Consider the following 57,671-nt stretch of genomic DNA (forward strand, 5'->3'; position numbering starts at 1 on the left):
TCCTGATCTATGCCCTGTCGATGCTGGATGCCTACAAGATCGCCCGCATCCGCTATGCCAAATGGCTTCACAATGGCGGCCAGCGTAGCGATAGTGCGGCCGACGGCGCCTCAACCGATATATAACGACAGGAAAATTTTTTTCATACCAATTGAATTCCCGGGACTCATTCGATACATCTCGGAGGAACAAACTCGCGGAGCCTGACATGTGCGGAATCGTCGGACTGTTTTTGAAGGACAAGTCGCTCGAGCCCCAGCTTGGCGCGATGCTGTCGGAGATGCTGATCTCGCTCAGCGATCGCGGTCCCGACAGCGCCGGCATCGCCATCTATGGCGCGCCCTCCAGTGAAGCCAAGATCACCATCCAGTCGGCCAAGCCGGAGCGCGATTTCCGCGGCCTCGACGCCGAACTCGCCAAGGCAATCGGCGCGCCGGTGAGCATTGCTGCGAAGTCGACGCATGCCGTGGTCCGGACGATGCCTGCCAAGATCGACGAAGCCCGCGAGGCGATCCAGACGCTGCGCCCCGACATCCGCATCATGGGCGCCGGCGACGTCGTCGAGATCTACAAGGAAGTCGGCTTGCCGGAAGCGGTCGTCGACCGTTTCGGCGTCCGCGAGATGACCGGCACGCACGGCATCGGCCATACCCGCATGGCGACCGAATCGGCGGTGACGACGATGGGCGCGCATCCGTTCTCGACCGGCGCCGACCAGTGCCTGGTGCATAATGGCTCACTGTCCAACCACAACAATGTCCGCCGCGAGCTGATCCGTGAAGGCATGACATTCGAGACCGAGAACGACACCGAGGTCGCCGCCGCCTATCTCTCCTCGCAGATGGCGCATGGCAAGAACCTCGGCGAGGCGCTGGAAGGCACGCTGAGCGATCTCGACGGCTTTTTCACCTTCGTCGTCGGCACCAAGAACGGTTTCGGCGTGGTGCGCGACCCCATCGCCTGCAAGCCCGCCGTGATGGCCGAAACCGACCAGTATGTCGCCTTCGGCTCGGAATATCGTGCGCTCACCAAACTGCCCGGCATAGACAGTGCGAAAGTCTGGGAACCCGAGCCCGCAACCGTCTATTTCTGGGAGCATTGAGCTGATGCCGGCAATCAACCTCTCCAAGGCGGCGCGTGAGCCGGGCCAGGCATCGCGGGTCTTCGACCTGGCCGAAATGTCGCTGCGCGAGCTCAACCAGGCGCTGCACGATCTGGCGCCCGGTTCGAACGAGACCGCCTGGGAGGTGCTCCACCCGCGAGGCAGCCATTCGGTCGCCGTCGGCCTCGACCAGCCGGTCGCCATCGATGTGCGCGGCAGCGTCGGCTATTATTGCGGCGGCATGAACGACGGCGGCACCATCACCGTGCATGGCTCGGCCGGGCCCGGCGTCGGCGAAAACATGATGTCGGGCCAGATCGTCGTCAAAGGCGATGCCAGCCAGTATGCCGGCGCCACCGGCCGCGGCGGGCTGCTCGTCATCGAAGGCAACGCGTCATCGCGTTGCGGCATTTCGATGAAAGGCATCGACATCGTCGTCCATGGCAATATCGGCCACATGTCGGCCTTCATGGCGCAGTCCGGCAATCTGGTGGTGCTGGGCGATGCCGGCGATGCGCTCGGCGATTCCATCTACGAGGCGCGGCTTTTCGTGCGCGGCAAGGTCGAAAGCCTCGGCGCCGACTGCATCGCCAAGGAGATGCGGCCCGAGCATCTCGAATTGCTGCAAGGCTTACTCGACCGCGCCGGCGTGACCGGCGTCAAGGCGGCGGAGTTCAAGCGTTATGGCTCGGCTCGTACCCTCTACAATTTCAATATCGACAACGCCGACGCGTATTGAGGCTCAATGACCTATCGCAACCCGCCGACGACGCCGCGCAAATCCGCGACCTTCGACGACTACACGCTTTCCGAGATCCGCCGCGCCGCGGCGACCGGCATCTATGACATCCGCGGCGCCGGCGCCAAGCGCAAGCTGCCGCATTTCGACGACCTTCTGTTCCTCGGTGCTTCGATCTCGCGCTATCCGCTCGAAGGCTATCGCGAGCGCTGCGACACCAGCGTCGTGCTCGGCTCGCGCTACGCGAAAAAACCGATCGAATTGAAAATCCCGATCACTATTGCCGGCATGAGCTTCGGCTCGCTGTCCGGCCCGGCGAAGGAAGCGCTCGGCCGTGGCGCGACGCTGTCCGGCACCTCGACGACCACCGGCGACGGCGGCATGACCGAGGAAGAGCGCGGCCATTCGAAGACGCTGGTCTACCAGTATCTGCCGTCGCGCTATGGCATGAACCCGCGCGATCTGCGCCGCGCCGATGCGATCGAGGTTGTCGTCGGCCAGGGCGCCAAGCCAGGCGGCGGCGGCATGCTGCTCGGCCAGAAGATCTCCGACCGCGTCGCCGAAATGCGCACGCTGCCGAAAGGCATCGACCAGCGCTCGGCCTCGCGCCACCCCGACTGGACCGGGCCGGACGATCTCGAGATCAAGCTCCTGGAACTGCGCGAAATCACCGACTGGGAAAAGCCGATCTACGTCAAGGTCGGCGGCGCCCGGCCCTATTACGACACCGCGCTTGCGGTGAAGGCAGGCGCCGACGTCGTCGTCGTCGACGGCATGCAGGGCGGTACCGCGGCAACCCAGGAAGTGTTCATCGAGAACGTCGGCCAGCCGACGCTTGCCTGCATCAGGCCGGCGGTGCAGGCGCTGCAGGACCTCGGCATGCACCGCAAGGTGCAGCTGATCGTCTCGGGCGGCATACGCAACGGCGCCGACGTCGCCAAGGCGCTGGCGCTCGGCGTCGACGCGGTGTCGATCGGCACGGCAGCGCTTGTCGCGCTCGGTGACAATGATCCGCGCTGGGAGGCGGAATACAACGAGCTCGGCACCACCGCCGGCGCCTATGACGACTGGCATGAGGGACGCGACCCGGCCGGCATCACCACGCAGGATCCCGAGCTAATGAAACGGGTCGATCCGATTGCGGCCGGACGACGGCTGGCGAATTATCTTAAGGTGATGACACTTGAGGCTCAGACAATCGCCCGCGCCTGCGGCAAGAATAGCCTGCACAATCTCGAGCCCGAGGATCTTGTGGCCTTGACGATCGAAGCCGCAGCCATGGCCGGCGTGCCGCTGGCCGGCACCAATTGGATACCGGGCAAGAACGGCTTCTAAAACAAACCAAAGCGAGGAACTATAATGGGGAACGATCTCGCCGCCTTCGCCAAGGAAAAGGGCGTCAAATATTTCATGATATCCTACACCGACCTGTTCGGTGGGCAACGCGCCAAGCTGGTGCCGGCGCAGGCGATCGCCGACATGCAGCGGGACGGTGCCGGCTTTGCCGGCTTTGCCACCTGGCTCGACCTGACGCCGGCGCATCCCGACATGCTGGCGGTGCCAGATCCGGCCTCGGTGATCCAGTTGCCTTGGAAGCCGGAGGTCGCCTGGGTTGCCGCCAACTGCATCATGGACGACAAATCGGTCGAGCAGGCGCCGCGCAACACGCTGAAGCGGTTGATCGCCGAGGCCGCTGGCGACGGCATGCACATCAAGACCGGCGTCGAGGCCGAATTCTTCTTGATCTCGCCGGATGGCAAGACGATTTCCGACGAATACGATACGGCGTCGAAGCCCTGCTACGACCAGCAGGCGGTGATGCGCCGCTACGACGTGATCGCCGAGATCTGCGACCACATGCTGGCGCTCGGCTGGGGCGCCTACCAGAACGACCACGAGGACGCCAACGGCCAGTTCGAGATGAACTGGGCCTTCGACGATGCGCTGGCGACCGCCGACAAGCATTCCTTCTTCAAATTCATGGTGAAATCGGTCGCCGAAAAGCACGGCCTGCGCGCAACCTTCATGCCTAAACCCTTCCAGGGCCTGACCGGCAATGGCTGCCATGCGCATATCTCGGTGTGGGACAGGGACGGCAAGACCAATGTCTTTGCCGATAATGCGATGGAGCTCGGCCTGTCGGCAAAGGGCCGGAATTTCCTCGGCGGCATCATGAAACATGCTTCCGCCCTTGCCGCGATCACCAACCCGACGGTCAATTCCTACAAGCGCATCAACGCACCGCGCACCATCTCCGGCGCTACCTGGGCGCCGAACACCGTGACCTGGACCGGCAACAACCGCACCCACATGGTGCGCGTGCCTGGGCCAGGCCGGTTCGAGCTGCGCCTGCCGGACGGCGCGGCAAACCCCTATCTGCTGCAGGCCGTCATCATCGCGGCCGGCCTTGACGGTGTCCGCTCGAAGGCCGATCCCGGCCGGCGCTACGACATCGACATGTACCAGTTCGGCCATACGGTCGAGGGCGCGCCGAAGCTGCCCCTCAACCTGCTCGACGCGTTGCGCGAGTTCGACAACGACAAATCGCTCAAGGCGGCGCTGGGTGAGGAATTCTCGTCGGCGTATCTAAAGCTCAAGCAGCAGGAATGGAATTCCTATGCTTCCCACTTCACCCAGTGGGAGCGCGACCACACGCTCGACATCTGATCCGGAATTGTTGCACGCCCGGCGCGAAACAGGTTCATGAAATACTCGATCTTCTCCCTCGCCCGGGCGGCATTTTCCGGCCATAAGAACTGGCAGCGCACCTGGCGCGACGCCACCCCGAAGAGCCACTACGACGTGGTGATCATCGGCGGCGGCGGCCATGGCCTGGCGACGGCGTGGTTCCTCGCCAGCGAATACGGCATCAGAAATGTCGCCGTGCTGGAAAAAGGCTGGATCGGCTCCGGCAATGCCGGCCGCAACACCACCATCATCCGTTCCAATTACGGGCTGCCAGGCAATACAGGGTTCTACGAGCTTTCGATGAAGCTCTGGGAGCGCATGGAGCAGGACCTCAACTACAACACCATGGTCAGCCAGCGCGGCGTCATCAACCTCTACCATTCCGACGCGCAGCGCGACGCCTACGCACGGCGCGGCAACACCATGCGCATCAACGGCATCGATGCCGAACTGCTCGACCTCGCCGCGGTCAGGAAGATGATGCCGTTCCTGAACTTCGACAATGCGCGCTTTCCGGTGCAGGGCGGGCTTTTGCAGCGACGCGGCGGCACGGCACGGCACGACGCCGTGGTCTGGGGCTATGCGCATGCGGCGAGCGCGCTCGGCGTCGACATCATCCAGAATTGCGAGGTGACCGGCTTTGTTCGCGACGGCAGCGGCAAGGTGACCGGCGTCGAGACATCGCGCGGCAGGATCGGTGCCGCCAAGGTCGGCATGGCGGTCGCCGGCTCCTCGTCGCGCGTCGCGGCGATGGCCGGCATGCGGCTGCCGATCGAAAGCCATGTGCTGCAGGCCTTCGTCTCCGAGGCGATCAAGCCGCTGATCCCCAATGTCATGACCTTCGGCGCCGGCCATTTCTACGTCAGCCAATCCGACAAGGGCGGGCTGGTCTTCGGCGGCGATATAGACGGCTACAATTCCTACGCCCAGCGCGGCAATCTGCCTGTCATGGAAGATGTCTGCGAAGGCGGCATGGCGCTGATGCCGATGATCGGCCGGATACGGCTTCTGCGTCAGTGGGGCGGCATCATGGACATGTCGATGGATGGCTCGCCGATCATCGACAAGACACCGGTCGACGGGCTCTATCTCAACGCCGGCTGGTGCTATGGCGGATTCAAGGCGACGCCCGGCTCCGGCCTGGTTTTTGCCCATCTGCTGGCGCGCGACGAGCCGCACAAGGAGGCTGCCCGCTTCCGCCTCGACCGCTTTCGGCGAGGTGCCATGATCGACGAAAAGGGCCAGGGCGCCCAACCGAACCTGCATTGAAGGCTGGCTGAAGAAGCATGCGCATTGTCTGTCCCTTCTGCGGCGAACGCGAACTCGGCGAGTTCACCTATCTCGGCGACGCCAAGTCGGCGCGCCCGGCAGCCGGCGCCTCCGAAGACGAGGTGTTCGACTACGTCTATCTGCGCGACAACATCGCCGGGCCGATGAGCGAATACTGGTACCATGGCGGCGGCTGCCGGGCCTGGCTGAAGGTCGCCCGCAACACGCTTACGCATGAGATTTCGTCGGTCGAGCCGGCGGCAGGCGTTGGTGCGAAGCAGGCTGCAAGATGAATTCTGTCCAGGTCAGCGCTTATCAGGCCACAGCGACGGAAGGCGGGCGATCGTGACCTCCAGCCAGCCCTATCGTCTCGTATCAGGCGGTCTCATCGATCGCGCCGCGCCACTGGGCTTCCGCTTCGACGGCAAGAGCTTTGCCGGCTTCCAAGGCGACACGCTGGCCTCGGCGCTGATCGCCAATGGCGTCAAGCTGGTCGGCCGCTCGTTCAAATACCATCGGCCGCGCGGCATCCTGACCGCTGGTTCGGAGGAGCCCAACGCGCTGGTCGAACTGCGCAGCGGAGCGCGACGCGAGCCCAACACCAAGGCGACCACGGCCGAGCTTTATGACGGTCTGGAAGCGGCCAGCCAGAACCGCTGGCCGTCGCTGCGCCATGATCTGATGGCGGTCAACCAGCTGTTTGCGCCGATCTTCGTCGCCGGCTTTTACTACAAGACGTTCATGTGGCCGGCCAAATTCTGGGAAGCGGTCTACGAGCCGGCGATCCGCCGCGCCGCCGGCCTCGGTCGCGCTGCAGGCGTCGCCGATCCCGACCATTACGACAAGGCGTGGGCGCATTGCGACGTGCTGATTGCCGGGTCCGGCCCGGCCGGGCTGGCTGCGGCACTGGCGGCCGGGCGCGGCGGCGCCCGCGTCATCCTGTGCGAGCAAGATTTCGCGCTTGGCGGCCGCCTGCTTGCCGACGGCGGCACGATCGACGGCACGCCGGCGGCCGAATGGATTACGCGCACGCTGGACGAACTCGCCGCACTGCCCGATGTCCGCATCATGACCCGCACGACATTGTTCGGCGTCTATGATGGCGGCACATATGGCGCCATCGAGCGGGTCAACGACCACCTGCCCTCGCCGCCCGAGCACCAGGTGCGCCAGCGGCTGTGGCGGATCGTGGCCAAGCGCTGCGTCGTTGCCGCCGGCGCCATCGAGCGGCCGATCGTCTTTGCCGGCAACGACACGCCCGGCGTGATGATGGCTTCGGCGATGCGGACCTATGTCGAACGCTATGCGGCAACCCCTGCCACGAGGATCGCGTTGTTCACCAACAATGAGGATGGCTGGCGCACCGTCGAGACCGCGCTTGGCGCCGGATTGCAGATCGCAGCGGTGGTCGATGCACGCCCGGACGTATCCGCCGAACGTCACGCGCTTGCCGCCAAAGGCGGCTTTGCCGTGCTCAACGGCTCGGTCAGCGGGGTCGAAGGCGGCAAGGACGGTGTCCGGACGATCGCGGTGGCACTCACCGGCGGCGCGCGCGCCGAAGTCGAAGCCGACGGGCTAGCCGTGTCCGGCGGCTGGAATCCGGCGGTCGGGCTGACTTCCTATCATCGCGGCCGGCCGAAATGGCAGGACGATATCGCAGCCTTCGTGCCGGATGGTGCGCCGCCCGGCATGGTGGCCGTCGGCGCCGCCAACGGCGCCTTCGGCCTAGGCGACTGCCTGCGCCAGGGATTTGCCGCGGGTGCTGCGGCAGCGCAGAGCGCCGGACGCGGCGGCAATGCCGGCACGCCGCCGGTCGCCGACGAAGAAGCCTTTTCGCTGACCCCGCTCTGGCACGTCGCCGGCAAGGGCAAGGCCTTTGTCGACTACCAGCACGATGTCACCGCATCCGACATCGAACTGGCCCAGCGCGAAGGTTTTGAATCGGTCGAGCATCTCAAGCGCTATACGACGCTCGGCATGGCCACCGACCAGGGCAAGACCTCGAATGTCGCCGGCCTCGCCATCATGGCTGCGTTGTCAGGCAAGTCCATTCCCGAAACCGGCACGACGATCTACCGCCCGCCCTATGTACCGGTCGCCATCGGCGCCTTCGCCGGCCATCATCGCGACGAAAACTTCCACGCGACACGACTGACGCCGTCGCATCACTGGGCAGCCGAACAGGGCGCGGTGTTCGTCGACACCGGCCTGTGGAAGCGGGCGCAATGGTATCCGCGCGCCGGCGAAAAGGACTGGCTGGAATCGGTGACGCGCGAGGTCAAGGCGGTGCGCTCCGGCGTCGGCTTCTGCGACGTCTCGACGCTCGGCAAGATCGAAGTGCACGGCCCGGATGCCGGCGCTTTCCTCGACCGCGTCTACATCAACACCTTCTCCAGCCTCGCCGTCGGAAAAGCCCGCTACGGGCTGATGCTGCGCGAGGACGGCATCGTCTATGACGACGGCACGACGTCGCGGCTCGCCGAGGACCATTATTTCCTGACCACCACCACCGCCAAGGCCGGGCTGGTGATGCAGCATCTCGAATTCTGCCGGCAGGTGCTGTTCCCGGAATTCGACGTGCAGTTGACCTCGGTTTCCGACCAGTGGGCGCAATTCTCGATCGCCGGGCCGAGCGCGCGGGAGTTGCTGAAACAGGTCGTTGATGAATCCGAGGATTTGTCGAACGAAGGTTTTCCGTTCATGGGGGCGCGGGAAGTCGCGCTGCACGGTGGCATCAGAGCGCGGCTGTTCCGCATCTCCTTCTCCGGCGAAATGGCATTCGAGATTTCTGTTCCCGCGCGCTATGGCGACGCGCTGGTGCGCAATTTGATGCTGGCCGGCAAGCCATTCGGCGTTACGCCCTACGGCACCGAGGCGCTCGGCGTCATGCGCATCGAAAAGGGCCATGTCGCCGGACCGGAGCTGAACGGCACGACGACCGCCGCCGACCTCGGCCTCGGCAAGATGATGTCGACCAAGAAAGACTTCATCGGCCGCGTCATGGCCGGGCGCGAGGCGCTGGTCGCGCCGGACCGCCAGGTCGTCGTCGGCATCAAGCCGGTCGACAAGACGCGCCGCCTGCGTTCCGGCGCGCATATCATCCCGAAGGGCGAGACGCCCGGTCCCGACAATGACCAGGGCTATGTCACCTCGGTCTGCTTTTCGCCGATGCTCGACCAGTGGATCGGGCTTGGGCTGGTCGAGCGCGGCCGCGAGCGCATCGGCGAGATCGTCCATGCGCACGATCCGCTGCGCGGGGAAGATTACGATGTCGAGCTCTGCAGTCCTGTCTTTTACGATCCGGATGGAGGGCGCCAGCGTGGCTGAGTTTTCCTGGATTGCCCGCAGTCCGCTGGAGAAAGCGCTTGTTGTCGGCGGCTACGGCGCGCGCGGCACGGCGGCCGGCGTATCGCTCACCGAGATCCGCAATTTCGACCTGATCCAGGTGATGGCGCGGCGCGGCAAGGCGGCAGAACTGGCGAAGGCTGCCGAAACCCGCTTCGGCGTTGCCGCCCCGAATGCGCCCGACGCGGTCCGAGTTCCCGACGCCACGCTGATCTGGTCGGGACCGGATCAGTTCCTCGTCTTGTCGAAGGGCGGCATTCACGCGATGGAGAAGCTGAGCCAGGCGTTCTCGCAGTCCGCCTCGCTTTCCGATCAGTCGCATGCGCGCGCCCTGATCAGCGTCTCGGGAGGCAAGGCGCGCTCGATGTTGGCGAAATTGTCGTCGCTAGACCTGCACCCGGCGGCGTTCCCGGCCGGCACCGCGGCGGCGACCGCGGTCGATCACACCAGCATCAATCTCTGGCGTGGCAATGACCGGCCGGATGGGCAGGGGGTGTTCAATCTTCTGGTATTTGCGACGTTTGCCGAAAGCCTGTGGCATACGATGCTCGATGCGGCCGCGGAGTATGGCGTCGATATCGGGCATTCCGAGGAATTGGGGTAGCCTTGGCGCGTCTTCCCTTCTCCCCTTGTTGTGGGAGAAGGTGGATCGGCGCGCAGCGCCGAGACGGATGAGGGGTGTTCCAGCAGAGTGAGATGCTGGCGTTCCCTGGAACACCCCTCATCCGTCGCCTTCGGCGACACCTTCTCCACAAGGGGAGAAGGGGGAGCTTGTGCCACCTTCACCTTGCCAAACCCGATCCCCCTGCTATTCTTCCCGCTAAAATAATTTCACACACAGGCAAACTTGTTTCTCGAAACCAGGGTTGAGATGAGCCAGTCGCCCTACCCCGCCGTCGTCGCCGGACCGCCGCGGCCGAGCCTGATCCTGCGGCCAGGCCAGATCGCGCTGCCGGCCGGGATGGAGCGCTACACCGTCCAGGGCAACGGCGCGGTGCTGATCGAGGTCGAGGCCGGCGATACGATCAGCGTGCGCAATGTCGAGGGCGGGCAGGCTTGCGAGCTCCTGGCATGGGACAGCAGCGGCGCGACCGATCCCGGCATTCTCGGAGAGAGATCGAACAGCAATGCCGCCGGCATCAAGGCGATGCTGGCCGAGGGCGACGATAGCCTCGCTTCCTTGCGCCGAGGCCTCGAGCGGCGCGAGGTGCAGCTCGATCAGGCAAAGGCGGTTCGCGTTTTCGGCGGCGCCACCCCTGCCGGGACCGAACAGGCTTTTACCGTCGCCCGCGACGGTTCAATGCTGATTGCCGCGCCCGGCGGGCCGATGCTGGTCGACGGCCACGATACCGCGACGCCGCTTAGCGTCGTCGTCCGGCGCGCCACCATCCGCCCGGCGGCGAAATCCAGGCTTGCCGACCCGCTGGCCGATCCCGTGCTCGACCTGCGCGTCCATTCGGCGACGGCGGAGGCTTATTTCGTTAGGGCGGGCGATTATCTGCAGATCATTGATGTCGACGGGCGCCAATGCACGGATTTCCAGTGCTTTTCGGCGCGCAAGCTGGACAAGGGCCGCGATCATCCGCTCGACGTGACGACGACGCGCACGCTGATGGGCTCGAGCTATCCGATGCCCGGCCTGCATTCGAAATACTACGACCAGGACATGGAGCCGCTGGTCGAGGTGGTGCAGGACACTTGCGGCCGGCACGATGCGTTCGCGCTCGCCTGCGCCGCCAAATATTACGACGACATCGGCTATCCCGGCCATCCCAACTGCTCGGAGAATTTCAACCGCGCGCTGGCCGACAAGGGCGTCACGCCCCGCGCCGGCTGGATGGCGATCAACTTCTTCTTCAACACGGCGATCGACGCGCATGGCGTCGTGGTTTCGGACGAGCCGTGGTCGCGGCCGGGCGACTATGTGCTACTCAGGGCGCTCACGGACATCGTCTGCGTCTCGTCGGCCTGCCCCGACGACACCACGCCGGCCAATGGCTGGAACCTGACCGACATCCATGTGCGAACCTATTCCGGCCAGCACAAATTCTCGCGAGCGATCGCCAGACGCATGACGCCCGATTCGGAACCGAAAATGACCCGCGAGACCGCCTTTCATTCGAGCTTTGCCAAGCACACCCGCAACTTCGTCGAGTACAAGGGTTATTGGCTGGCCAATTCCTTCGCCAGGCAAGGCCCGATCGACGAATACTGGGCCTGCCGGCAGGACGCCGTGATCATGGACCTGTCGCCGCTGCGCAAGTTCGAGGTCACCGGGCCGGATTCCGAAGCGCTGCTGCAATATACCCTGACCCGCGACATCAAGAAGCTCGGCGTCGGTCAGGTGGTCTACTCCGCCATGTGCTACCAGCACGGCGGCATGATCGACGACGGCACGCTGCTTCGGCTCGGCAAGGATAATTTCCGCTGGGTTGGCGGCGACGATCTATCCGGCGAATGGCTGCGGGAAACGGCGCAAAAACTCGGCCTCACCGTGCTGGTGCGCTCGTCGACCGACCAGATGCACAATGTCGCCGTGCAGGGACCGAAAAGCCGCGACATTCTGCGGCAGATCGTCTGGACCTCGCCGCTGCAGCCGTCGATCGACGAGCTTGAATGGTTCCGTTTCGCGGTCGCCCGCATCGGCGGCGGCAATGGCATTCCCGTCATTGTCTCGCGCACCGGCTACACCGGCGAGCTCGGCTACGAGATCTGGTGCCACCCGCGCGACGCCGACAAGGTCTTCGACGCGATCTGGCAGGCCGGCCAGCCGCACGGCCTGAAGCCGATGGGGCTGCAGGCGCTCGATATGGTGCGCATCGAGGCCGGGCTGATCTTTGCCGGTTACGAATTTTCCGACCAGACAGATCCGTTCGAGGCCGGCATCGGCTTCACCGTACCGCTGAAGACCAAGAGCGACGATTTCATCGGCCGCGAGGCGCTGATCCGGCGCAAGGAAAATCCGCAGAGGAAGCTGGTCGGCCTCGACATCGACGCCAATGTCGCCGTCGGCCACGGCGATGGCGTGCATGTCGGCCGCGCCCAGATCGGCGTGGTCACCTCCGGCATGCGCTCGCCGCTGCTAAGCAAGACCATCGCGCTGGCCAGGCTCGACGTCGCGCATTCGGCGGTCGGCACCGAGGTCGAGATCGGCAAGCTCGACGGCCACAGCAAGCGGCTGCCGGCGCGCGTCGTCGCCTTTGCCCATTATGACCCGCAAAAGACCAGGCCGCGCTCCTGATCGATGCTGTCTGGTTCTTCCCTTCTCCCGTTGCTGTCGTGGGAGAAGGAAGACCGCACCCGTTGGCAGCGCCAACGAAGCTCGACTGTTCCACAAACGCAATGTGCACAGCGTCACAAAGCGCTTGACGTGAAAGCGCGTTGGGTCAATCTTCACTGCTAAGAAAAAAATACTACTGAGCGGAAAACGCCTGGGGCCGTTCAACGTGAGCGTCGATGACGCCTCGCGAGACTGTGGCTGTTGCCGATGGGAACATCAAAAATGGGGAATCCACGTAAATGAGCACGATAGTCACCACCTTGGTGCCGCCTGCCGAAGGGCAGCTGCACCGGAACATCGATTGGCGCGGCGCCTTCTGGGTCGCGAGCGGCGTTCCGGCCCTTGTCCTGTTTTCGATCGGCGGCATCGCCGGCACTACCGGAACGCTGGCCTTCCTGATCTGGACCGTATCCATGGTCATGGGCTTCCTGCAGTCCTTCACCTATGCGGAAATCGCCGGGCTGTTCCCGAATAAATCCGGCGGCGCCTCGATCTATGGCGCCACCGCATGGCTGCGCTATTCGAAATTCATCGCGCCGCTTTCGGTGTGGTGCAACTGGTTCGCCTGGTCGCCGGTGCTGTCGCTCGGCTGCTCGATCGCCGCAGCCTACATCCTCAACGCACTGGCGCCGGTGCCGCTGTTCACCGACACTTCGCCGGAAGTCGCCGCCTATATTGCGGCCCATGCCGGAACCAGCGCCGCTGACGCCATCACCGCGGTCACCGCGGCGGCGACGCCGGCGATCCGCAGCTGGACGCTCTACGGTCACACGCTTGGTCCGGTTTCCTTTACTTTCAACGCCACCTTTTTCATCGGCGCGGTACTGATGCTGATCATCTTCTCGATCCAGCACCGCGGCATCCTGGGCACGGCCAACGTGCAGAAATATATCGGCCTGCTGGTCATCATCCCGATGCTGATCGTCGGCGTGGTGCCGATCGTCACCGGCCAGATCGATTGGGCAAATTTCTCGCCGCTGGTGCCGCTCGCGGCAGCCTATGCGCCGGAGCCCGGCGCATGGAACATCGCCGGCTGGACGCTGGTGCTCGGCGGCATGTTCATCGCGGCATGGTCGACCTACGGTTTCGAGACCGCGGTCTGCTACACCTCCGAATTCAAGAACCCCGGCACCGATACCTTCAAGGCGATCTTCTACTCCGGCCTGTTGTGCATGCTGCTGTTCATCCTGGTGCCATTCACCTTTCAGGGCGTGCTCGGCTTGAACGGCATGCTGGCGACGCCGATCGTCGACGGCTCCGGCGTTGCCGATGCGCTGGCCGGCATGGTCGGCGGCGGACAGCTGATCCACAGCCTGCTGGTCATGCTGATGATCCTGGCGCTGGTGCTCTGCATCATGACGGCGATGGCCGGCTCTTCGCGCACGCTCTACCAAGGTTCGGTCGACGGCTGGCTGCCGCGCTACCTCAGCCATGTCAACGAGCATGGCGCACCGACGCGGGCGATGTGGACCGACCTGGTCTTCAACCTGATCGTGCTGGCCATCGCCTCGGCCGACGCGACAAGCTTCTTCTTCATCCTCGCGGTGTCGAATTGCGGCTATATCATCTTCAACTTCCTCAATCTCAATGCCGGCTGGATCCACCGCATCGACAATGGCCACATCGCGCGGCCCTGGAAGGCGCCGAGCTGGCTGCTCGGCCTCGGCGCGATCTTTGCCTACGTCAACGCTGTTTTCATGGGCGCCGGAGCCAAGGTCTGGAACCCGATGGCATTGTGGGCAGGGCTGATCACGGCAGCCTTGATCATCCCGGTGTTCTGCTTCCGGCATTACATCCAGGACAAGGGCAAGTTCCCCGACCACATGCTGGCCGATCTCGGCATGAGCTCGTCCGACCTTACAGTGCGAAAGGCGGGGTTGCTGCCCTATCTGACGCTGGTCGCCGGCGTCGCGGTGATGCTGCTCGCCAACTGGCTGTTCGTCATCTGAGGCTTGCCTTGAGGGATCGGGTGCGCGATGCGCCCGATCCCCTGCCGGAACATCGAGACGCCCGGCACGTCGATTATTTGAGGCATAGCCCTATTTTGTTCTTGCTTTGTGCCCGCAGCTATGCTACTAAATTGAGTATGGTGCCAATTGGCTCCAAAGACCCGCCTCCCGAGGCGGGTTTTTCGTTTCTGACCCTGTTGGCGCCAGGCTCAATCGATCTTGATGAACACGCCCTTGGTGTTGAGATATTCGTCGAGGTGTTCGGCGCCACCCTCGCGGCCGTAGCCGCTCATCTTGTAGCCGCCGAAGGGCACGGCCGGATCGATGGCGTGATAGGTGTTGACCCAGACCGAGCCGGCGCGGATCTTGCGCGACAGCTGGTGGGCGGTAGCGAGATTTTGGGTGAAGACCCCTGCAGCCAGGCCGTAAGGCGTGTTGTTGGCCCGCTCGACCGCCTCGTCCAGAGCATCGAACGGCAAGGCTGAAATCACCGGCCCGAAGATCTCCTCACGGGCGATCTTCATGTCGTCCGAGACGCCGGCAAAGACGGTCGGCGCGACGAAATTGCCGGTGGCAAGCGCGCCTTCCACAAGCCGGGTGCCTCCGGTGACGAGTTTCGCCCCTTCCGCAGTGCCGGCCTCAAGGTAACCGGTGACCCGTTGCAACTGCTTTTCGGAGACGAGCGGGCCGATCTCGGTCGCCGGGTCGATGCCGTCGCCGACCCTGAGACCCTTGGCATATGCCGCCAGCCGCTCGACGAACTCGTCATGGACGGCGCGTTCGACAAACAGGCGCGAGCCGGCAATGCAGATCTGGCCGGAATTGGCGAACACCGACATCGCCGCCACCGGTACCGCCTTGTCGAGATCGGCATCGGTGCAGACGATGACCGGCGACTTGCCGCCGAGTTCCAGCGAGACGCGCTTGAGGTTGCCAGCCGAGGCCCGCACGATCGACTGGCCGGTTGCCGTCGAGCCGGTGAAGACGATCTTGTCGACGCCGGTGTGCTCGGCGAGTGCCGCGCCTGCCTCGGCGCCGGTGCCGGTGACGATGTTGACGACGCCTTCCGGGACGCCGGCTTCGTTCATGATGTCGGCGATCAAAAGCGGCGTCAGAGGCGCCTCTTCCGATGGTTTCAGCACGATGGTGCAGCCGGTCGCCAGCGCCGGGCCGATCTTCCAGATCGACGCCGCCGTTGGCGCGTTCCAGGGAATGATGGCGCCGACGACGCCGACCGGCTCCTTGCGGGTGAAAGAGACGATTTCGCCGGGCAGCGAGTTGTCGATGGTCTCGCCGTGCAGCGCCGTCGCCATGCCGGCATAGTAGCGCAGCATGCCGATGACGCGGTTGCGGTTGGCGCGGGTGCGTATGATCGGCATGCCCATGTCGGTGGTGTCGGAGCGGCTGATCTCTTCCCAGTGCTTTTCGAAGAGGTCGGCGATCCTCAGCAGCAGCACCTGCCGCTCATAAGGCTTGAACCGGCTCCATGGCCCCTCGAACGCCTTGCGGGCGGCAGTCACCGCGACGTCGATGTCCTGGCGGTCGGCGCGCGGCACTGTGGCGATGACCGCGCCGGTGGCGGGGTTGCGGCTCTCCATGGTCCGACCGGAGCGGGCATCAACCCAGCCACCGCCGATGAACATCCGGCGATGGCGCCCGTCGATCGGCAGCCGCAGCGCCGCCGCTGTCTGAGGCATGGTCATAACGTCCTCCTCCGGCGCCTACGCCTGGTGGGCGGATTAAACCGCCGGAGGTCACATTTGCCAACAGCGCTATTCGGCCGCCAGGGCCAGTTGCGGCCTTTCGTTCTTTTCTTCCGTCTCGGCCGGCTGCTCCACCACCTTCTTGGGCTCCCTGCCGAAGAACAGCGCATAGGCTGCCGGCAGGACAAGGATGGTCAGCACCGTGGCGACGAGAATGCCGCCCATCATGGCGTAGGCGAGCGGCCCCCAGAAGACGCCGCGCGAGATCGGGATCAGCGCCAGCACCGCCGTCAGCGCCGTCAGCACGATCGGCCGGAACCGGCGCACCGCCGAGCCGATGATGGCCTCGGAACGCTCCACGCCGGCGGCGATGTCCTGGTCGATCTGATCGACCAGGATGATCGAGTTGCGCATGATGATGCCGAGCAGGGCGATGACACCGAGGATGGCGACGAAGCCGAACGGCGCGCCGCTGATCAAAAGTGCCGCGGCCGCGCCGATAATGCCGAGCGGACCGGTCGCCAGCACCAGCATCGCCTTGCCGAAATGCTGCAGCTGGATCATCAGCAGCACGACGATGACGGCCAGCATGATCGGCGCTTTCGCCGCAATCGAGGCCTGGCTTTCGGCCGCATCCTCGGCGCCGCCCTGGATCTCGATCTTGTAGCCGGGGGCGAGGCTGGCGCGCAGGCCCTGCATCTCGCTGTACATTTTCATGGCGACATCGTTCGGCTGCACGCCATCCGGAAGCGTGGCGCGTACACTGATGGTCGGCAAGCGGTCGCGCCGCCATTCGACGCCTTGCTCCAGCACCGGGACGATCTTGGCGACCTGCGACAGCGGCACGGAGCCACCGAAATCGGTCGGGATATAGACGGAGTCGACCGCCGACAGCAGGTGACGGCTTGCCTCCGGCTCACGGGCGACGATCGAAACCGTCTCCTCGCCGTCGCGGAAGTCATCGAGCGGCGCTCCCGACATGGTCGCCTGCAGCATCTGGCGGATGCGCTGCGAGGTGACGCCGAGCGCACGGGCACGATCCTGGTCGATCACCAGCTTCATCGCCGGCACCGGCTCCAGCCAGTCGTCGTGGATGGCGCCGAGCAGCGGATTTGCCTGGAACTTCGCCTTTACCTCGTCGGCAATGCGTCGCACCTCCTGGCGATCGGGACCCATGACGCGCATCTGCACCGGCCAGCCGGTCGGCGGACCGAGGAACAGGCGATCAACCTTGGCGCGGATCGATGGGAAATCCTCAGCCAGGATGGTGCGCAGCTTGACGATCAGCCGCTCGCGGGCCGGTTCGTCATTGGCCATCACCAGAAGCTGGGCGAAGTTCGGGTTGCGAAGCTGCTGGTCGAGCGGCAGGAAGAAGCGCGGCGCGCCTTCGCCGATATAGGTGGCTATGAAGCGCTTGTCCTTGTCGTCCATCATCCTGGCTTCGAGCGCCTTGGCCTGGGTCTCGACTTCCTTGATGCTGGTGCCTTCCGGCAGCCAGAGATCGACGAGGATTTCCGGACGCGACGATTGCGGGAAGAAATTCTGCGGAATGAACTGGAACGCCCACAGGCTGGTGGCAAACGTCATCAGCGTCATCACCAGGACGATGATGCGATGGCGCACCGCCCATGCCACGGTCGAGCGAAGACGGCGGTAGAAGCGCGTGTCGAAGACATCGTGATGGTTGCCGGCGTGCTTGCGCTGCTTCAGGATCATGTGGCCGAGCCACGGCGTGAAATAGACTGCCGCAAACCAGGACACGACCAGCGCGATGCCGACGACGTAAAACAGGGTGCGCACATATTCGCCGGCCGTCGAGGCAGCGAACCCGACGGGAATGAAGCCGGCCGTGGTGATCAGCGTGCCGGTGAGCATCGGGAAAGCGGTCGAGGAGTAGGCGAAGCTCGCCGCCTCGACCTTGACCAAGCCTTCCTCGAGCTTTCGCTCCATCATTTCGACGACGATCATCGCGTCGTCGACCAAGAGGCCAAGGGCGATGATCAGCGCACCGAGCGAAATGCGCTGCAGGTCGATGCCGAGCTCGTACATAATGGCAAACGTAGCCGCCAGGACTAACGGAATGACGATCGCGATTACCAGGCCCGAACGCCAGCCGATCGACAGGAACGAAACGAAAAGCACGATCAGGAGCGCTTCGCCGAGCGCTTCCATGAATTCGCTCACCGCCTCTTTCACCACGTGCGGCTGGTCGGAAATCTGATCGACCGCAACGCCATAGGGCAGCGCCTCTTCGAAGCGCTTGTAGGTCGCTTCGACGTCCTTGCCGACGTCGGTGACGTTGAAGCCCTTGGCCATGACGACGCCGAGCTGGACGCTGTCGTGACCGTTGAAACGGTATTTGCGCTGGTACGGATCCTCGAGGCCGGAGGTCACGGTCGCGATGTCGCCAAGGCGCGTCACCTGGTTGCCGGCGCGCAGGCGAAGCTCACGGATGTCGGCCGCCCTGGTGACATCGCCCTCGACCGAAATGCGCACCGAACGCTGGCCGGTGTCGACAGAACCTGCCGGGTCGACATTGTTCTGGCCTCGGATCGCATTCTGCAGGTCGGTCAACGTCAGGCCACGTTCGGCAAGCGCCTTGGATGAAACGTCGATGTAGAGTTTTTCCGGCTGGTCGCCGATGATCACGGCCTTCTCGACACCGGGCGTCGTCAGCAACATGTCACGCGCCTGGATGGCGAATTTCTTCAGTTCGGGATAGCTGTAGCCGTCGCCGCTGATCGAATGCAGGGTGATGAACGTGTCGCCGAATTCGTCATTGAAGTAAGGCCCGAGCAGCCCCTGCGGCAGCTCATTGGCGATATCGCCGACCTTCTTGCGCACCTGATAGAAAGCATCGGCGACCTGCGCCGGATTGGTGTCGCCCTTAACCTGCAAGGTGATGATGGCGCTGCCGGCGCGGGTGTAGGAGCGGACAAAATCGAGGTGTGGGGTTTCCTGCAGCTTGCGCTCGATCTTGTTGACGACCTGGTCCTCCATCTCCTTGATCGAGGAGCCTGGCCAGATCGCCTGGACGACCATGACGCGGAAGGTGAAATCGGGGTCTTCCTTCTGGCCCATGCGCATCAGGCCGAGCGCACCGGCGACGATGATCAGCCCGAACAGGAAGCGGGCAATGCTCGGATGGCCGATTGCCCAGCGCGAAAGATTGAAAGACCGCTTTTCATTGGTGTCGATGGTCATCGGCGTCAGTCCGTTTCAATTTGATCAACAGAGCACGCGCTTTCGCATGCCCAAGGAACTTCCGATGTGGGCTTCCGGGCGGCGTGGCTTTCCGAGTTGAGAGATCTACATCGCGGTGGGACGCGAGGATCGACGTGGGGGTTACATCGACCTGAGATCTCGAAAATCGGGGGCGCCTGCCGCCCGGAAACCGTGAATTGCCTGGCCGTCAGCGCAAGCGCCTTGCAGCGTCATCGGCCGACGCCGACTGTTGCGCTGCATCACCGGTCAGCTTGACTTTCAGATTCTCGGTCATGAACTGCGTGCCGGCGGCGACGACGACGTCCCCCGGCTTCAGCCCATCGGCGACGCTGACGCCGTCGGGGGTGAAGGCGGCGACCTTGACCGGATGCGCATGGACGGTCCCGCCGTTGCGGTCGACTGTCCAGACGATCGATTGGCTGTCCTTTTGCGCCAACGCGGCCAGCGGGATCGACACCAGCTGCTGCCGGTTGTCCACCGCGGCTTCGATGGAGGCGGTCATGCCTAGCAGCACGCGAGGATCGTTGGGCAGGCTGACGCGAACGGCAAAGGTGCGCGACTGCGGATCGGCGCTGCCGGCGACTTCGCGGACCTTGCCGTCGAGCGTCAGCGCCTCGTCGGACCAGAAGCCAGCCTTGACGGTCTTGCCCGGCTTGAATTCGGCGATATCGGTTTCCGGAACAGCGATCAGAACTTCCTTCTCGCCGTCGATGGCAACGGTCACCACCGGCGTGCCGGAGCCGACCACCTGGCCGACATCGGCGGCAACGGCGGTGACGATGCCGTTCTTGTCCGCCTTGAGATCGGTATAGCGGACCTGGTTCTGTGCCTGGGCAAGCTGCGAGCGGGCGGAGTCTCGCGTGGCGACCGCCTGATTATAGGCGAGCGTCGCCTGCTCGAGCTGCGACTTCGGGGCGAAATTCTTGGCGTAGAGCTGTTCGGCCCGCTTGCGCGTAAGCTCGACTGTCTCGACCTGACGGTCGGCAGCATCGAGGCTGGCCTGAGAGCTTCTCACCGAGAGCTCGTAGTCGGTGGGATCGACGCGGGCGAGAACGTCACCCGGCTTGACGCGGTCACCGATGTCGACAAGGCGCTCGGTGATCTTGCCGTTGATGCGAAAGCCGAGATTCATCTCGGTGCGGGCACGCACCGATCCGGAATAGGAAAGCTGACGGGTATCGCTCGCCTTGGCGATCTCGACCACCTTGACCGGGCGGATGATCTCGGTGACCTCGGCTTTCTCCTGCGAGCAGCCGGCGAGGCCGAGAGCGGCAACGACAATCAGTGCCAGGCCGGCGGCCGGTCGCCTGTAGGTGATGGACTTGGACAAAGACACTTTTCGTACTCCCGAACTGTGGAGATGAATTGCCGACATCACCGCCCGACGGGCGGCAATGGTCATTTCTTCAAGGCTCTGATGGCAAACTCGGTAAGCTCGTCCGGCGTCGCCCGGTTCTTCTTGGCGAGGCACTGGGCCATTATCTGCGGATGAGAGAGGCTGATAATGGCAGCGCCGAAACACCGGGAAGCGATCACCGGATCCTGATCGATGAACTCGCCGGTAGCGATTCCCTCGCGGATCACTTCCGCGACCAGTTCATGGATGCTGTCGATGTGCTTTTCGATGACGTGCCAGTCGCGCTCGATGGCGACGATGACCATCTCGTGCACCTTCTCCTGGTCGATCATGGTTTCCAGCGTCCACTGATAGTGCGTATGCACGTAGCGGCGGAGCTTCTCGCTGGCGGTGCCGGAACCATGGCAGGCCTCGTAGCTCAACCGGTAGCAGGTCTCGAGCATGCGGCCGCAAACCGCCTGGTGGATTTCCACCTTGGAGGCGAAGAAGCGATAGATATTGGCAGTCGACATGCCGAGTTCGCGCGCAATGTCGGCGACGTTGGTCTTGCCGTAGCCGTAGTGGCGAAACAATCGCTCCGCGCAATCCAGGATGCGCGTGACATTTTCCTGGCGGGCGGAATCGGCGGTGGTGTCTAGGGTTTCAAGCATCTCGTTGGCCAATTTACGACTGACGAATTTATAATTTCGTCACTCGTAAATTGAAAACCATCATCTGTCAAGGCGCGATTTCGGCTGCTGATGACAGATGGTGACATCCCTGGACGGAGTTGGCCCATGAAACGCATGTGGTTTCCGCCACGCGCGCCTGCAACGCCGCCCCGTGTTTTTTTGCGAAGGATCTTGAAAAGATGCTTTCCGAAATCGGTTCCGTTTTCGGATCAGGCCCTAAGCCCGCTTTGCCATCTCCCGCAGCCGGAACTTCTGGATCTTGCCCGTCGAAGTCTTCGGGATTTCCGCGAAGATCACCGCTTTCGGCACCTTGAAGCGGGCGAGCAGCGCGCGGCAGTGCTCGATTACCTCCGCCTCGGTCGCCGCCTTGCCCGGCTTCAGCTCGACATAGGCGACCGGCACCTCGCCCCATTTGTCGTCGGATCGGGCGACAACGCCGCAAGAAGCGACGGCGGGATGCTTGTACAGCGCCTCCTCGACCTCGATCGAGGAGATGTTTTCGCCGCCGGAGATGATGATGTCCTTGGAACGGTCCTTGAGCTGGATGTAGCCGTCCGGGTGCATGACGCCGAGGTCGCCCGAATGGAACCAGCCGCCGGCAAAGGCCTCATCGCTCGCCTTGCGGTTCCTGAGATAGCCCTTCATGACGATATTGCCGCGGAACATCACCTCGCCGATCGTCTCGCCGTCGGCCGGCGTCTCTTGCATCGTCTGCGGGTCCATCACCGTCAGGCCTTCGAGCGCGGCATAGCGTACGCCTTGCCTGGCCTTCTTCGCCGCCCTCGCCCCTTTCTCCAGCAGGTCCCACTCGCCGTGCCATTCGTTGACGACGGCCGGGCCATAGGTTTCGGTCAGGCCGTAGAGATGGGTGACGGCAAAGCCCGCATCGGCCATGCCCGACAGCACCGCCTCAGGCGGCGGCGCTGCGGCGGTGTTGAAGGTGACGGTCTGCGGGAATTGCCGCTTGTCCTCGTCCAAGGCGTTGATCAGCACCGACATGACGATGGGTGCACCGCACAGATGGGTGACGCCGTGATCGGCGATGGCGTCGTAGATCGGCTTCGGCCGCACCCAGCGCAGGCAGACATGCGTGCCGGCCTGCACGGCAAGCGTCCAGGGAAAGCACCAGCCGTTGCAGTGGAACATCGGCAGCGTCCACAGATAGACCGGGTGCTTGCCCATCCCGGCATGGATGGTGTTGGCATAGGCCATCAGTGCCGCGCCGCGGTGGTGACAGACGACGCCCTTCGGATTGCCTGTCGTGCCGGAGGTGTAGTTGAGCGAAATGGCATCCCATTCATCGTCCGGCATCGACCAGGCGAAATCCTCGTCGCCGTCGGCGACAAACGCCTCGTAGTCCAGCGTGCCGATCCGCTCGCCCTTTGCATAGGGCGCATCGGCGGCATAGTCGGGATCGTCGTAATCGATCAGCAGCGGCCTGACCTTGGCCAGCGTCAGCGCTTGCCGAACCACGCCGGCGAATTCGCGGTCGACGATCAGCACCTTGCTTTCGGCATGATCGAGCTGGAAGGCAATGACGGCTGCGTCGAGGCGGGTGTTGAGCGAATGGAGCACCGCCTTGGTCATCGGCACGCCGAAATGCGCCTCTAGCATCGGCGGTGTGTTGGACAGCATGACGGTGACGGTGTCGCCCTTGCCGACGCCGCGCTTCGCCAGCGCCGAGGCAAGCCTCAGCGAGCGCTTCCAGAAATCGCGATAGGTCGTGCGCTGGCGGCCATGGATGATGGCGGTCCGGTCAGGAAAGGTTTTTGCCGCCCGCTCAAAATAGGTTAGCGGCGTCAGCGGCTGGTGGTTGGCCGGGTTCCTGTCGAGATCCTGTTCGTAGGGATTGCCCATCCCGTCCTCCGAATGTCTGGTCGAGCCTTCTTACCACCAGATCCTGAGCGCGTACTGGATTCGTGCACCGCCATCAGACCCTTCGCCCATTACTTGGGACGCCCCTCCCCGCCCTCACCCTCCGGCCACAAAGCGTCGATGTCCCGATGCCCTTCCACGATATTCGCCACTTCGAAAAAGTCGCCATTATAGCGGAAGAAAATCACGTATCCCCTGAAAGCGAAACTTCGGACGTCCGGCCGGAGTTCGGGACGAGCACGACCAATCGTCGCCGGCAAGCTCGCCAGATCACGGCATTTCTGGCGCAGAGCATCCACAAAACGCCCGCCAATCAACAGGCTGCCGCTTTCACGAGTGAGGTATTCAAGGATATTGACCAAATCTGCTTGTGCCGACGGCAGCATGCGCAGCCGTGGCACTCCTAAAAGCCTTCCCTTGCGAGTTGCTTGGCCTTGGCTTCCAAGGCGGCGTCAATATCCTGCTCGGTGGCTTCGCCGCCTTCAGCAAACGACTTGTCCACCATGGCACGGAGCGCCTTCAGCTTTTCCTCGCGCTCTTCGACAAGGCGCAGGCCCTCGCGCACGACTTCGCTGGCAGAACCGTAGCGGCCGCGCTTGACGATGTTGGAAACAAAGGTTTCCCAACGCTCTCCCAGTGATACGTTCATTGTCGGACCTCCTGATCGGTTTATTGTACCGAGATAACAATAAATGCGCAATTACTGACATCCGGGATGCCAAGTGTCGGATCAGGTGCGCAGCCTAAGGTTTGACTTTTGTCGAGAGCCGTGAATAATGTCAGCGAGGAGATGGCATGGCGATCCGACCGGCAGAACAGCTTATCCACAAGGCCGCCTGGCTTTACTATGCACACGGCCTGCGCCAGGACCAGGTGGCCAGCCAACTCAAGATTTCCCGTGCCTCGGTGGCGATGTATCTGCGCAAGGCGCGCGAGACCGGCATCGTCAACATCTCGACCTCGACCCAGCTTTTCACCGACGACGTGCTGGCGCGCAAGCTCGAAGACGCACTGCAACTCGACGCCGTCTGGATAGCGCCGGAAAACGGCTATGTCGCCGACCCGTCCACTGACATCGCGGTGCTGGCGGCAAGCGTCTTTCTCGAGCTGGTCAGGAAGGGCGACCGCATCGGCGTCGCCTGGGGGCGGACCATCTACACCATCGCCGACATCATGTCCTATGCCGATCTGCAGGACGTCACCGTGGTGCAGCTCTGCGGCAATCTGGGCGCCCCCTATTCGTACCGGCCGGACCAATGCACGATGGAAATCGCGCGCCGGCTCAATGCCAAGGGGCTGAATTTCTACGCGCCGCTGGTGCTGACGACGGAAGAACTGGCACGCGGCCTGCGCGCCGAGCCGGTGATCCGCGAGCAATTGTCGGGCATCGGCGAATGCGACCTGGCGCTGTATTCGGTAGGCTCGGTGGACACCGACAGCCATCTGGTCAAATGCGGCGCGCTGACCGAGAGCGAAATGGCTGCATTGCGCAAGGTGGGTGCGGCCGGCGTCATTGCCGGGCAGATCATCGACGCCCGAGGCCAGGCGCTCGACTGCAGCTACAACCGCCGGCTGATTTCGGCAGAGCTGTCATCGCTGCGCAGCATCGAAAAGCGCCTTGTGGTGGTGCAGGAGGACAGCAAGTTCGAACCGCTCGTCGCGGCGATCGCCGGCGGGCTCTGCACCCATCTCGTCGTCGGCGCGCGCATGGCGCGACGGCTGCTCGACCATGCCGGAGCAGCAGCAAAAGAGGTCGCCTGATACCTAGAGCCGCCGACGCATTGTCATTAAGGCGTCGCGGTATTCCTGTTCACAACAAAAGAGAAATCGGACGAAGCTGACATGAAGAACCTGTGGAATGACGGCGAGGCGGAGAAGCTGGTCGCCGACTATGCAAAGAAGGGTGTGGCCCGCGACCTGGCGCTGCGCGTCTATACGACCAGGCTGCTGGGCGGCGAGCCGCGGCTCGTCCTCCATGGCGGCGGCAACACATCGTGCAAGACCAAGGCCATTGATCTCGTCGGCGACGAATGGGACGTGCTCTGCGTCAAGGGCAGCGGCTGGGACATGGGCGTCATCGAGCCGCAGGGCCTGCCGGCGGTCAAGCTCGGCGCGCTGTTGAAGGCGCGGTCGCTCAAGAAGCTCTTCGACGAGGACATGGTCGCGCTGCAGCGGGCGAACCTCATCGATCCGTCCTCGCCCAACCCTTCGGTCGAGACGCTGCTGCACGCCTTCCTGCCGCACAAATTCGTCGACCACACGCATTCGACGGCGATCCTGGCCATCGTCGACCAGGAGGACAGCGAAGCGCTGAGCCGGAAGGTGTTCGGCGCGAAAATGGGATTCGTGCCTTACATCATGCCGGGCTTCGATCTGGCCAAGGCGGCCGCCGATGTATTCGACGCCGATCCGACGGTCGAAGGCCTGATCCTCGACAAGCACGGCATCTTCACCTTCGGCGACGATGCCAGGCAGGCCTATGACCGGATGATCCATTATGTGAACGTCGCCGAGGATTTCATCGCTGGGAACGGCAAGCCGCGCACCGAAAAGGTGGCACTGCCGGCCAGGCTGGCGAAGCCCGCGGAGATTGCGCCGATGCTGCGCGGCGCAGCGGCGGTGGCACGCGGCGAAGGCCGCTTCGACCGCATGATCAGCGATTTCCGCACCTCGGATGCGATCGTCGATTTCACCAATTCGGCAAAAATTGCCGACTATGCCGGACGCGGCGTGTCGACACCCGACCTGTCGATCCGCATCAAGACCGGACCGATGGCACTGCCGGCGCCGGACGCGGACAAGGTCGGCGACTACAAATCCGTCATCCGCCAGCATGTCGAGAAATTCGCCAAGGACTATCGCGCCTATTTCGAAACCAATGATGCGCTCGACGACGTGAAGCGCACCATGCTCGACCCGATGCCGCGGCTGACGCTGGTGCCCGGCCTCGGCATGTTCGGCCACGGTCGCACGCTCAAGGATGCGAAGATCGCCTCCGACGTCGGCGAAATGTGGATCGAGGCGGTACGCGGCGCCGAAGCCGTCGGCGATTTCCGCCCGCTCTCCAAAGCCGACCTGTTCCCGCTCGAATACTGGTCGCTGGAACAGGCCAAGCTCGCCGCCAACAAGCCGAAGCCGCTGACCGGCCAGGTGATGCTGGTCACCGGCGGCGCCGGCGCGATCGGTGCTGCCACGGCAAAGCTGTTCGCCGACAACGGTGCCCATGCCGTCGTCGTCGATCTCGATGGGTCAAGGGCTGCCGAGGCGGCAAAAAAGGCCGGTAACAATTCGATCGGCATTGGCGCCGACATCACCGATCCGGTGCAGATGCGCGCCGCCTTCGACAAAGCGGTCGACGTCTACGGCGGCCTCGACATTCTCGTCTCCAATGCCGGTGCTGCCTGGGAGGGCCGGATCGGCGAGCTCGACGACGCCACCTTGCGCAAGAGTTTCGAACTCAATTTCTTCGCCCACCAGTCGGCGGCGCAGAATGCCGTGCGCATCATGCTGGAACAGGGCACCGGCGGCGTGCTGTTGTTCAATACCTCCAAGCAGGCGGTCAATCCGGGGCCGAAATTCGGCGCCTATGGCATTCCCAAGGCGGCAACGCTGTTTTTGTCCAGGCAATATGCCCTCGACTACGGCGCGCATGGCATCCGCTCCAATGCCGTCAACGCCGACCGCATCCGTTCGGGGCTGTTGACCGACGCCATGATCGCCAGCCGCTCGGGCGCACGCGGCGTGTCGGAGAAGGAGTACATGTCCGGCAACCTGCTCGGGCAGGAAGTGACGGCCGAAGACGTCGCCCAGGCCTTTCTGCATCAAGCGCTGGCCGAGCGGACAACCGCCGATGTGACGACGGTCGATGGCGGCAACATCGCGGCGGCATTGAGGTAGGCGGAACCGGCCGAGACAGGCACGCAACTCGGAATTTTGCGACACGGCCATGGAAGACATTCTCGAACGGCTGCTACAGCAGGCCTCGGATGTCTTCCCAAGCCTTGCTGCCCAGCTTTCGATCGGCCTCGTCATTGCCTCCGTGTGCGTGCAATGCGGAGCGTGGTGTGTTCTCGCCTGGCAAGAGAATGCGGTGTCCCGCGTCCGGCGACGAAATGAGATGAATGATCTTACCTGCTTCGCCGCACCGCCTAACAATATCTCGGGCGAACGATAGGGAAGGCCACAGCGCATCGTCGCCGCCGGCGACGAGCAGAATCTCGGCCGATGCGGTCTCAACAGGGATGGTCGCCGCATTCGCTTCCCGCTTGAGCGTTTTCAAACAACTTTCGAAAAGCCCCCTGTAGGACACCTGGCCATCGACGTACTCTGGTGTCCAATCTGGATCTGTCGGCACAAACGGCAGCGCGATGCCGTCGAGCGACCATGAGGATCGTTCAGGCCAGCTGACACCATCGCGGCCCGCACCGATATTTCCCCAAACTACGGATGACGGGCTAATCGCGACCACCGCATCAATTCGCTGGTCATGGACCGCGGCAAGCAATGACGCCTCGGCACCCTTAGACGTGCCCACATAGACGATACGACGGCATCCTGTTTCAATGAGATAATCGGTTGCCGCAAAGAACGTTTCCAAGGGAATTTCACATATTCCGGGAACCTGGCCTTCACCGCCAAACCACTGCAGCGCCAAGGCCGACGTACCCGCATTTGCAAAGAGCCGCGCGCGCCCAACATCAACACGGCCACTCGATCCACCCAACACCACAACGCCCGTGGTGGCCGTCAAGCATCGAAAACATGTTCCGGCGACAGCGCCGGTAAGACTTTCCTCTACCGCCCGCACCTCCATGTACCCGTCAATCCTGGATTTCGGTTGTCCAATCGGCCCGCAAAGCCGGTGGCTGCGACAATTGAATTCGGTGGTCCGGCACGCCAGACATCTTCGACAAAAAGGCCGCCTGCAACAAGCTGCGGCAGACGGCTATTGTTTTGCTCGTGCCGAAAGTCACTTCGCGTTCGGGTTCGGCATCCAGGCCGGCATCGCGACATCGGCATGGGCGAATTGCGGCAGCTTGGCCGAGAGGTCCTCCATGTTCTTGATGTCCTTGTCGATCAGATCCTTCTGGGTGATCAGCGTCGGCGGCACGATGACGTTGTGGCCCGGGTCTTCGCCGGCCAAGAGTTGCGCCAGCGCACGCACCGAGACCTGGCCGACGACGGCCGGGTTGGTGGCGGCGGTTGCCGCCCAGGCGCTGTCCGGCTCGCGCATCGCGGCGATGTCCGAGGTAGAGATGTCGGCCGAATAGATCTTGATGTCCTTGTTCAACCCGGCCTCGTCGACGGCGATCTTCACGCCTTTGGCGAATTCGTCATAGGGCGCGAACATCACCTTGATGTCGGGATGAGCCGACAACACCGAGCGAGCCTGGTTGGCGACCGAATTGGCGATCGGATTGTCGAGCGTGCCGAACATGGCGACTTCGTTGATGCCCGAATATTTCTTCTTGAATTCGACCCAGGTCTCGTTGCGGCGGTCGAGCGGGGCGATGCCGGCGACATAGACATAGCCGGCCTTCCAGCTCTCGCCATTGTCTTTGACCGCCTGTTCGAGTGCGAGGCGCGCGAGGTCGCGGTCGGATTGCTCGATCTGCGGGATCTTGGGGTTTTCGACATTGACGTCGAAGGCGACGACCTTGATGCCGGCATCGACCGCGCGCTGGGCGGCGTCCTTCATCGATTCCGTCAGTCCGTGCTGGATGATGATGCCCTGGACGCCGAGCGCGATGGCCTGGTCGACCATGTCGGCCTGAAGCGCTGCGTCCTGGCGACTGTCGAGCACGCGCAGGTCGACGCCGAGCGCCTTGGCCTGCGCCTCGACGCCGGACAAATACGCCTGGAAGAAGTCGCCGGTCGAGAGATAGCGGACCAGCGCTATCTTGACGGCGCCCGATTTGTCGAACGGCGCTGGCCGATCCTGCGCCATCGCTGGCAACTGCATCAGCAATGTTGCGCCGGCAAGCCCGAGCGCTGCCTTCCCCAAAAGTCTTCTTGTGATGTTCACGTCGCTTCCTCCACTTGTTGAACCCAAAATGTAACCGGTCGAAACCTATCTCCTGCCCCTGCCGGACAGGGCGAAGGTGAAGACAAGGGCGACCACGAGAACCACGCCCTTGACGAAATCCTGCGTGTAGTAAGGCGCGTTCATCATCGTCAGGCCCTGCAGCAGCACGCCGACAAACACCGCGCCGACAGCCGTGCCGAAGGCGTTCGGCTTGGCGGCGCCGAGAACCGCGTAGCCGATGAGTGCCGCAGCCACCGCGTCGAGCAACAGATTATTACCCGAGGCGATGTCGCCACGTCCAAGCCGGGCGGCGAGCAAAATGCCGCCGATCGAGGCAAAAACCCCAGAAATAACGTAGGCCCAGATTTTGTATGCCTTGACAGGCGCGCCGGCGAGTTCGGCAGCGCGTTCGTTGCTGCCGACGGCGTACATCATGCGGCCGAAACGCGTGTATTCGAGAAAGAACCAGATCAGCACCGCCAGCACGAGCAGGACGACGACCGACACCGGGATGAGGTTCGGGATGAAGAAGTCGAAGCGATGGCGGCCAAGCGCCAGAAACGCGGCGCCGAAGCTGCCGTTGGCGACCGAGCCGTCGGGCATGGTCATGCCGGTGGCGATCGAACGGCCCTCGGTCGGTATGCGCTGCAGGCCGACAAGCAGGAACATCATGCCGAGCGTCGCCAAAAGGTCCGGCACCCGCGTATAGACGATCAGCCAGCCATTGATGAGGCCGACGACGGCGCCGATCACAAGGCAGACGACGACCGCCACGACGGCGTTCTGTTCCAGCACCACCATGACGTAGGCAGCCGCCATCATGGCGCTGGTGGCGACCGAGCCGATCGACAGGTCGAAGCCGCCGACGACCAGCGTGGCGGTGACGCCGAGCGCCAGAACGCCGGTGATGGCGACCGACTGGAAGATGAAGACGGCGCTTTGCGGCGAGACGAAACCATCGGCGGCGACGGCGAAATAGGCGATCAGCCCGAACAACAGAACGATGAAGCCGTAGCGAATAGCATGGTCGCGCAGGATCATTCAGCGCTCCCGTACGCTGGCACCGTCTTTATCCGACCCGAATTCATACCCTCTCCATTCCAATTCTCATCGTCTTCCCGCTCTCAGGCTGCGCTGTGCAACGGCCCGCCCGCCACTTCGGCCAGCAGACGCTCGAGATCGACATCGGTGTTGCGGTGCTCGCCGACGATCGTCTGCTCCGACATCACCAGGATGCGATCAGCCGTCTCCAGGGCTTCGTCCAGTTCGGTGACGAACAGCAGCGTCGCGCGGCCATGGGCGCTCGCCCGCAGCTTGGCGGCGATGTCACGCCTGGCCGAAATGTCGACGCCCTGAAAAGGCTCGTCGAGGATGAACAACCTTGCCGCCTGGGACATCCAGCGGGCGACCATCACCTTCTGCTGATTGCCGCCGGAAAGCGACGCCATCTCGTCCCTCTCGGAGCGGCAGACGATGCCCAACTCCTGGATCTGCTCGCGGGCAACAGCGCGTTCGATACCGCGTTTGAGAACACCGAGACGCGACATGCGACTGTGGAACGGCAGGCTGATGTTTTCCTGGATGTTGAAGTCGCCGACGATGCCGTTTTCGCCCCGGTCCTTGGCGACGAGAAACACGCCGGCGGCAATCGCTTCGCCGGTCGACGCCGGCGCATAGGGTTTCCCGTTCAGCACCATGGCCCCGGACAGCGGCTTGCGCAAACCGAACAGCGTCTCGGCAAGTGCGGTCTTGCCGACACCGACGAGGCCGGTGATGGCGACGACCTCGCCGTCGCCGAGGGTCAGCGAAATCGGCCTGGCGCCTTCAGCAATCCGCAATGCATCGGCAGCGAAAATTGCTTTGGCCGAATTCCTGGCGACAATCCGCTCGAGCTGGATCTTACGGCCGAGCATGGCGTTGACCGCACCTTCGTAATCCAGCGGCTTCTTGTCGAAGATACCTGAGATAACCCCATCGCGCATTGAAATGATGCGATCGGCAAGCCGTCTGATATCCGACATACGGTGCGAGATGTAGAGGATCGCCACGCCTTGCTGGCGGAGCCGGTCGAGCAATGCGAACAGCCGGTCGGCTTCGGCGCTGGACAGCGAGGAGGTCGGCTCGTCGAGGATCAGCACTTTCGGCCGGTGCGCCATGGCGCGGGCGATCGCCACCATCTGGCGGTCGGCCAGAGAGAGATCGCTGATCCGGGCCTTGAGGTCGATGGCCAGTCCCATACGGTCGGCCACCGCCTTTGCCTCGCGACGCACCCGGCCCGGATTGAACAGCGTCGGCACGCCGCTGCCGCTCAGCCTGTCGAGGGTAAGGTTGGTTGCGACGTCGAGGTCGGCGACGACACCGTCATTGATGTTCTGGTGGACGGTAACGACGCCGGCGCGGATCGCCTCGGCCGGCGTTTTCGGGTCGAAGTCCTGACCGGCAAGCGACATCGAGCCGCCGCCATGGTCGTAAACACCGCTGATGATCTTGACGAGGGTGGATTTGCCGGCGCCGTTGGCGCCCATCAACACGGTTACTTCGCCGGCATGCAATTCGAGCGAGACGCCGCCAAGCACCTCGATATGGCCAAAGGATTTCCTCAGGCCGTCGACGCGGAACACGGCATCATTGCCCATTCGTTCCTCCCTGACCGTGACGCTATGGGCTATATCGGCAATTGTCAACACGATTGACAATTGCCAGAAGGCTTCCTAGCTTGGCCCGGCCGCCATGGCTCCGCTATTATCGGAGCACATGAGCGGGAGGTGAGGATGACTGGGAAATCGCCGTTCGAAGCACTGTCGGTCGAGACACTGGCGGGCCGTCTCGGTGCCAACGAGGCCCTGTGTTCGCAGATCGGCAAGGATACGAGCCAGTGGAAGGTTCGTGAAGTCGGCGACGGCAATCTGAACCTTGTGTTCATCGTCGAAGGTGCTGAGGGTGCGGCCGTCGTCAAGCAGGCCCTGCCCTACGTCCGGCTGGTCGGCGACAGCTGGCCGCTGCCGTTAAAACGCTCCTTCTTCGAATACCATGCGCTGACGCGGCAACAGGCACGGGCGCCGGGTTCGGTGCCTGAGATCTACCACTTCGATGAAGGCCAGGCGCTGATCATCATGGAGTACCTGTCGCCGCACATTATCTTGCGGCGGGCACTGATCGAAGGCCGGCAATTGCCGAACATCGCGAAAGACATCGGCTTGTTCATGGCCCGCACGTTGTTTCGCGGCTCCGACCTGCATATGGCGACCAAGGACCGCAAGGCCGATCTGGCACTGTTCGCCGACAATGTCGAACTATGCGACATCACCGAGAACCTGGTTTTCTCGGATCCGTATTTCGATGCCAAGATGAACCGGCACACCAGCCCACAGCTCGACGGCATTGTCGCCGAGCTGCGCGCCGACCGCGATCTCAAGGTCGAGGCGCAGCGCATGAAGCACATCTTCGCTGCCAATGCCGAGACGCTGCTGCATGGCGACCTGCATTCCGGCTCGATCATGGTCACCGATGCCGAAACGCGGATGATCGACCCCGAATTCGCCTTCTACGGGCCGATCGCCTTCGACGTCGGCATGCTGCTCGCCAATTTCTGGATGGCGTTCTTCTCGCAGCGCGGCCATGAACAGGGCGGAAGCCGCGATGCCATGCGCGGCTATCTGCTCGGCGTTACGGTCGAGACATGGTCGGTATTCCGCGCCGAGTTCTCGCATCTGTGGCGGACGGAGCGTACCGGCATGCTCTACCAGAAGAGCCTGTTCGAAGATCAAGGCGACAGGCTTGGCGCCGAGCAAGCGCTCGACCACATGCTGCAGTCGATCTGGACCGATCTGCTCGGCTTTGCCGGCGTCGAGGTTCACCGGCGCATTCTCGGCCTTGCCCACAATGCCGATTTCGAGACTATTGCCGATCCGGATCTGCGCGCCAGATGTGAGGCAAAGGCGCTGAAATTCGGCCGTCACCTCGCCGTCAACCGGCGCCAGATCCACAGCATCGACGAGGTCAACCGGTTGGCCGCGCTGATCGAACGGGAGAGCAGGATTTGAACGTCGGCGACCGCCACTACCGCACCATCTGGCCGAGTGACGACGGGCGTTCGGTGGAGATCATCGACCAGCGCTGGCTACCGCATGATTTCCGCATCGAAAAGATCGATACCGTCGCCGGCATCGCCACGGCAATCCTCGACATGTGGGTGCGCGGGGCGCCGCTGATCGGCGTCACCGCGGCCTATGGCGTCGCCATGCAGATGGCCGACGACCCGTCGGATGCAGCACTCGACGTCGTCTGGGCAACCTTGCACGAAACGCGCCCGACGGCGATCAATTTGCGCTGGGCACTGAACGAAATGCAGCGCTTCCTGCTGACGCTCCCCCTGGCAGAACGTGCCGCGGCTGCGTATCGGCGTGCCGGCGAGATCGCCGACGAGGATGTCGGCCTCAACCGCGCCATCGGCGCCCATGGGCTCGAAATTATCAAGGCGATCGCGGCGCGCAAGCAGCCGGGCGAACCAGTCAACATCCTGACCCACTGCAATGCCGGCTGGCTGGCCACCGTCGACTACGGCACCGCCACCGCGCCGATCTATCTGGCGACGGAAGCCGGCATTCCAGTCCATGTCTATGTCGATGAAACGCGACCCCGCAACCAGGGTGCCCAATTGACCGCCTGGGAGATGGCCGGCCACGGCGTGCCACATACGCTCATCGTCGACAACGCCGGCGGCCATCTGATGCAGCGCGGCCAGATCGACATGGTCGTCGTCGGCACCGACCGGACCACCGCCAACGGCGATGTGTGCAACAAGATCGGTACCTATCTCAAGGCACTGGCGGCCGCCGACAACGACGTGCCGTTCTATGTCGCGCTGCCGTCGCCGACGATCGACTGGACCGTGGGCGACGGGCTGGCCGAAATCCCGATCGAACAGCGCTCGCCCGACGAGGTCTCGCTGGTCTGGGGCAAGACCGCTTCCGGCGAGATCGCCCAGGTCCGCGTGTCGCCGGAAGCCACGCCGGCGGCCAATCCGGCCTTCGACGTGACGCCGGCGCGGCTGGTCACCGGTTTGATCACCGAACGCGGTGTCGCTACGGCCTCGCGCGAAGGCCTGAAGACGATGTTTCCCGAGCGCGGATGATCCGCCGTCGGCGCCGCGATTGACAGCGTCATCCTGCCCTCCCATACATCTGCCGTCAATGTTCTCAGGGCGGGGTGAAAGTTCCCACCGGCGGTGAAGGGTTTCGGCCCAAGCCCGCGAGCGCCTTCCAGATGATCGGAAGGGTCAGCAGATCCGGTGTGATTCCGGAGCCGACGGTCAAAGTCCGGATGGAAGAGAACGAATGGAAGACGGTCCGCTTTCGCGGTTCGGATTCCGTATCGTGCGTCCTGATTCTGGTTCGAAACGGAAGGATGGACCCATGAATCAGCATTCCCGGAAAAACTATGAAACGATCCGCGTTGCCGTCATTCGGGCGCGCTGGCACGCCGACATCGTCGACCAATGCGTTGAAGCGTTCGAGGCGGAACTGGCGGTTCTCGGGGAGAAACGCTTTGCCGTCGATGTCTTCGACGTGCCGGGTGCCTATGAGATTCCCCTGCATGCAAAGACCTTGGCCCAGACCGGTCGCTATGCGGCGATCCTCGGCGCGGCGTTTGTCATCAATGGCGGCATCTACCGCCATGAATTCGTGGCGGGCGCTGTCATCGACGGCATGATGAACGTGCAATTGTCGACTGGCGTGCCCGTGCTTTCGGCGGTGCTGACGCCGCACAACTACCATGACAGCGCGGACCATCACCGCTTCTTCTTCGAGCATTTCAAGGTCAAGGGCAAAGAGGCGGCCAGTGCCTGCGTGCAACTGCTGGCGGCACGCGAACGCATCGCGGCATGAAATCTCCGTCGCGGGTGGAAATCCCGGTAAGGCGCTGTAGTATCTCACGAAAACCAGGGAGGATGCTGGTGCAGACCAAGAAGATCATCAATGACGGTAACCGCTCCGTCGACGAGATGCTGGAGGGCATCCTGGCTGCGCATCCGCGCCATCTCAGAAGTGCGGAGGGAAGTCCGCGCTCCATCATCGCCCGCGACGGCCCACGCCCCGACAAGGTCGGTCTCGTCATCGGTGGCGGCTCGGGCCACGAGCCGACCTTCCTCGGCTTCGTCGGCAAGGGGCTGGCCGACGCCGCCGCAATCGGCAATGTCTTCGCCTCGCCGCCGCCGGACCCGATCCTCGAATGCGCCAAGGCGGCCAGCGGCGGCGCCGGCGTGCTGTTCATGTACGGCAACTATGCTGGCGACGTGATGAACTTCGACATGGCCGCAGAGATGGCGGCGATGGACGACATCGAAGTGCGCACCGTGCTGACCACCGACGACGTCGCCTCGGCGCCACGCGACCAGAGGCAGAAGCGGCGCGGCGTCGCCGGCAATTTCTTCATTTTCAAGGCCGCCGGTGCCGCATGCGACCAGATGCTGTCATTCGATGAATGCGAGCGTATCGCCAGGAAGGCCAACGATCACACCTTCACCATGGGCGTGGCGCTGTCGCCCTGCTCGCTGCCGCAGACCCGCCGGCCCAATTTCGAGATCGGCCCGGACGAGATGGAGATCGGCATGGGCATTCATGGCGAACCAGGCATCGCGCGTGGAAAGTTGAAAACCGCCGACGAGATCACCGACGAGATGCTGGACAAGATGCTCGACGAGATGGCACCGGCGCGCGGCGATAAGGTCGCCGTGCTCGTCAATTCACTCGGCTCAACGCCGTTGATGGAGCTTTACATCATGAATCGGCGCGTCAAGCAGAGGCTCGACGACATCGGCGTTTCCGTCCACGCGACCTGGGTCGGCAATTATTGCACGTCGCTCGAAATGGCCGGCGCCTCGGTGACGCTGATGCATCTCGATGGCGAATTGCAGGAGATGCTCGACCATCCCTGCGACTGCGCCATGTTCCGCGCCGGCTGAGAGAGCATCATGACATCCACCGATACGGCCAAATTGAAAAAAATGTTCGATGCGATCGCCGCAGCGATCGACGCCGACAAGGACAGGCTCTGCCGGCTCGACGGCGTCATAGGCGACGCCGACCATGGCATCGCCATGGCACTAGGCTTCGGCGCTGTGCGCGACGCGCTGGACCAGATCGATGCGTCGACCGAGCCGACGGCATTGCTCAACACCGCGGCAAAGTCGTTTCTCAACGCAGTCGGCGCCTCGTCGGGCCCGCTCTATGCGACCGCCTTCATGCGCGGTGCCGCCGCCGTCAAAGGCAAGGCAATTCTGGAGGACGCTGACGTCATCGCCATGTTCCGGGCGATGGCACAAGGCATCCAGGATCGCGGCAAGGCCGAGCTCGGCGAAAAGACCATGGTCGACGCATGGCTGCCGGCAGCGCGGGCAGCGGGTGTCGCACAGGAAGCCGGCAAGAGCCTGTCCGAGAGCCTGGATGCGGCACTTGCCGCGGCCGAAAGCGGCGCCGAGGCGACCAAGGACATGATCGCCACCAAGGGCCGCTCTTCGCGTCTCGGCGAGCGCTCGCTCGGCCACGTCGATCCTGGCGCCGCGTCGGCCGTGACGATCGTCAGGGCGATGCGGAACAGTCTGGCTTAGCCCCGCTTCGCCGCGTCGAGCCTGTCGATGGCCTGGACATTGCCGGCCGATGGTCCCTTCTCATCGAATTCCGATGCGAGCCAGGCGTCGACGATCGACTTGGCCAGTTCCGGGCCGATGACGCGCGCGCCCATGGTGATGATCTGGGCGTTGTTGGATTTCGCCGCGCGCTCGGCCGAATAGGTGTCGTGGGTGAGTGCGGCGCGAATGCCGGGGACCTTGTTGGCGGAAATGGATACGCCGATGCCGGTGCCGCAAAACAGGATGCCGCGATCGTTCTCGCCGTCCAGGATGGTCTGGGCGAGCTTCTGCGACAGGTCGGCATAGTAGCCCGCCTGGCTGAGATCGTTGACCGTGAGGCCGGGCTTGGTGGCAAGGTGAGCGGCAATGACGTCGAGCAGCGGCTTGCCGGCGCTGTCGGCTCCAATGGCTATTTTCATGTTCGGTTTCCTTCCTGGTCGATGCTTCAGATCGCCGCCGAGGCGCGTTTGAGGATGTCGATATAGCCTTCCGCCTGCCAGGCGGAACGGCCGATGAACAAGCCGTCTATATTGGGCTGGCCGACCAATTCGGCGGCATTTTGCGGATTGACGCTGCCGCCATAAAGCACCGGCGGCACCACGGGCAGCAGGTCGCGGGCGATTTTCTTGATCAGCGCCTGCTGCTTGTCGGCATAAGCAGAACTTGCCGGCACGCCCTTGTCGCCGATCGCCCAGACCGGCTCATAGGCGAACAGGATCGTCGCCGCCTTCGCCGCCCCTTCGAGAAACTGCAGTGCGCCGTGCACCTGCAGGGCCAGTACCGCAGCGGCCTGCCCGCTGTTGCGTTGAGCCAAGGTCTCGCCGACGCAGATGAGTGGCACGAGACCGTGCTTCACCGCCGCTGCAGTCTTCAGCCCGACAGCCTTGTCGGTCTCGCCGAAATGCTCGCGCCGTTCGCTGTGGCCCAACTCTACCATATCAAGTTCGCAGTCTTTCAGCATTACCGGCGAGATCTCGCCGGTCCAGGCACCGGCGTCGGCCCAATGCATGTTCTGCGCGCCAACCTTGATGCGTGTCGGCGACAGCGCTTTCTTGACCTCGCGGACCGCCGTGAAGGGCGGGATGACGAAAGGCTGAATGCGCTCGTCGAAACCGGGGACGAACTTCGCCAGCGCCTCGGCGAAGGCCATCGCCTCGGCGAGCGTCTTGTTCATTTTCCAGCTGGTGCCAACCCAATAAACCATACGCGCCCTCCTACTCTGCGATCACGGTCAGCGAAACGCCAGCGCCATCCAGCGCGGCGCGCATCTGCGGCTGCGGCTCGCGGCCGGTGAAGACCATGTCGAAGGCCTTAAGATCGGTCAGGAAGTGCAAGGCGGTGCGGCCAAACTTGCCGTGATCGGCCAGCAGATATTTGCGCGCTGCTGCAGCCATCATCAGCCGTTTGGTCTGGACCACTTCCTGATCTTGGTGAAAGGCTGAGGCACCATGGATGGCCGATGAAGACAGGAAGGCGACATCTGCGCGCAAAGATTTCAGCGTGTCTTCGGCGAGCAGGCCGAAGAAGCCGTGGAACTTCTTGCTGTATTGGCCGCCAAGCGCAATCAGGTTGATGCCGGCAACGCCCGCCAAATCCTGGATGACAGCCAGGTTGTTCGAGATCACCGTCAGCGGACGCAGATCGGCAAGGTGCCGAGCAACGCCGCCCGCAGTCGAGCCGTCGTCGATAATCACCGTCTGGCCCGGCTCGATCATCCTCACGGCGGCGACGGCGATGCGCTTTTTCTCGTCGCCAGCCAATCTCTGGCGGTAACGGAAATCGCTCTCGAAAAGGCTGCTCGGCTGGATCGAGGCGCCGCCGCGCACCTTGCGCAGAAAACCGCTTTCCTCGAGCTCGTCGAGGTCGCGGTGGACGGTCATCTTCGACACGCCGAAACGTGAGGCAAGATCGTCGACACTGGCGGTGCCGATGTCCATCAGAAAATCCATGATGCCTTGCCGACGGCCGTCGCTCTTCATTTCCGCGGTTTCCTCGTACACCCCGCGTCCGAGATATAACAGCAAACGTCGCACAAGCCACCAAATTTTTTGTGATAATGTTATATCTCTATGGGATATCATGACGCTTCTGGTCGCGTGCTGTAACAAGAATTGCTGCCGGCCGAGCGCCCAGCGGTTGCGGTGCCGCGGAAATCCGGCCAGAAGCATCAGGGGCTCGACGACAACCGAACAGCCCGCAAACACTGGCCCGAAACCGGATACGGGAGACTACTGAGTGGCTCGCATCACACTGAGACAATTGCTCGACCATGCCGCCGAATACGGCTATGGCGTGCCTGCCTTCAACATGAACAATATGGAACAGGGTCTCGCCATCATGGAGGCAGCCGAGGAGACCAAATCGCCGGTTATCCTGCAGGCAAGCCGCGGCGCGCGAGCCTACGCCAACGATGTGGTGCTGGCCAAGCTGATCGACGCGCTGGTCGAAATCCATCCCGATATCCCGGTCTGCATGCATCTCGACCATGGCAACAACGAAGCCACTTGCGTCACCGCGATCCAGCACGGCTTCACGTCGGTGATGATGGACGGATCGCTGAAGGAAGACGGCAAGACACCGGCCGACTACGCCTATAATTCCGGCATCACCCGCCGCGTCGTCGACATGGCGCATTGGGGCGGCGTCTCGGTGGAAGGCGAGATCGGCGTTCTCGGATCGCTGGAGATGGGTGGCGGCGAGCAGGAGGACGGCCATGGCGTCGAGGGCGTCATCAGCCACGACCAGCTGCTGACCGATCCCGTGCAGGCCGAACAGTTCGTGCGCGACACCCGTGTCGATGCGCTGGCCGTCGCCATGGGCACCAGCCACGGCGCCTACAAGTTCAGCCGCAAGCCGGATGGCGCTGTGCTCGCCATGAACGTCATCGAGGAAATTCACCGCCGCCTGCCGAGCATGCATCTCGTCATGCACGGCTCGTCCTCGGTGCCGGAGGAGCTGCAGGAGATCATCAACAAATATGGCGGCCAGATGAAGCCGACATGGGGGGTGCCGGTCGAGGAGATCCAGCGCGGCATCAAGCACGGCGTGCGCAAGATCAACATCGATACCGACAACCGCATGGCGCTGACCGGCGCCATTCGCAAGGTGCTGACCGAGAACCCGAGCGAATTCGACCCGCGCAAATATCTGACGCCGGCGATGGCCGCCATGCGAAAGCTCTGCAAGGAGCGTTTCGAGCAATTCGGCACCGCCGGCAACGCACCGAAGATCAAGCCGCTGCCGCTATCGGAAATGGCCAGGCGCTATAAATCCGGCAGCCTCGACCCTAAATTCGGCTGATGTGTTCTGGATGAGCAGGGGCCGCATCGGCTCCTGCTCATCCATCATGCTCGCGGCAAAAGATCGGCCCTGCCGGCCTCGATGAAGGGCGCCCAATAGCCGACCGACTCGCGGATCATGGCGATGACCTGGTGGTCGACGGGCTCGCGCTCGCGGAACGACAATTCGAGGCAGATCTCGTTGTCGACGCCGCCGCCACGGCGAATCGTCTCCAGCAGCTTTTCCGGTGTGATGCGGCCGTCCTTGTTGTGGGCGGCAATGAACGGCCAATGGCCACCCTTGTTCATCGACGACTGCTTGACGTGGATGATCGGCGATTGCTTTGGAAAGGCTTCGGCCCAGGCATAAGGGTCGATGTCGTCCGGATTGCTCGACGTCACGTCGCCATGATCGATGTCGACCATCATCTTGAGCGGGATCGCCATGCCGGCGGCATCGATCTCGCGCTGCAGCGTCCGGCAGCTCTCGATCGTATGGCCGAACTCGCGGCCGACCGACATCGGCTCCCAGAACAGGTAGATCAAGCCGGCGGCCTGGGCATGCTCGGCAACCTCACGCCAGCACGCCAGCGCGATGTCGAAAAGCCGCGCGCGACGTTCAGGATCGTCGTAATCCCGATGGGTGAAGATCGCGAACTGCGTACCCATGCCGCCGGCGCCGAGCTCGGCCGAAATTTCGGCAAAGGTCTTGAACCAGTCGACGTAGTAGCGTCGCACGTCGGCATCGGGATGGCCGAAATGATTGAGCCGGCCGTAAGGGCCGGTCATCGCCGAGGTCACGCGCACCCCGGTGCGGTTGAGAGCGGAGCGGAACAGGCGGGTGAATTTAGCGATCGTTGCCGCCGGCCAGCCGGGATTGATGAACTCATGCGTGAGCTGCACGTCGCGGATGCCGATGTCGTAGGCGATCGTATCGATCAGGTCGTCCGGTTCGGCAAAACGGTTGACCAGCGGATTGGTGTTGAGGGACAGCGTAAAGGCCATCAGCCGGCCTTCGCCAGCCGATTCGAACACCAGTCCTCGAACGCTTCTCTTTCCGCGCTGGACAGATGCAGGCCGTGCTTGGTGCGTCGTTCGAGAATATCGGCCGCGGTCTCGGCCCATTCGTGCTCGAGCAGGTAGTTAGCTTCGCGCTCGAAAAAATCCTTGCCGAAGCGCCGGCCCAGTTCGGCGAGCGAACCGGCCGCGCCGACCAGATCACGCGTCCTTGTGCCATAGAGCCGGCCATAATGCTTGACCAGGGAGGCGGGCATCCAAGGATATTCGTGGCCGAGGTCACCGAGGAACTGCTCGAAATCGGCATTGGCGATATCGCCGCCCGGCAGATGCCCTTTCGAGGTCCACGGCTTGCCCATCTTCGGAAAGAACGGGGCGATGCGGTCCAGCGCGTGCTCGGCCAATTTGCGGAAGGTGGTGATCTTGCCGCCGAAGACGGAAAGCAGCGGCGCCTGCCCTGCCGAAGCGTCGAGTTCGAAAATATAATCGCGGGTCACCGCACTCGGATTGTCGGCATTGTCGTCATAGAGCGGCCTGACGCCGGAAAACGAATGAACGACGTCGCCGCGCGCAAGCTGGCGCTTGAAGTAGCGGTTGACCACCTTGATCAGATAATCGATCTCGCCGGCATCCGCGGTCACGTCTTCCGGCCGCCCGTCATAGGGGATGTCGGTGGTGCCGATCAGCGCCAGATCGTTCTGGTAGGGATTGATGAAGATCACGCGCTTGTCGCTGTTTTGGACGAGATAGGCCTGTCGCCCTTCCCAGAATTTTGGCACGACAATGTGGCTGCCCTTGACCAGGCGCACGTTCCGCTTGGAGTTCTGGCCGGCCACGCGGTTGACGATGTCGTTGACCCAGGGACCGCCGGCGTTGATCAGCGCCCGTGCCCGGACTGTGGTCCTGACGCCGGTTCGACCGTCGCGCATCTCCACCGACCACAGGCCGCTTTCGCGACGGGCGGCAATGCAGGCGGTTCGGGTGAATATCCTGGCCCCACGCTCCGCGGCGTCGAGCGCGTTGATGACGACCAGGCGGGCGTCGTCGACCCAGCAGTCGGAATATTCGAAGCCGCGCTTGAAGGCGTCCTTGATCGGCGCGCCTTCGGGTGCGGTGCGCAGGTCCAGCGTGCGGGTGGCCGGCAGCCGCTTGCGGCCGCCAAGATGATCGTAGAGGAACAGGCCGAGCCGGACCAGCCAGGCCGGCCGGTCATCGGGGCTGTGCGGCAGCACGAAGCGCATAGGCCAGATGATGTGCGGCGCGGATTCGAGCAGCACCTCGCGCTCGATCAGCGCCTCCCGCACCAGGCGGAACTCGTAATATTCGAGATAGCGCAAACCGCCATGAACGAGCTTTCCCGATCGCGAACTGGTGCCTTCGGCGAGATCGCCTTTTTCGCAAAGAATGACCGACAGGCCACGGCCCGCCGCATCGCGCGCGATTCCGGCGCCATTGACGCCACCGCCGATGACGAAGAGGTCGACGATTTCGGTTTCACCGTTCATCTCGCTCGATGCCCTGTCGTCAGCATGGATTGACCGGAGGCAGACCGGCGATGAAGCGGCGCACTTCCTCGGCCGCCTGCTCGGCCGCATAAGTCACCGTGCGCACCGACGCGCCGGCGATATGCGGCGTCAGTGTCACGTTCGGCAACTGCAGCAAGGGCCAGTCGGCAGGCACCGGCTCGACGGCGAACGTCTCCAACATGGCACTGCCGATCTGTCCCGAGACGAGCGCCTCGTAGAGTGCATCGTAGTCAACCAGCGGTCCGCGCGCGGTATTGACGAAGATTACGCCTGGCTTCATCCGGGCAATAGCGTCCTTGCCGATGAGGCCGCGCGTCTCTTCGGTGACCCGGGAATGCAGCGTGACCACATCGGAGCGCGACAGCAGATCGTCCAGCGCTACCAGCTCGACGCCGGCATTGCGGTCCTCGACGCTCAACTGCACATAGGGATCGGAGACCAGGATGCGACAGCCGAAAGCACGCAGCAGCCGAACCAGCCTGGTGCCGATATTGCCATAGCCGATAACGCCAACGGTCATTTCGTTGAGCTCGCGGCCGGTGCGGTCGGCGCGGTAGAGATCGCCGCGCCACTCGCCCTTGCGCAAGGCTTCGTGGCCGACGCGGATCAGCCGCGTTTCGGCGAGAATGGCGCCGATGGTGAACTCGGCCACCGCGCTGGCGTTGCGGCCGGGCACATTGACCACCGTGATGCCATGGGCCTTGGCGGCAGCCATGTCGATGTTGATCGGCCCGCCGCGCGACACCGCAACCAGCTTGAGTGTGGGCAGGCGCTGCATCATGGCTTCGGAGAGCGGCGCAAGCTGGGTAACAAAAATTTCGGCATCGCCGATAAAATCGACCACCTCGTCCGGATCGCCGAAATACTCCTTGACCTTGTCGAGGCCGAGCGCCGCATTGCCGAATTGCATCGGCTCGTCGGGCCAAGCGGTCTCAACGGTGCGGATGTCGAGATTGTCGCCGCAGGCCGCCTCGATTTTCTCGCGAAACACGTCCGGAAGCATGAAGCGGTCGCCGATGATCGCAATTTTCTTGGGCATGCTCTTCTCAATTCACGTCGGTTTGCCTGGACGCGGCCAGCGAACGCCAGACCGGCCGCAGCGCCTGGTGCGCCAATGTGTAGGACGGAGCCATCGCCTCATAGGCAGCGGCAAGCTTTCGGTCGCTGGGCTCGGCCGCACGGAGCAACGGTGTGACCCATTCACTGACGCAATCGTCCATCGATGCGTACTGGCCGACGCAGACCGCAGCAATCATTGCGGCGCCCGCCGCACCGGCCTCCTCCCGCTCGCTGGTGCGAATGTCGGCGCCGATCGCAGCACCCAGGATATTGCGCAGCGCCGGGCTCCTGGCCGCTCCGCCGGTCAGGCGGATTTCCTTGGGCAGCGGCCCCATGGCGGCGTAGCAATCGCGTGCCGCGAAAGCCAGCCCCTCGAACACCGCACGAACCATGTCGGCATAGCCGTGCCTGGACGAAATGCCGATGAAGCCGGCCCGGGCATTGGCATCGACGAACGGGCCGCGCTCGCCGGCCTCCGAGACATAAGGCTGGTAGAGCAACGAGCCTGGCTCGGACGACGATATCCACTGGTCGACCAGCGCGATCATCTCGCCATTGGTCCGTGTGATACCTTGCGAGGCGAGAATGCCGGAGGCGAGGCCAAGGACCCAGTCAATATTGAGCGTTGCCGCCATGTTCGACTGCATCTGCGCAAAGACGCCCGGCGCCGGCATCGTCATCGTGTAGCCGGTTGCAGCCTCATTGAGCAGAACCTCCTCCGGCGTTTCGGCAAGCCGCATATGCATTCCGGTGGAGCCAATGATCGAGCATCCCGGCTTGCGCTCGCGATCGAACAGGCCGGCGCCAAGCGCCGTGCAGGCGACATCGACATAGGCCAGAACGACCGGTGTGCCGGCGAGCAGACCGGTGGCTTTGGCTGCTGCCGCCGACAGCGAGGTGCTTTGCCTGGTGCCATCTACGATCGGCGGCAGCAGATGCCGGAGATCGGTGACTCCGAGTACCTCGAGCACATCATCTGAATAGCCGCGCGTGCGGAAGTCGCCGAAGGTAAAGGTGCCCTCGGACGGGTCGGTGGCGCGTTGGCCGGTCAACTTGAAATAGAGCCAGTCCTTGCAGTGGAAGGCCGTCGCTGCATTGGCAAGCATCGCGGGCATGTGGCGCTTCATGAAGACGAACTGCGATCCTTGCTGGCAGGCAGCGAGCCCGCTGCCGGTCTTTTCGAAGCGCAGCCGGTCCTCGGGCCGCGCGCGTATCTCCTCGACGACCGCGGCAGCGCGCGCGTCGAGCCACAGCCAGCCCTTGGCCACCGGCTCACCATCCTTGTCGATCAACCAGGTGCCGTCGCCCTGCCCGGTCACGGCGATGGCAATGGTCCGGCTGGCGAGGTCCGGCACCTTGTTGGCAAGCTCGCGCAAGGTCGTCGCGGTATCGGCCCAGGTGCGTGTCAGGTCCTGCTCGGCGCCGCCGCCCGGCAGTGTCTCGTACTTGTTGGGCAGCGCGGCGGCCGCGATCTGCCTGCCCGCCGTGTCGAAGGCGACGGATTTGATGACAGACGTGCCGGCGTCGACGCCGATCAGCACATCCCGCATCAGGCAAGCTCCGTGCCGTGCGAAATGGCGTCACCGCTCGCCTGATCGAAGACGTGCAGGTTTTTTGGATCGATGCTGACCTTGATCGGCGCCCCGAGCTCCAGGCGGGTCCGGTCATGCTCGACCAGAACCAGCGAACCGCCGGCGAAATCGGCGGCGATATGGGTCTGATCGCCGAGCCATTGATTGGCCGAAACCGTGGCCGGCACGCCGTCCTTGGAGCGGCGGACAGCATAAGGCCTGACGCCGATGACGACGCGCTGCCGGTTGAGCAATTCGTCGCGAACCGGGCCGCTGAAGGCATCCTTGTCGTAGTCGAGCGAAAGCCCGTCGGGCAGCTTGAGACTGATCTTGCCGTCAGTCGTGCCAACATAGGCTTCGAAGACATTCATTGGCGGCTCGCCAACGAAGGTGCCGGTGAACAGGTTTGCCGGCCGCTCCTTGATCCTGTCAGGCGTATCGAACTGCTGCAGCACGCCGCCTTCCATGACGGCGATACGGTCGGCCAGCGCATTGGCCTCCGTCTGATCGTGGGTGACCAGGATCGCGGTCAGGCCGCGCTCCTTGATGAAGTGCTTGATGCGGCCGCGCAGCACAGCGCGAAGCTGCGGCTCGAGTTGGCCCATCGGCTCGTCCAGCAGGTGCAGGTTGGCTTCGCGGATCAGCGCCCGGCCGAGGCTGGCGCGCTGCTGCTGGCCGCCGGAGATCGAGCTCGGATAGCGCTCGAGAATGTCCTCTATCTCAAGCAGCTTGGCGATATGAGCAACCTTTGCATCGACCGCGCTCTTAGCCAGCCTGGCAGCCTTGAGGGCGAAGGCCATGTTCTCGCGCACGGTCAGCGGCGGGTAGAGCGAATAGCCCTCGAAGGCCATCGCGACGTTGCGCTTGACCGGCGGCAACGTGTGCACCTTGCGGCCGGCAACCGAGATTGTGCCGCGCGAGACCTCTTCGAAGCCTGCGATCATGCGCAATGTCGAGGTCTTGCCGCAGCCGGATGAGCCGAGCAGTGCCACGATCTCGCCATTGGCGATTTCCATCGTCAGGTTCTTGACGGCGTGCACGCCGCGGTCGATCGGACCGTAGAACTTGTCGACGCCCGAAATGGTGATTGCGCTCGGGCTCATGCCGCTTCTCCACTGCGCAAATTGACGACATTTTTCGAGCCGATGCGCTCGCCGCTTGCACGATCGAACAGCAGGGCGCTTTTGCTGTCGACAGCGATATGCGCCCTGCCCTCGGATTGACCCGGTATCCCGGACGGACGCGAGACCAGGATTTCACGGCCTCGCACGGTGCGCACCAGTGTGACGATCTTCTCGTTGAGCGGCGTCTCGGCCTCGACCGTCACCGGGATGGCGCCGGACGTGCCTTCGTCAACAAAGGCCAGCGCCTCCGGCCGCAAGCCGATCACGCAGTCACGGCCGACCGCCGCCTCATGCGCGCCGGCCAGATGGACCTGGACATTGGACAGGCCGACATAGACGCCCTTGGCATCCCGGGACGGCTTGACGTCGAGCAGGTTGATGGTCGGGTCGCCGAACAGTCGGGCGATCTCGACGTTGGCCGGCTCGCGATAGATCTGTTCGGGCGTGCCGAGCTGTTTCACGACGCCTTGCGACATCACTGCGATGCGATCGCCAAGCGCCATCGCTTCCTTGTAGTCCTGGGTGACGTAGACAACGGTTGCGCCACGATCGGCGAGCAGTCTTGGCAGTTCGAGCCGCATTTCGAAGCGCAATTTGGCATCGACGTTGCGCAAGGGATCGTCGAGCAGCAGAAGCGGCGGCGAGCCGACCAGGGCGCGGGCAAGCGCGGTGCGCTGCTTCTGGCCGTTGGACAGCGCCCGCGGCTTGTGGCTGAGCACATGGCCGATCTTCAACAGCTTGCCGACGCTCTCGACGCCGGCCTTGATCGCGCCCTGCGACGAATGCTTCGCCTGCAGCGGCGTGGCGATGTTGTCGAAGGCCGTCATATGCGGGAACAGCGCGAAGTTCTGGAATGCCATGCCGACGCCGCGGAACTCGGCGTCGACGTCGGTCATGTCCTCGCCGCCGATAAGGATCTGTCCCTCGTCGGGGTCGATGACGCCGGCGACCAGCCGCAATAGCACCGTCTTGCCGGCGCCGGACGGCCCGAACAGGACCAGCGTTTCGCCGTCAGCGACGGTCAGCGACAGATTATCGAGAACGGTCTGGCTTTTGTAGCGCTTGACGATGTTTCGCAGTTCGAGGCTTGCCATCGGACTATCCTTTCACCGCGCCAAGCGACAGGCCTTCGACGAGATAACGCTGCGCATAAAGCGCGAGCGCCAGCGTCGGCGTGATCGACAGCACGATCGCGGCTGAGATCTGGCCGTACTGGATGCCGGAGGAGGTGATGAACGCCAGCGCGCCGACCGTCACCGGCTGCTTGTCGGCCGAGGCGAGCACCAGCGCAAAGACGAAATTGTTCCAGGCGAAGATGAAGGCGAGCAGGCCGGCAGCGGCAATGCCCGGCCCGGCGAGCGGCAGCGCGATCTTGCGGAAGGTGGCAAACCAGGAATGGCCGGCAATGCGGTAGGCGTATTCGATGTCGGCCGGAATATCCTCGAAATAGCCGCGCACGATCCACAGGATTAGCGGCAGGCAGATCAGCTGGTAGACCCAGATCAGCCCGATATAGGTGTTGGCCAGCCCGAGCTTCTGGAAATAGAGGGTGAGCGGCAAAAGCACCAGCAGCGCCGGCGCGAACCGGAACGACAGCAGCGTGAACGCGATGTCCTCCGAGCCACGGAATTTGTGCCGTGCAAAGGCATAGGCTGCGGGAACGCCGAGCAGCAGCGCGACGGCAACCGAGGTGACCGACAGGAAGACGGAATTCCAGAGATTGCGCATGAAGGCGATGTCGAGCGTGCCGGCTGCCGTCATCAGCTTGCCTGTGATCAAGGCGGTGTAGTTGGCGAGCGTCGGCTCGAAGACAAGCTGCGGCGGGATCCGCAGGATTGTCTCGTTGGTCTGGAACGACATCATCAGGATCCAGACGATCGGGAACATGAAGAAGATCACGACCAGCGCCAGGGCTATGCCACGCAGGATGCGTTCGAGAAGGGAGGTGTGTTCCATGCCAGCCTCCTATGCATGGCCACGGGCGCGTTCGCGCAGCCGCAGCCAGTTCTTGATGAAAATGTTCGAGAGGAAATAGGTGATCGCCCACAGGATGATCATCAGTGCTGCCGAGCGGCCGACATTGGTCGACTGGAAGAAGTTGAGATAGGCCTCCACCTGGAAGACGGTCAGCGTATCGCCCGGCCCGCCTTGGGTCATGGCGTAGATGATGTCGAACTGCTGGATTGAATCGAGCAGGCGGAACAGCGTCGCTGTCAGGATGTAGGGGGTCAGCATCGGCAGGGTGATGCGGAAGAAGACGAAGCTGCGCGGCACGCCGTCGAGTGCTGCCGCCTCGAAGGGCTGCGTCGGCAGGCTGCGCAGTCCGGCAAGCAGCAGGATCATGATGAAAGGCGTGTAGACCCAGATGTCGACAAGGACGACGGTGAGCAATGCCGTCGACGGAGACGAGGCCCAGCGGAAATCCTGCAGCCCGATTAGGCTAGCGAGATAGCTGAGCACACCGAAGCCGGGATTGGTCATCAGCTTCCACATCAGCGCGGCGAGCGCCGGCGCCGTCATCAGCGGCATCAACAGCATTATCGAGATGAAGTTGTTTAACGTCGAGCGCTTCTGCAGCAGCATGGCGATGCCGAGACCGAGAAGCAGCTCGAGCACGACGGTGATGCCGGCGTAGAGCAGCGAAATCTCCAGCGTGTTCCAGAACTTCGGGTCGGTGAAGAAGGAGATATAGTTGTCGCCCCAGTTGAACTGCCGCGCCCAGGGTTGGCTCAACCGGTAGCGCTGGAACGAATAGACCACCGAGGTCAGGAACGGGATCAGGATTCCGATGCAGACCAGCAGGGCAGGCAGGCTGAGGAGGTAAGGCAGCACACGCTTGCTGATCCTAAAGCCCGACGGCCTGTTTCTTTGTATTGTCGCCGCAGTCATCTGCTGCTCCGTCATCCTGTTGCTTCGCCGTCCCGGCCGCCCAAGGGAGCAAGGCGGCCGGTCGGGCGAGCAGGCGGCACCTTTCGGGACCGCGTCGCAAACGATCACATCTCAAAGGCTGGCCCGCGACGGGCCAGCCTTTGCCGCGCCTTAGCCGAGCCCGGCTTCCTTGAGCTGGCCGTTGATGCTCTCGGCCAGCTTGTCGAGGCCCTCGTCGACCGGCACTTCCTTGGCCACCATCTTCTGCAGCGTCGCCGCCCATTCGGTGGTGAGATCGAAGAACAGCGGCTGCGGAGTGAACTTGATGCTGGCGCCCGGCGCCGAGACGTCGAACATCTCGACATAACCGGGATAGCTCTTGTTCAACTTGTCCCGGAACATCTGGTCGTTCCAGACCGACTGGCGGACCGGATTGACGAAGTCCATCTTGGTCGCACCGAACAGTGCATGCTCGGGTCCGGATGCCCATTGCATGAAGTACCAGGTGGCGTCCTTGTCCTTGGAGAAGTTGGACATCGACAACGACCAGATCCAGATATTGGGCGTCGGTGCCTTGGCGGCGGGATTGGCCTTGAACGCCGCGAAGGCGAGCTTGCCGGCCATCTTGTTATCGCCGCCATTCATGAAGTAGCCGAGAATGTCGGCATCGTAGATCATCGCCGAGGCGCCTGCACCGAGATCGGTGCCGACCTGGTACCAGGTGTAGGTCGACCAGTCCTTCGGGCCGCTCTCCTGAATCATCTGGACCCACTGTTTGTGGAAAGCCTTGGATTCGGCGGTGCTCATTGCGGCCGACAGCTTGCCGTCAGCCGAGACGTTCAGGTCCTTCTGGTCGAAATTGGCGTAGGCCGACAGGAAGCCCGGGTGGATCGTTGCCCAGGAGCGCGAGCCGCGCACGCCGATGCCGTAGACGCCACCGCCGACGTCCTTGGTGAGCTTCGCCGCCGTAGCGACCATCTCATCCATATTGCCGGGAACGCTGACGCCGACCTTGTCGAACATGCCCTTGTTGTAGGTGATGTTGTTCTGTTCGAAGCCCCACGGAATGCACCACTGCTTGGCGTCGTCGGAACCGAGCACTCCGCCAGGCTGGCCGTTCCAGGCGCAGGACTTCCTGACGCCTGGCAGGAAGTCGTCCCAGGCATATTTCGGGTTGGTCTTGGCCGGATCCTTGATCCATTCGTTGAGGTCGGTGATCCAGCCGGCCGGGCCGTAGGTCCAGGTCATGTAGGCGCCGGTCATGAAGGCATCGTATTCGGGCGAGCTGGCCGACAGCGCGGCGGTAACCTTGTCGAAATAGACGTCTTCGGGGAACACGTCATAGACGACATTCATGCCGGTCAACTGCTTGAAATTGTCGAGGTTGGCGATCATCGCATCGGCGTAAGGATGCTTATTGAGCAACAGCTTGATGGTCTTGCCCTTGTGCGCCTGCCAGTCGAAATCAGCCGCCAGGGCGCGGGTCTGCCCGAAATTGAGCAGTGTGCCGGCGGTGCTGGCGGCAAGGCCCATTGCACCGAGGCCCTTGATCAGCCCACGGCGGTCGACTTGTCCACGCAGGAACGCGTCGATGAGGTCTTTCTCTTTCTCATGCATTTCTCTTCTCCTCCACAGGGTAGTTTCAACGAAATGGTTGCCGGCTACCCGACCGGCGTCTGTTCCACGAGCGATCGCGCCGTCCGCTCGTCGGTTATCAAGCCTTTGAGATAACGGCCCTCCAGCACTGACTTGATGGCGCGAACCTTCACCTTGCCGCCGGCGACGGCGACAATCCTGCGGTTGCTGATGTCTTCGCGCGCCAGCGCCAGCGCCCGGTCGGAAAGCGTCGTCGCAACGGCCTTTCCGGCGTCGTCGAAGAAATGCCCGAGCAGTTCGCCGACGCCGCCATTGCGGCGGATCTCCTCCATCTCGCCCTTCTCGATCATACCGGTGGCGACAAGCGAGGCCTCACGCTCGGCGGTGCCGATGCCGGCGATAAGCAAGTCGGCGGACTTGGCGAGGTCGAAGACATCGCTGACGCCCTTCTGCCCGAGCAACACGGTTCGATCCTCGACCGTGTTGGCGAACATCGGTACGGGCATCACATAGGCCTCCGCACCGGTCCGTTCGGCGACGCGGTGGATGACGTCATGCGGATTGGCCGAGAACTTGCGCGTCAGGCCGCCAAGCAGCGAGACGAAACGGATCCGGCCGGCCGATATGCGCGGCAGATACTCCACGCAGGCGGCAAGCGTGCGGCCGTGGCCGACGCCGATCAGCGCCTCTTCGCCGCGTTCGATCTCGCGCTTGAGAAACTGCGCGCCGGCGATGCCGAGCGCCTTGAGCGGCAGGTCTTCGGCATCGAAGTCCGGAACCACCTCGCAATAGTCGAGGCCGTAGCGGCCGGACAACTCGTCCTCAAGCTCCACGCATTCGGAGACTTCGCCGTCGATATAGACTTTGACCAGGCCTTCCTGATTGGCCTTGGTGATCAAACGATGCGCCTTGAGGCTGGTCAGGCCGAGCCGCTTGGCGACCTCCGACTGGGTCAGGCCGCCGGCATAGTGAAGCCAGGCGGCACGGGCTGCCATACCTGTCTCATCGTCGCGCAGCAGGCCGTTGCCAAAACCAACCATTTCCGCCCTTTGATATTTTTATCAGTTGCTGCAAAATTTTTCACAAGGCGTCGCCCGAGTCAAGCAACCGCTGCGTTTAAATCGCCGACCAGGAGCTTGCGGGCCGGGGTCGATAGGGCCGCGCTACCCAACGGGCAAGAAATCACACCAACCGCGCGCCATTTAAAACGTTTGTAATTTCGCTTGAAGTGATTACAAACGTTTCAAACTTCGTTCGGGAGGAACGATGCCGGCCCGCGTTACCACCCTCAAGGAACTTGCTGCGCAGCTCGGCCTGTCAATCACCACCGTTTCGCGGGCCCTTGCCGGCCACGAGCAGATCGCCTTGAAAACGCGCCAACGTGTCACCGAGGCCGCGCGCCTGGCCGGCTATGTGCCGAATACCGCAGCCCGCACGCTGGTCTCCGGCCGCAGCGGCTTTGTCGGCATGGTGCTGCCGATCCGCGGCCCCAATCTGGTCGATTCCTTCCTCGGCGAATTCGTCACAGGGCTCGGCGAAGGGCTGGTTTCGCACGGCTCCGACCTGATCCTGGCCGCAGCGGCGCAGGGCCAGTCGGAACTTTCCGTGCTTCGCCATGTCGTCGAATCGGGCCGCGCCGACGGGGTCGTCGTCACCCGTATCGCCGAGGTCGACGAGCGGCTTGCCTATTTGCGCCAACGCAATTTCCCGTTCGTCGCGCATGGCAGGCTGCTCGACGGCGACTTTGCCTACCATTGGCTCGATACCGATGGCGCACATGCTTTCGGCGAAGCCTTCGACATGCTCTACGACCTCGGACACCGGCATTTCGGCCTGGTGACGATTTCCGAGCCGATGACGTTTCGCCATCTTAGGCAGGATGGGCTCGCCGCCGCGATCGCCCGCCGGGGCGATCCGTCGGTCAGGCTCGATGTGGCGACGGCGCCGCGTTTCGATCGCGGTGCCCGCATCCAGGCGATCAACCGGCTGCTGCACGCTGCCGAGCGGCCGACGGCCATTGTCGCGCTGTTCGACGAGCTGGCGCTGACTGTGATGGAAGAGGCGGGGCGCGCCGGACTTGCCATTCCTCGCGACCTGTCGGTGATCGGCTTCGACAACATAGCCGCCTCCGCCTATGCGCCGCCGGGGCTGACCACTTTCGACGCCTCGATCCGCCAGTGCGCGCGCGAGATCGGCGAGATGCTGCTGACCGTCATCGGCGACAGGCCGACCACGCCGCTGACGCGGCTGGTGCGGCCGACACTTGTCTCGCGGGCAAGCCATGGCCCGGCACCTACAGGACGGAACTGACGCCTTAGCGGCGCACAACCAGGGAGGAAGATGACGATGAATGCGTTGAGGACATTGGCAGGTGCGGTGCTGGCGTTGTCGCTTGCTGCCGGCGCAGCACAAGCCCAGCAGGTGCTGTTCTGGTCGACACAGGCGCGACCAGTGGAAGAGACACAGAAGATGCGCAGCGAAGTGCTGAAGGGGTTTGACGGCCAGGTCGACTATCAGGTCGCCGAGGACGGGCCCTGGCTCACCCGCCTTCAGGCCGAACTGCAGGCCGGCTCCGGCACCATAGGCGTGCTCGGCGGCCTGCACGGAGACTTCTCCACCGTCGGCGCGAACCTTGTCGATCTATCCGGCGTCGATCTCGGTGGCGTCAGGGTCAACGAGACCTACAAGAAGCTCGGCATGCTCGGCACCGGCGAGCAGAAGTACCTGCCATGGATGCAGGCCACCTTTCTGATGGCGGCCAACAAACAGGCGCTGCAATATCTGCCGGCCGGCACCGATCTCAACACCATCACTTATGACCAACTGATCGAGTGGGCGAAAAACATCGCGGAAAAGACTGGTTCACCCAAGTTCGGTTTTCCGGCCGGCCCGAAAGGGCTGAAGCATCGTTTCTTCGAGGGTTTTCTCCTTCCGTCTTATACCGGTTCGATGGTGACCAAGTTCCGCTCGGCGGAGGCCGAGACGGCGTGGAACAAATTCAAGGAGTTGTGGCAGTACACCAACCCGAATTCGACCAACTATGCCTTCATGCAGGAGCCGCTGCTGACCGGCGAAGTCTGGGTGGCATTCGACCACGTGGCGCGGCTTGCCGACGCCTTTAACCAGAAACCCAATGACTTCGTCGCCTTTCCGGCGCCGGCTGGCCCGGCAGGCCGCGGCTACATGCCGGTGGTGGCCGGTGTCGCTATCCCGAAGACCTCGCCTGACATGGACAAGGCCAAGGCGCTGGTCGCCTATATGCTGAAACCGGAAACCCAGATCGCGACGCTGAAGGCGACAAACTTCTTCCCCATCGTCAACGTCAAGCTGCCCGACGACATGCCGGCCTCGGTGAAGGCTTTCAGCCCAGTGATCGCCACCATGACAGCAGCTCCCGATGCGTTGCCGGCGCTGCTGCCGATGGGACTTGGCGGCCTCAGCGGCAAGTTCAATCAGATCTACACCGACAGCTTCGAGCGCATCGTGCTCGGCGGCGAGGATGTGCACGGCGTGCTCGACGAACAGGCGACGGCGCTGAAAGCGATCATCGAACAGGCGAAGGCGCCGTGCTGGGCGCCCGACAAGCCATCGCAAGGCGCCTGCCCGGTCGATTAGGAATCCTCCCTGGGCGTCCGGATTTCCAGCGCGCCGGGCGCCCACCCTTTTTTCAAGCGTCGAATAGAGAGCGCTCCATGCACGGCAAGGCCCTTCCCTATCTGCTGCTGATGCCGGCGACGCTGTTCCTCTGCGTCTTCTTCCTCTACCCGTTCGCGCTGGTCGCCTTCGAGGCGTTCACCCGCGACGGCGGTTTTACGCTCGACAATTTCCGCACCATGGCGGGCAGCTGGAAGTTTCCGGTCACTGTCCGCAATACGCTGCTGCTGAGCGCCATCGTCGTGCCGATCCAACTGGTGATGGCGCTGCTGATGGCAACGGTGGTGTCGCGGCTTGAAACCGGGCGCAGCACCGCGCTTTACATCTTCGCTATTCCGCTCGGCATCTCCGATCTCGCCGCCGGGCTGATCTGGCTCGCCATCTTCGACCAGTCCGGCTTCCTGAACACCTTGCTCTCCAATCTCGGCGTCATCCACAGGCCGGTTATGTTCCTCGGCTACCAGAGCAAGCTGACGATCTTCATCGCCGTGGCGCTGGCCGAGATCTGGCGCGCGACCGCCATCATGATGGTCATTCTGGTCGCCGGCATGGGGCTGATCCCCCGGGAATACTACGAGGCGGCGGAGGTTTTTGGCGCTAGCCCGTGGAAGCGCTTCATCAAGATCACGCTGCCTCTGCTGCGCCCAAGCCTGCAGACGGCGATCATCCTGCGCGTCATCCTTGCCTTTGAAGTCTTCGCCGTGGTTGCAGCACTCGGCGGCACCAATCTGCCGGTGCTGATGGGCGAGACCTACAATTGGCAGTTCACGCTGCAGGACCGCAATGTCGCCGCCGCCATGGCGCTGTTCATCCTCGCCATCTCGATCGGTTTCACGCTGTTCTTCCTGCGGGTGCTGCGTGTGCCGAAGGAAGCGCGGATATGAGCACGGTCGCGGAGCTCCCGATCGCGGCGCCTGAGGCCCGCAAAGCCGGCAACTGGTTGCTGGTCGCCACCGTCATCCTGCTTTGCGTCTGGGTGCTGCTGCCGATCTATCTGTTGATCGTCAACGCGCTGTCGTCGCCGGAAGAGGTGACCGCCTTTCCCAAGCGCTTCTTCCCGTCATTCGATTTCGGCAGCCTTTCTTTCTTCATCAATTTCGCTGGTGTTGCCAAGGCGCTGTGGAACTCCGTTCTCGTCGCCACGCTGACGATGCTGCTCTCGATCGGCTTCGGCGCACCCGCGGGCTACGCGCTGTCGCGCTTCGATTTTCCAGGCAAGGAAACGTTCCGTTTCCTCGTGCTGATGACCCGCGCCTTCCCGCTGCCGCTGCTGGCGCTGCCGCTGGCGGTGATGTTCATCCGCACCGGCCTCGACGATACCGCGATCGGGCTGGCGCTGGTCCACACCACGCTGGCGCTGCCGTTTGCCGTGCTGATCACCTTCTCGCTGTTCTCCGGCATCCCAGTCGAGCTGGAGGAAGCTGCCTGGACGCTGGGCTGCACGAGATTGCAGGCATTCCGAAAAGTCATTCTGCCGCTGGCGCTGCCGGGCATCGCGGCGTCGGCGGTGTTTGCCTTCACCATCTCCTGGAACGAGGTGTTTGCCGCCGCAGTGCTCACCATAGAGAACCGGACGCTGACCGCCTTCCTGCTGCAGAGCCTCGGCGAGTCGCCGCTCTACCTCAAATTTGCCGGTGGCGCGGCACTGGTCATTCCGGCGCTGATCTTCATCTTCGCCGTCCGCAAATATTTGTTCGCCATGTGGGGGATCGCCAATCGATGACGCGCACAAAAGAGAACGCCGATGGCTGAGATCGTCATCAAGCAGGTGGCAAAACGTTTCGGCGGCTTCACCGCACTGCATTCGATCGACCTGACCATCACCGACCAGGAATTCATGGTGCTGCTTGGCGCCTCGGGCTGCGGCAAGACCACGCTGCTGAGGATCGTCGCCGGGCTGGAAACGCCAAGCCAGGGCGAGGTCTGGATCGGCGGCCGTCGCGTCGACCATCTGCCGCCGCGCGACCGCGGCATCGCCATGGTGTTCCAGAATTACGCGGTCTTTCCGCACCTGACGGTATTCGAGAACATCGCCTTCGGCCTGCGCATGAAGAAGCTGCCGCAGCAGGAGGTCGACGGGCGCGTCAACCGCACCGCGGAGCTCATGCATATCGAGCAACTTTTGAAGCGCTATTCAGGCCAGCTTTCCGGCGGCCAGCGCCAGCGTGTGGCCGTCGCCCGCGCGCTCGCCATGGAGCCCGATGTGATCCTGATGGACGAGCCGCTATCGAACCTCGACGCGCTGCTCAGGCTCGAAATGCGCGCCGAGCTCAAGGGCGTGCTGGCGGCGTCCAAGACCACCACCATCTACGTTACCCACGACCAGGTCGAGGCGATGAGCCTTGCCGACCGCATCGCCGTCATGCATCAGGGCCGTATCGTCCAGGCGGCCTCGCCGGTAGAGGTCTACCGCAATCCGGCGGCCCGCTTCGTCGGCTCCTTCATCGGCAACCCGCCGATGAATTTCATCCCGGCGACGAAGACTGCGAACGGCAACTGGACCGTCGCCGGGGTGACGCTGCCTGGCCCCAAATCGGACAAGCAGACAATAGAATTCGCCATTCGCCCCGAGGATGTGGACGCCGGCAACGAAGGTATTAACGCCACCGTGCGCGTCGTCGAGCCGCTCGGACCGCACACGCTGGTCACCTGCGATGTCGAGGGCGGCCTGTTTCGCGCCATTCTCGAATCGAACGCCACGGTCGCCGTCGGCGATCACTTGCGGCTTTCGCCCAAACCCGATCGCATCCGCTGGTTCGATCCCGAAACCACGAACGCCCTTTGATCCTCCCTTCGATCCTGAAAGTACGAACGCCCCGATGATATCTCTTGCCATTGACGAAACCATCGCCCGCGCCGTCGAGGTGCTCAGGGAAAATGACCAAGGCACCTATACCATACCGACCAAGGGCCTCTACCCGTTCCAGTGGAATTGGGATTCCTGCCTGACCGCCCTCGGTCTTGCCCACTATGACGAGGCCCGAGCCTGGACCGAGATCGACACGCTGTTCGCTCACCAGTGGCCGGACGGCATGGTGCCGCACATCGTCTTCCACGTCTGGAGCGACGGCTATTTCCCCGGGCCGGAGGTCTGGCGAACGGACCGCCCGACCGCCACCT

At 63.3% G+C, this 57,671-nt stretch carries 49 protein-coding genes and 1 riboswitch (2 of these 50 only partly in view); of the genes, 25 read left to right on the plus strand and 24 right to left on the minus strand.

Going from position 1 to position 57,671, the window contains the following annotated elements; translation table 11 throughout:
- The 11 genes from NKH80_RS05125 to NKH80_RS05175 all read left to right on the plus strand — a co-directional run.
- Positions 1 to 125 carry the 3' end of a hypothetical protein gene (locus tag NKH80_RS05125; protein WP_352505304.1) on the plus strand. Its footprint begins 208 nt before the window's first position, so 125 of the gene's 333 nt are visible here — the last part of the coding sequence; its start codon lies beyond the left edge, outside the window; its stop codon occupies positions 123 to 125.
- Between the two features lie 83 nt (positions 126 to 208).
- Positions 209 to 1,102 (plus strand): class II glutamine amidotransferase, encoded by an 894-nt coding sequence (locus tag NKH80_RS05130; protein WP_352990026.1) that lies wholly within the window; start codon positions 209 to 211, stop codon positions 1,100 to 1,102.
- 4 nt (positions 1,103 to 1,106) lie between these two features.
- Positions 1,107 to 1,841: a GltB/FmdC/FwdC-like GXGXG domain-containing protein gene (locus NKH80_RS05135; RefSeq protein WP_352505307.1), complete on the plus strand. Its 735-nt coding sequence runs from the start codon at positions 1,107 to 1,109 to the stop codon at positions 1,839 to 1,841.
- A gap of 6 nt (positions 1,842 to 1,847) precedes the next feature.
- Positions 1,848 to 3,176 (plus strand): FMN-binding glutamate synthase family protein, encoded by a 1,329-nt coding sequence (locus NKH80_RS05140; protein ID WP_352990030.1) that lies wholly within the window; start codon positions 1,848 to 1,850, stop codon positions 3,174 to 3,176.
- A 24-nt stretch (positions 3,177 to 3,200) separates the two neighbouring features.
- Positions 3,201 to 4,508, plus strand: a complete 1,308-nt coding sequence (gene glnT, locus NKH80_RS05145; RefSeq protein ID WP_352476570.1) for a type III glutamate--ammonia ligase — start codon at positions 3,201 to 3,203, stop codon at positions 4,506 to 4,508.
- A 36-nt stretch (positions 4,509 to 4,544) separates the two neighbouring features.
- Entirely contained in the window at positions 4,545 to 5,798 is a 1,254-nt protein-coding gene (locus NKH80_RS05150) for a sarcosine oxidase subunit beta family protein (RefSeq protein WP_352476569.1), read from the plus strand.
- A 17-nt stretch (positions 5,799 to 5,815) separates the two neighbouring features.
- Positions 5,816 to 6,091, plus strand: coding sequence for a sarcosine oxidase subunit delta (locus NKH80_RS05155; RefSeq protein ID WP_352880518.1), 276 nt, complete (start codon positions 5,816 to 5,818; stop codon positions 6,089 to 6,091).
- A gap of 52 nt (positions 6,092 to 6,143) precedes the next feature.
- Positions 6,144 to 9,125 (plus strand): sarcosine oxidase subunit alpha, encoded by a 2,982-nt coding sequence (locus NKH80_RS05160; RefSeq protein ID WP_352990034.1) that lies wholly within the window; start codon positions 6,144 to 6,146, stop codon positions 9,123 to 9,125.
- Positions 9,118 to 9,747: a sarcosine oxidase subunit gamma gene (locus tag NKH80_RS05165; protein WP_352880522.1), complete on the plus strand. Its 630-nt coding sequence runs from the start codon at positions 9,118 to 9,120 to the stop codon at positions 9,745 to 9,747. Before NKH80_RS05160 ends, NKH80_RS05165 begins: the two co-directional genes overlap by 8 nt.
- A 267-nt stretch (positions 9,748 to 10,014) precedes the next feature.
- Positions 10,015 to 12,384, plus strand: coding sequence for a trimethylamine N-oxide demethylase (locus NKH80_RS05170; protein WP_352990037.1), 2,370 nt, complete (start codon positions 10,015 to 10,017; stop codon positions 12,382 to 12,384).
- Positions 12,385 to 12,662: 278 nt separating this feature from the next.
- Positions 12,663 to 14,372: a trimethylamine N-oxide permease gene (locus NKH80_RS05175; RefSeq protein WP_352880526.1), complete on the plus strand. Its 1,710-nt coding sequence runs from the start codon at positions 12,663 to 12,665 to the stop codon at positions 14,370 to 14,372.
- A gap of 209 nt (positions 14,373 to 14,581) precedes the next feature.
- On the opposite strand, the gene NKH80_RS05180 is transcribed toward NKH80_RS05175, so the two are convergent.
- From NKH80_RS05180 to NKH80_RS05210, 7 genes are all read right to left on the minus strand, one after another.
- Positions 14,582 to 16,075 (minus strand): aldehyde dehydrogenase family protein, encoded by a 1,494-nt coding sequence (locus NKH80_RS05180; RefSeq protein ID WP_352751115.1) that lies wholly within the window; start codon positions 16,073 to 16,075, stop codon positions 14,582 to 14,584.
- Positions 16,076 to 16,144: 69 nt separating this feature from the next.
- Positions 16,145 to 19,279, minus strand: a complete 3,135-nt coding sequence (locus NKH80_RS05185; protein WP_352751117.1) for an efflux RND transporter permease subunit — start codon at positions 19,277 to 19,279, stop codon at positions 16,145 to 16,147.
- Between the two features lie 208 nt (positions 19,280 to 19,487).
- The gene (locus tag NKH80_RS05190; protein WP_352978567.1) at positions 19,488 to 20,636 is read right to left on the minus strand and encodes an efflux RND transporter periplasmic adaptor subunit; all 1,149 of its coding nucleotides are present in this window, start codon (positions 20,634 to 20,636) and stop codon (positions 19,488 to 19,490) included.
- 62 nt (positions 20,637 to 20,698) lie between these two features.
- Positions 20,699 to 21,307: a TetR/AcrR family transcriptional regulator gene (locus tag NKH80_RS05195; protein ID WP_352502064.1), complete on the minus strand. Its 609-nt coding sequence runs from the start codon at positions 21,305 to 21,307 to the stop codon at positions 20,699 to 20,701.
- Positions 21,308 to 21,544: 237 nt separating this feature from the next.
- A complete protein-coding gene (locus NKH80_RS05200; RefSeq protein WP_352990042.1) occupies positions 21,545 to 23,185 on the minus strand; it encodes an acyl-CoA synthetase in 1,641 nt (546 codons plus the stop codon).
- 89 nt (positions 23,186 to 23,274) lie between these two features.
- A complete protein-coding gene (locus NKH80_RS05205; protein WP_352970966.1) occupies positions 23,275 to 23,589 on the minus strand; it encodes a type II toxin-antitoxin system RelE/ParE family toxin in 315 nt (104 codons plus the stop codon).
- Positions 23,590 to 23,606: 17 nt separating this feature from the next.
- Positions 23,607 to 23,852, minus strand: a complete 246-nt coding sequence (locus NKH80_RS05210) for a type II toxin-antitoxin system ParD family antitoxin (protein ID WP_352453248.1) — start codon at positions 23,850 to 23,852, stop codon at positions 23,607 to 23,609.
- 146 nt (positions 23,853 to 23,998) lie between these two features.
- Between NKH80_RS05210 and NKH80_RS05215 the strand changes: the two genes are divergently transcribed.
- Both NKH80_RS05215 and NKH80_RS05220 read left to right on the plus strand, forming a co-directional pair.
- Positions 23,999 to 24,964, plus strand: a complete 966-nt coding sequence (locus NKH80_RS05215) for a sugar-binding transcriptional regulator (protein WP_352990045.1) — start codon at positions 23,999 to 24,001, stop codon at positions 24,962 to 24,964.
- 81 nt (positions 24,965 to 25,045) lie between these two features.
- On the plus strand, positions 25,046 to 27,100 hold the full coding sequence (locus tag NKH80_RS05220) for a bifunctional aldolase/short-chain dehydrogenase (RefSeq protein ID WP_352990048.1): 2,055 nt from the start codon (positions 25,046 to 25,048) through the stop codon (positions 27,098 to 27,100).
- A 73-nt stretch (positions 27,101 to 27,173) separates the two neighbouring features.
- On the opposite strand, the gene NKH80_RS05225 is transcribed toward NKH80_RS05220, so the two are convergent.
- From NKH80_RS05225 to NKH80_RS05240, 4 genes are all read right to left on the minus strand, one after another.
- On the minus strand, positions 27,174 to 28,016 hold the full coding sequence (locus NKH80_RS05225) for an acyl-CoA thioester hydrolase/BAAT C-terminal domain-containing protein (RefSeq protein ID WP_352990051.1): 843 nt from the start codon (positions 28,014 to 28,016) through the stop codon (positions 27,174 to 27,176).
- A gap of 156 nt (positions 28,017 to 28,172) precedes the next feature.
- Positions 28,173 to 29,228, minus strand: a complete 1,056-nt coding sequence (locus NKH80_RS05230; RefSeq protein WP_352990054.1) for a substrate-binding domain-containing protein — start codon at positions 29,226 to 29,228, stop codon at positions 28,173 to 28,175.
- Positions 29,229 to 29,273: 45 nt separating this feature from the next.
- Positions 29,274 to 30,269 (minus strand): ABC transporter permease, encoded by a 996-nt coding sequence (locus NKH80_RS05235; protein WP_352701766.1) that lies wholly within the window; start codon positions 30,267 to 30,269, stop codon positions 29,274 to 29,276.
- Between the two features lie 83 nt (positions 30,270 to 30,352).
- The gene (locus NKH80_RS05240) at positions 30,353 to 31,864 is read right to left on the minus strand and encodes a sugar ABC transporter ATP-binding protein (RefSeq protein ID WP_352701768.1); all 1,512 of its coding nucleotides are present in this window, start codon (positions 31,862 to 31,864) and stop codon (positions 30,353 to 30,355) included.
- Positions 31,865 to 31,999: 135 nt separating this feature from the next.
- Here NKH80_RS05240 and mtnK point away from each other — a divergent pair, with 135 nt between their 5' ends.
- The 5 genes from mtnK to dhaL all read left to right on the plus strand — a co-directional run bounded on the left by mtnK (position 32,000) and on the right by dhaL (position 36,837).
- Positions 32,000 to 33,271 (plus strand): S-methyl-5-thioribose kinase, encoded by a 1,272-nt coding sequence (mtnK, locus tag NKH80_RS05245; protein WP_352990058.1) that lies wholly within the window; start codon positions 32,000 to 32,002, stop codon positions 33,269 to 33,271.
- The gene (mtnA, locus tag NKH80_RS05250; RefSeq protein ID WP_352990061.1) at positions 33,268 to 34,362 is read left to right on the plus strand and encodes an S-methyl-5-thioribose-1-phosphate isomerase; all 1,095 of its coding nucleotides are present in this window, start codon (positions 33,268 to 33,270) and stop codon (positions 34,360 to 34,362) included. Before mtnK ends, mtnA begins: the two co-directional genes overlap by 4 nt.
- 56 nt (positions 34,363 to 34,418) lie before the next feature.
- A riboswitch (FMN riboswitch) is annotated at positions 34,419 to 34,566 on the plus strand.
- A 76-nt stretch (positions 34,567 to 34,642) separates the two neighbouring features.
- The gene (locus tag NKH80_RS05255; RefSeq protein ID WP_352505327.1) at positions 34,643 to 35,116 is read left to right on the plus strand and encodes a 6,7-dimethyl-8-ribityllumazine synthase; all 474 of its coding nucleotides are present in this window, start codon (positions 34,643 to 34,645) and stop codon (positions 35,114 to 35,116) included.
- Between the two features lie 68 nt (positions 35,117 to 35,184).
- On the plus strand, positions 35,185 to 36,192 hold the full coding sequence (locus NKH80_RS05260) for a dihydroxyacetone kinase subunit DhaK (RefSeq protein ID WP_352505328.1): 1,008 nt from the start codon (positions 35,185 to 35,187) through the stop codon (positions 36,190 to 36,192).
- 9 nt (positions 36,193 to 36,201) lie between these two features.
- Positions 36,202 to 36,837 (plus strand): dihydroxyacetone kinase subunit DhaL, encoded by a 636-nt coding sequence (dhaL, locus tag NKH80_RS05265; RefSeq protein WP_352505329.1) that lies wholly within the window; start codon positions 36,202 to 36,204, stop codon positions 36,835 to 36,837.
- On the opposite strand, the gene derI is transcribed toward dhaL, so the two are convergent.
- The 3 genes from derI to NKH80_RS05280 are packed head-to-tail and all read right to left on the minus strand — an operon-like array spanning position 36,834 to position 38,837.
- A complete protein-coding gene (gene derI / locus NKH80_RS05270) occupies positions 36,834 to 37,277 on the minus strand; it encodes a D-erythrulose-4-phosphate isomerase (RefSeq protein WP_352505330.1) in 444 nt (147 codons plus the stop codon). The two genes, dhaL and derI, sit on opposite strands and share 4 nt — an antisense overlap.
- Positions 37,278 to 37,303: 26 nt before the next feature.
- Positions 37,304 to 38,062 carry a triose-phosphate isomerase gene (locus NKH80_RS05275; RefSeq protein ID WP_352505331.1) on the minus strand — a complete coding sequence of 253 codons (759 nt, stop codon included), beginning with the start codon at positions 38,060 to 38,062 and terminating at the stop codon, positions 37,304 to 37,306.
- A gap of 10 nt (positions 38,063 to 38,072) precedes the next feature.
- Positions 38,073 to 38,837, minus strand: coding sequence for a DeoR/GlpR family DNA-binding transcription regulator (locus tag NKH80_RS05280; protein ID WP_352505332.1), 765 nt, complete (start codon positions 38,835 to 38,837; stop codon positions 38,073 to 38,075).
- Between the two features lie 256 nt (positions 38,838 to 39,093).
- Here NKH80_RS05280 and fba point away from each other — a divergent pair, with 256 nt between their 5' ends.
- Entirely contained in the window at positions 39,094 to 40,158 is a 1,065-nt protein-coding gene (gene fba / locus NKH80_RS05285) for a class II fructose-bisphosphate aldolase (protein WP_352701790.1), read from the plus strand.
- A gap of 44 nt (positions 40,159 to 40,202) precedes the next feature.
- On the opposite strand, the gene NKH80_RS05290 is transcribed toward fba, so the two are convergent.
- The 10 genes from NKH80_RS05290 to NKH80_RS05335 all read right to left on the minus strand — a co-directional run bounded on the left by NKH80_RS05290 (position 40,203) and on the right by NKH80_RS05335 (position 51,937).
- Positions 40,203 to 41,141: a sugar phosphate isomerase/epimerase family protein gene (locus tag NKH80_RS05290; protein ID WP_352505459.1), complete on the minus strand. Its 939-nt coding sequence runs from the start codon at positions 41,139 to 41,141 to the stop codon at positions 40,203 to 40,205.
- Positions 41,141 to 42,658 carry a glycerol-3-phosphate dehydrogenase gene (locus tag NKH80_RS05295; RefSeq protein WP_352701792.1) on the minus strand — a complete coding sequence of 506 codons (1,518 nt, stop codon included), beginning with the start codon at positions 42,656 to 42,658 and terminating at the stop codon, positions 41,141 to 41,143. The genes NKH80_RS05290 and NKH80_RS05295 overlap by 1 nt, the downstream gene beginning before the upstream one ends.
- Positions 42,659 to 42,677: 19 nt before the next feature.
- Positions 42,678 to 43,718: a 2-hydroxyacid dehydrogenase gene (locus NKH80_RS05300; RefSeq protein ID WP_352701794.1), complete on the minus strand. Its 1,041-nt coding sequence runs from the start codon at positions 43,716 to 43,718 to the stop codon at positions 42,678 to 42,680.
- A 7-nt stretch (positions 43,719 to 43,725) separates the two neighbouring features.
- Positions 43,726 to 45,288: an FGGY-family carbohydrate kinase gene (locus NKH80_RS05305; RefSeq protein WP_352990066.1), complete on the minus strand. Its 1,563-nt coding sequence runs from the start codon at positions 45,286 to 45,288 to the stop codon at positions 43,726 to 43,728.
- Positions 45,288 to 46,412: an ABC transporter ATP-binding protein gene (locus NKH80_RS05310; RefSeq protein ID WP_352990069.1), complete on the minus strand. Its 1,125-nt coding sequence runs from the start codon at positions 46,410 to 46,412 to the stop codon at positions 45,288 to 45,290. Before NKH80_RS05310 ends, NKH80_RS05305 begins: the two co-directional genes overlap by 1 nt.
- A complete protein-coding gene (locus tag NKH80_RS05315; RefSeq protein ID WP_352990072.1) occupies positions 46,409 to 47,527 on the minus strand; it encodes an ABC transporter ATP-binding protein in 1,119 nt (372 codons plus the stop codon). Before NKH80_RS05315 ends, NKH80_RS05310 begins: the two co-directional genes overlap by 4 nt.
- A gap of 4 nt (positions 47,528 to 47,531) precedes the next feature.
- On the minus strand, positions 47,532 to 48,389 hold the full coding sequence (locus NKH80_RS05320; RefSeq protein ID WP_023676025.1) for a carbohydrate ABC transporter permease: 858 nt from the start codon (positions 48,387 to 48,389) through the stop codon (positions 47,532 to 47,534).
- A 9-nt stretch (positions 48,390 to 48,398) separates the two neighbouring features.
- Positions 48,399 to 49,322 (minus strand): carbohydrate ABC transporter permease, encoded by a 924-nt coding sequence (locus tag NKH80_RS05325; RefSeq protein ID WP_254818724.1) that lies wholly within the window; start codon positions 49,320 to 49,322, stop codon positions 48,399 to 48,401.
- Positions 49,323 to 49,472: 150 nt separating this feature from the next.
- The gene (locus NKH80_RS05330; protein ID WP_254818725.1) at positions 49,473 to 50,918 is read right to left on the minus strand and encodes an ABC transporter substrate-binding protein; all 1,446 of its coding nucleotides are present in this window, start codon (positions 50,916 to 50,918) and stop codon (positions 49,473 to 49,475) included.
- A gap of 44 nt (positions 50,919 to 50,962) precedes the next feature.
- Positions 50,963 to 51,937 carry a sugar-binding transcriptional regulator gene (locus tag NKH80_RS05335; protein WP_023676028.1) on the minus strand — a complete coding sequence of 325 codons (975 nt, stop codon included), beginning with the start codon at positions 51,935 to 51,937 and terminating at the stop codon, positions 50,963 to 50,965.
- Positions 51,938 to 52,163: 226 nt separating this feature from the next.
- Between NKH80_RS05335 and NKH80_RS05340 the strand changes: the two genes are divergently transcribed.
- The 6 genes from NKH80_RS05340 to NKH80_RS05365 form a co-directional block, all read left to right on the plus strand.
- Complete coding sequence (locus tag NKH80_RS05340) at positions 52,164 to 53,207, plus strand: LacI family DNA-binding transcriptional regulator (RefSeq protein ID WP_352990076.1); 1,044 nt, start codon at positions 52,164 to 52,166, stop codon at positions 53,205 to 53,207.
- Between the two features lie 36 nt (positions 53,208 to 53,243).
- Entirely contained in the window at positions 53,244 to 54,512 is a 1,269-nt protein-coding gene (locus tag NKH80_RS05345) for an ABC transporter substrate-binding protein (RefSeq protein ID WP_352990079.1), read from the plus strand.
- Positions 54,513 to 54,589: 77 nt separating this feature from the next.
- A complete protein-coding gene (locus NKH80_RS05350) occupies positions 54,590 to 55,435 on the plus strand; it encodes a carbohydrate ABC transporter permease (RefSeq protein WP_352476535.1) in 846 nt (281 codons plus the stop codon).
- Entirely contained in the window at positions 55,432 to 56,274 is an 843-nt protein-coding gene (locus tag NKH80_RS05355; RefSeq protein ID WP_352645338.1) for a carbohydrate ABC transporter permease, read from the plus strand. Before NKH80_RS05350 ends, NKH80_RS05355 begins: the two co-directional genes overlap by 4 nt.
- 21 nt (positions 56,275 to 56,295) lie before the next feature.
- A complete protein-coding gene (locus tag NKH80_RS05360; protein ID WP_352801354.1) occupies positions 56,296 to 57,336 on the plus strand; it encodes an ABC transporter ATP-binding protein in 1,041 nt (346 codons plus the stop codon).
- A 34-nt stretch (positions 57,337 to 57,370) separates the two neighbouring features.
- Positions 57,371 to 57,671, plus strand: partial view of an amylo-alpha-1,6-glucosidase gene (locus tag NKH80_RS05365; RefSeq protein ID WP_352990084.1) — the 5' end (the start) only. The gene runs 980 nt beyond the window's last position; only the first 301 of its 1,281 coding nucleotides appear in the window; the start codon lies at positions 57,371 to 57,373; the stop codon falls past the right edge of the window.

The organism is Mesorhizobium sp. M0904 (genome assembly GCF_040319475.1).
Lineage (GTDB): Bacteria > Pseudomonadota > Alphaproteobacteria > Rhizobiales > Rhizobiaceae > Mesorhizobium.

Bases quoted from the DNA above. Each gene is read 5' to 3' on its own strand.
- dhaL (WP_352505329.1), top strand. From the start codon at position 36,202: ATGACATCCACCGATACGGCCAAATTGAAAAAAATGTTCGATGCGATC.
- NKH80_RS05300 (WP_352701794.1), bottom strand. From the start codon at position 43,718: ATGCCCAAGAAAATTGCGATCATCGGCGACCGCTTCATGCTTCCGGAC.
- NKH80_RS05185 (WP_352751117.1), bottom strand. From the start codon at position 19,279: ATGACCATCGACACCAATGAAAAGCGGTCTTTCAATCTTTCGCGCTGG.
- NKH80_RS05155 (WP_352880518.1), top strand. From the start codon at position 5,816: ATGCGCATTGTCTGTCCCTTCTGCGGCGAACGCGAACTCGGCGAGTTC.
- NKH80_RS05355 (WP_352645338.1), top strand. From the start codon at position 55,432: ATGAGCACGGTCGCGGAGCTCCCGATCGCGGCGCCTGAGGCCCGCAAA.
- NKH80_RS05200 (WP_352990042.1), bottom strand. From the start codon at position 23,185: ATGGGCAATCCCTACGAACAGGATCTCGACAGGAACCCGGCCAACCAC.
- NKH80_RS05315 (WP_352990072.1), bottom strand. From the start codon at position 47,527: ATGGCAAGCCTCGAACTGCGAAACATCGTCAAGCGCTACAAAAGCCAG.
- NKH80_RS05235 (WP_352701766.1), bottom strand. From the start codon at position 30,269: ATGATCCTGCGCGACCATGCTATTCGCTACGGCTTCATCGTTCTGTTG.
- NKH80_RS05305 (WP_352990066.1), bottom strand. From the start codon at position 45,288: ATGCGGGATGTGCTGATCGGCGTCGACGCCGGCACGTCTGTCATCAAA.
- NKH80_RS05310 (WP_352990069.1), bottom strand. From the start codon at position 46,412: ATGAGCCCGAGCGCAATCACCATTTCGGGCGTCGACAAGTTCTACGGT.
- NKH80_RS05135 (WP_352505307.1), top strand. From the start codon at position 1,107: ATGCCGGCAATCAACCTCTCCAAGGCGGCGCGTGAGCCGGGCCAGGCA.
- NKH80_RS05210 (WP_352453248.1), bottom strand. From the start codon at position 23,852: ATGAACGTATCACTGGGAGAGCGTTGGGAAACCTTTGTTTCCAACATC.
- NKH80_RS05215 (WP_352990045.1), top strand. From the start codon at position 23,999: ATGGCGATCCGACCGGCAGAACAGCTTATCCACAAGGCCGCCTGGCTT.
- NKH80_RS05290 (WP_352505459.1), bottom strand. From the start codon at position 41,141: ATGGCCTTTACGCTGTCCCTCAACACCAATCCGCTGGTCAACCGTTTT.
- NKH80_RS05175 (WP_352880526.1), top strand. From the start codon at position 12,663: ATGAGCACGATAGTCACCACCTTGGTGCCGCCTGCCGAAGGGCAGCTG.
- NKH80_RS05325 (WP_254818724.1), bottom strand. From the start codon at position 49,322: ATGACTGCGGCGACAATACAAAGAAACAGGCCGTCGGGCTTTAGGATC.
- NKH80_RS05345 (WP_352990079.1), top strand. From the start codon at position 53,244: ATGAATGCGTTGAGGACATTGGCAGGTGCGGTGCTGGCGTTGTCGCTT.
- derI (WP_352505330.1), bottom strand. From the start codon at position 37,277: ATGAAAATAGCCATTGGAGCCGACAGCGCCGGCAAGCCGCTGCTCGAC.
- NKH80_RS05330 (WP_254818725.1), bottom strand. From the start codon at position 50,918: ATGCATGAGAAAGAGAAAGACCTCATCGACGCGTTCCTGCGTGGACAA.
- NKH80_RS05350 (WP_352476535.1), top strand. From the start codon at position 54,590: ATGCACGGCAAGGCCCTTCCCTATCTGCTGCTGATGCCGGCGACGCTG.
- NKH80_RS05140 (WP_352990030.1), top strand. From the start codon at position 1,848: ATGACCTATCGCAACCCGCCGACGACGCCGCGCAAATCCGCGACCTTC.
- NKH80_RS05340 (WP_352990076.1), top strand. From the start codon at position 52,164: ATGCCGGCCCGCGTTACCACCCTCAAGGAACTTGCTGCGCAGCTCGGC.
- NKH80_RS05320 (WP_023676025.1), bottom strand. From the start codon at position 48,389: ATGGAACACACCTCCCTTCTCGAACGCATCCTGCGTGGCATAGCCCTG.
- mtnK (WP_352990058.1), top strand. From the start codon at position 32,000: ATGACTGGGAAATCGCCGTTCGAAGCACTGTCGGTCGAGACACTGGCG.
- NKH80_RS05275 (WP_352505331.1), bottom strand. From the start codon at position 38,062: ATGGTTTATTGGGTTGGCACCAGCTGGAAAATGAACAAGACGCTCGCC.
- NKH80_RS05240 (WP_352701768.1), bottom strand. From the start codon at position 31,864: ATGGGCAATGATGCCGTGTTCCGCGTCGACGGCCTGAGGAAATCCTTT.
- NKH80_RS05280 (WP_352505332.1), bottom strand. From the start codon at position 38,837: ATGAAGAGCGACGGCCGTCGGCAAGGCATCATGGATTTTCTGATGGAC.
- NKH80_RS05180 (WP_352751115.1), bottom strand. From the start codon at position 16,075: ATGACCATGCCTCAGACAGCGGCGGCGCTGCGGCTGCCGATCGACGGG.
- NKH80_RS05255 (WP_352505327.1), top strand. From the start codon at position 34,643: ATGAATCAGCATTCCCGGAAAAACTATGAAACGATCCGCGTTGCCGTC.
- NKH80_RS05205 (WP_352970966.1), bottom strand. From the start codon at position 23,589: ATGCTGCCGTCGGCACAAGCAGATTTGGTCAATATCCTTGAATACCTC.
- NKH80_RS05150 (WP_352476569.1), top strand. From the start codon at position 4,545: ATGAAATACTCGATCTTCTCCCTCGCCCGGGCGGCATTTTCCGGCCAT.
- NKH80_RS05360 (WP_352801354.1), top strand. From the start codon at position 56,296: ATGGCTGAGATCGTCATCAAGCAGGTGGCAAAACGTTTCGGCGGCTTC.
- NKH80_RS05170 (WP_352990037.1), top strand. From the start codon at position 10,015: ATGAGCCAGTCGCCCTACCCCGCCGTCGTCGCCGGACCGCCGCGGCCG.
- NKH80_RS05295 (WP_352701792.1), bottom strand. From the start codon at position 42,658: ATGAACGGTGAAACCGAAATCGTCGACCTCTTCGTCATCGGCGGTGGC.
- NKH80_RS05335 (WP_023676028.1), bottom strand. From the start codon at position 51,937: ATGGTTGGTTTTGGCAACGGCCTGCTGCGCGACGATGAGACAGGTATG.
- NKH80_RS05220 (WP_352990048.1), top strand. From the start codon at position 25,046: ATGAAGAACCTGTGGAATGACGGCGAGGCGGAGAAGCTGGTCGCCGAC.
- glnT (WP_352476570.1), top strand. From the start codon at position 3,201: ATGGGGAACGATCTCGCCGCCTTCGCCAAGGAAAAGGGCGTCAAATAT.
- NKH80_RS05130 (WP_352990026.1), top strand. From the start codon at position 209: ATGTGCGGAATCGTCGGACTGTTTTTGAAGGACAAGTCGCTCGAGCCC.
- NKH80_RS05195 (WP_352502064.1), bottom strand. From the start codon at position 21,307: ATGCTTGAAACCCTAGACACCACCGCCGATTCCGCCCGCCAGGAAAAT.
- NKH80_RS05225 (WP_352990051.1), bottom strand. From the start codon at position 28,016: ATGGAGGTGCGGGCGGTAGAGGAAAGTCTTACCGGCGCTGTCGCCGGA.